Raw genomic sequence first — 54838 nt, 5'->3', positions numbered from 1 at the left:
TCCTGCTGTAATGGATCGCCACGGCGTGGCACGGCTTCCAGCACCTGCTGGCCACTGGCTGGTAGATAAGGTGCGGCCTGCACGGCGGTGGCGCAGCAGCAGGCCAGCACGAAGATCAATTTGTACATGATGAGCTCCCCAAAGCGGCGGGCGTGATAGCGCCCGCCGTGTACTTACTTCAGGATCACCGGCTCGGTATCGTCGGGCGCGGTGGCTACGACTGAGTCGCTTGCCTGCGGCTCAGTCGAGGTTTCACTGCCGTCGCCGATGATGGCCAGTACGGCGCTGAAAAATGCGTCCGTCATGGAGACCGGCGGCGTGGTCGTGGTGGGTGGCGCGGAGGTGTCGACATGGTCGCTGCCGCCGCATGCACTCAAGGCCAGCAAGGCGCTCAGACCCAGCGTCAAGCGTAGATGACTCATGGCGCCCTCCGCAGGGCTTGCGCCGTGGCGCCGCTTTGTGGCGAACCCGGCAGTGGGGTTTTCAGATACGGGAAGGCCGCAGTGAAGAAGCTGTCGTCCAGGTAGGCGCCATCGGTGAAGTGCAGGCCGCCGGCTGGTGCGTCAGCGGGCGCGCAGCCCAGGTTCAGGGTGCATAGGTTACCCATCACCACGCGCAAGGCGATATCGACCACGTCGTCGCCTGGACGGCGGCCGTTCGGGAAGCCGGCATTATCGCCGCCAATCACGCCGAGGCGATTCTGCTTGCCCATGGCGACCGCTGGCGTAGTGGTATTCAGGCGCAGCATTTCGGACGCGGTCACAGTGGCAGGCTGGTTCAAGCCCTTCACGCCGGTGAGGAAGGCAGCGACCAGATCATTGCGCGGGAAGTTGGTGGGCGCTTTGGCACCGGCGCTGCCGTACAGGATTTCAATCAGCGCTGGCAGCGTTGGATTGGTCACGTAGGTGGCAAACTGGGCATCGCCGGAAGGCTTGCTGGCGTTGAAGGTGTCCTTGTCCTTCAGGCCGATCACTACTTCGTTCACCAGTGGCATGCCGAGGCGCGATACCTGGGTCCACGCGCCGCCTTCTTTCGATGGCGTGCTGCTGTTTGGTGTTGGGTTCAGCAAGCGGGCCTGGCGCACGCTGGCGGTGGTCCAACCGCCGATCACCGGATCGGTGCTGCCGGCGGCAGTCAGGCAGGAGGCCGCGACTTCCATTTCGATGGCCGTGACGTTTTTGTCAGCCAGGTCATCCTGCGCGGCCTTCTCGGCATTGGCGGCAAATTCGGTGGCTGGCGCCTTGATGTTCACCAGGTCAAACGTTTCGCCCAGGTTGACGACAAACGGATCTTTGCGCTGGCCGACGAATACCCGCGCTGGCGTGGCGCAGCCCGGAATATTGACGTTGTAGACGTGGGCCGCAGCGTAAGCAGCGTAGTTCGGTATCGACTTGTTGCCGATGTTGTCGAGCGGCTTGTCGAAGGTGGTGCTGCCATCGGCCGCATTGGTGACGGTGGACTTGGCGCCAGTGCGGCGGTCGCCGCGCACCACGCTGATGGTGTAGGTTTCGCGCACGTTGGCGCCGGCGGCATTGGGGGCGGCGATGGCGCCGCCATTGATGACCAGCGGTATTGATACTTGCTTGCCGCCCACGGTCAGCTTGGTGTCTTTATTGGTATTGGTAAAGCGGAACTGGAATGTCAGGTCTTCTTTGGCATCGCCGTTGTTATCGATGTGGATCTCGTACAGCGCATTGGGATCCATCGCAAAATAGTTTGGGCCGCCGTAGGCATCTTGCAGCGGCACATAGTCAGCAATCAGGGTGACGAAGTTGGCGCGGCCCGCTTCGTAACTGCGGAACATATAGAAATCGGCACCGTCGACCTTGGGGTTTTGTGTGATGAACGGCGCTTCGCGGTGGCTGGACGCCAGTGCTGCCGGCAAGCAGGCGCCGGCCAGAGTGCCTATAACAGCAAGGCGTAGTACGTGGTTAATCATGGTTTGCATCTCGCTTCCTCCGAATGAGTTGACCTTCTGCGGGTACTGCAAGGCTGATATACGCGGTGCGTGATGCGTCAGATTCAAATTAAATAATTTTTATTTTTTAGAAGCTGTGCGTCAGCGTCAGGCGCAGCGTGCGCGGCTCGACCGGATGAAAATGCACATCGTTGACGCCATCGGCCGGCTCGTCTTTCAGGCGCGAGCTGTAGTAGTAGTCGATATCGCTGGCGCGGCGGTTGAACAGGTTGAAGCCGTCGAGTGTGAGCTTGGTGTTGCGGTTCAGCTGGTAGCCGATGCGGCCATACGCCAGCGTGGTGGATGCCGAGCGCACGCTGTTGTCTTCCACCAACGGACGCTGGCCGAAATAGCGCAGCTCCAGCCCGCCAAACCAGCGGCCCAGATCGGTGACGGTGACGCCAAACGAAGCCACTTTATTGAGCGCCTCCGGCACGTCGTTACCGATTGGATTGCTGTCGCGGTAGCGCGCGAGAGAGGCCGACAAGTCGAGATCGAACAGCAGCCCGGGCGCCGCGATGTAGTGGTTGCTCCATTCAATGCCGCTGCGGCGGCTGGCGCGGCTGGCTTCGGTCTGGCCGCTGTCGCCGGCGTACACCAGTTCGGAATCGATATCGAGCCGCCACAGTGCCAGCGAACTTTGCAGGCCGGGCAGCCATTGGCTGCGCACACCGAGCTCGGCGCCGCGCGTGGCCACCAGCGGTGGCGCTGGGTCTGGCCCGGTTACGCCGCGCGCATCGTTGCTGTGTAAGCCGGCGCCGTAGTTGATGAAGTATTCGGTGTCGCGCCATGGGCCGAAAATCAGCGACAGCTTGGGTGAGAACTTGTGCGCGTTGGCGCGCTCATCGTTGACTTTGAAGCGGTAGGTGTCGTAACGCAGGCCGGCAATGCTGCGGAAAGACGGCGTCCAGTAACTGGTGTTTTCGCCATACAGCCCGATGCTGGCTTCATCGACGCGGTCTTCGCGCACGGTGCTGAGGCGCTGGCGCGCTTCGGTGGCGTACAGGCCGATAGGGGCGATGTGGTCGTAGCGCGTTTGCAGGCCCAGCTTGTTGCGCATGTCGACGCCGCCGAGCTTGCTGAGCCAGGTTTGGCTGGCGCTGCCGCCGCCCACAGTGCGGCGCTCGCTTTGCTGGAACTGGTCACCGTGGACCGGATCGTTGAGCCAGTAAGTGAAGTTGCTGTACAAGTCTAGGCTGGAATGCAGCAAGTAGGCTGAGGCTTCGGTCACACGATCGCCGTCGCGGCGGCGCCAGTTCCACGCCAGGCTGGTACGCGCGGTATCGCCGCCGTCACTGGGATCGATGCTGCCGTAGCGGTCGATCAGGCCCGACTGCACCGCGCGCAGCGGCACCTGGTCGGTGGCGTTCCAGTGGTTGCGGTAGACCATCGCGGTCAGGCTGTAGCCGTCCTGCGCGTCGCCGTGGCTGTAGCGCAACGTGGCGCTGAGTTTGCGCACCTGTTCCGGCGTTTGCCACGGCCCATCGTTGCGGCTGAGTTCCAGTCCGTACAGCAGCGTGCCATCGGCAGCCGCAAACGAATCGGCAACCACGCCGCGCTGGTAGCCATAGCTGCCGATGGTCAGGCTGGCGAGGCCTTGTTTGAGCCGGTCGCTGAGCCGGAAGTGGGCGGCGCCGGCGGCGGAAAAATCGCCCTCGTCGGCAAAGTAGCTGCCTTTTTTATAGTCGATGCGCTGCACCAGTTCCGGGATCAGGAAGTTGAGATCGGAATAGCCCTGGCCGTGGGCGTTGCTGCGCATATTGACCGGCACGCCGTCCACCCAAGTGGCGAAATCGGTGCCGTGGTCGAGGTTGAAACCGCGCAGGAAGTACTGATTGGCCTTGCCGTCGCCGCTGTGCTGGGTGACGATCATGCCGGGTACGAATTCCAGCAGTTCGCCGGTACGCAGCGCCGGGCGGTTGGCGATCAGGCTGGCGGTCACCGTGCCCTGGCTGGCGGCGTCGCTGGTGCCGATGGCATTGTCGTAGTGGCCCATCACCGTTACGCTGGCCAGCGCGGCGTCGCCTTCGCCTTCGCTGGCCGCGACAGCGCCGTGCGCGGCCAGCAGCAGTAGTGTCAACGGTACGGTACGCATGGATAGACCTTGTCGATTGCATCACATTGACAGCGATATACGCGCGGACAGTAGCAACGGATTCATTTTTCTTTTTGTGCTGGAACGGTAATGTGATAATTTGCCTACGCTTGAGAGGTTTAACATCCATTACTAATAAGGCAAGCAGTGTCCGACACTCACACCCTCGATCCGCAGCAACTCCGCATCTGGCTGCAAGGCGCTGCCCAGCGCGACGCTTCCGCCTTCCGTTCTCTTTATGATGCGACCTCAGCGAAACTGTTTGGCTTCGCGCTGCGTATATTGGTTAAGCGCGAACTGGCCGAAGAGGTGCTGCAAGAAAGTTTCGTCGCGATCTGGCACAACGCCGGCAGCTATCAAAGCCATTTGGCCGCACCGATGACGTGGATGACCACCATCGTGCGCAACAAGGCTTTCGATTTGCTACGCCGTACCGATGATGCTGCCGAAATCGATGGAGACCAGTTTGACGCCGAAGTCATGAACGCACTACACGACCCTGCTGCTACGCCGATCGAGGCGTTGACCATGAGCCGCGACGCCAAGGCCCTGGCCTATTGCATGTCCGCGCTGGAAGGACTGCATCGCCAAGTGCTGGGGCTGGCCTTCTTCCACGACTTGTCGCACAGTGAGGTGGCGCAGCAGATGTCGCTGCCAATCGGCACCGTCAAGACATGGATACGCCGTAGCCTTGAACGCCTGAAAACCTGCCTGGCGAAAGGAGACCGCGCATGAACATCCGCGACAACGCTCCCCTGCGCGACAAACTGGCCGCCGAGTATGTGCTCGGCACGCTGAAGGGCGGCGCGCGCCGCCGCTTCGAAGGCTATCTGCACAACGACGCCGCGCTGCGCATGCTCACCGCCGAATGGCAGGACCGGCTGGTGCCGATGGCGGAATTCTCCAGCGCGCAGTCACCGCGCAAGCAAGTCTGGGGCAATATCGAACGGCGCTTGAACCTGCGGCCTGCGCGCGCATCGTGGCTGGACTCGCTGAACTTCTGGCGCGGGCTGGGTCTCGTCTCGACCGCAATGGCGGCCCTGCTGGTAGTGGTTATCGGCCTGCGCGTGCTGGACCAGCCGCAGCTTGATTACGTCGCCACGCTGACTGACGAAAAATCGCAAACCGCCCTGCTGCTGACCGGCGACACCCAGCACAAAGCGCTGACTGTGCGCCTGGTTGGCAACGCACCGGTGGCCAGCGACAAGACGCTGCAACTGTGGGCCGTGCCGAAGCAAGGCAATCCACGCTCGCTGGGCCTGTTGGCTGATAAAGGCGAGGTCAAGCTGGCGCTGGGCAGCAACGCTGTTGGCGACGATGTCGCGCTGCTGGCCGTATCGCTGGAACCGAAAGGCGGTTCGCCAAATCCGAATGGACCGACCGGCCCTATCCTGTACAAGGGCGCCTGGGTTCGCGTCATGTAACGAAAAGAGAATACGATGGATGCAGAAAAATTTAATGTCGATTATTTCAACAACTTCGGCAAGGGCACGCTGCCGGATCATCTCGGCATCGTCATCACCTCGGTGAAGGAAAACGAGATCGTGGCGGAATTCACCGTCACGAAAAATCATCTGGCGCCGAACGGCTTCCTGCACGCGGGCAGCGTGGTCACACTGGCCGATACTGCCTGCGGCTACGCCTGCTTCTCGCACTTGCCGGATGGCGCGCAGAACTTCACCACCATCGAGTTGAAATCCAATCACCTCGGTACCGCGCGCGAAGGCACGGTGGTGGCGACTGCCACCGCCGTCCATCTCGGCCGCACCACGCAGGTGTGGGATGCCACCGTTATCAATAAAGATACTGGTAAAACAATAGCGTTGTTCCGCTGCACACAAATGGTTTTGTATCCTAAAAATAACTGATAAATTGGCGGTAGCCAGACCACTGATGAGGATGAAATATGATTAAACGCTCCCGAATGGCCGCTATCGGCCTGCTGCTGGCCTCGTCGCTGGCAATGGCGCAAACGCCTTATACCGAGGACTCCACCTACCAGGGCTTGGGCGGCAAGGAAGGTATCAAGAAGATCGTCGATACCTTCGTCACGCTGATCACCACCGATCCGCGCATCAAGGACAGCTTCACCGACTTCGACATTCCGCAACTGAACGTGCGCCTGCAAGAGCAGTTCTGCGAGTTCGCTGGCGGTCCGTGCAAATACACCGGCAAATATCACGACAAGGCGATGGAAGGCGTCGGCCCGGTGCGCGATATGAAGACGGTGCATCAGGACCTGCAGATCACCAACGCCATGTTCAACGCGCTGGCCGAAGACTTGCAGATCGCGATGGAACAGCACAATGTGCCGAGCAGCGTATCGAACAAGCTGGTCGCCAAACTGGCGCCGATGCAGCGCGATATCGTGACCAAATAATCCGGGTGGGAGTACAACAATGAAAAAACTGATTCCAGCATTGCTGGCTGTCTGCGCATGCGGCGGCGTAGGCGCACAGGACATGGGTAAGCTGCTGGCTACCGGCGGCGTGTCGCAAGTGGAAGGTGCGGGCGGCGGCGGCATTACGCCGTGGGCGCTGATCAGCGGCTACGGCTCGCGCGACAGCTGGGGCGCGAATGCGCACTATACCCAGGTCAGCACCCAGGACTATAAGCTGAAGACCTACGGCGTGGCGGTCGGTATCCAGGACCGTCTGGAACTGTCATTCGCCAACCAGGAATTTACCGGCAGCCTGGCGCCGCTCGATAAGCTGAACATCAAGCAGGATATCGTCGGCCTCAAGTACAAGGTGCTGGGCGATGCGGTGTACGACCAGGACTCGTGGCTGCCGCAGGTTGCGGTGGGCGTGATGTACAAGAAGAACAAGGGCGTACGCGGGCTGGAGGGGCTGGGCGTGACCAACGTCAAGCAGCTGGGCGCCAAGGACGATAGCGGCTATGACTACTACGTCTCGGCCACCAAGATCTATCTCGAATACAGCTTGCTGCTGAACGCCACGCTGCGCGCCACCCGCGCCAACCAGATGGGCATCCTCGGCTTCGGCGGTGACAAGAGTGACGACACGCGCCTGAAGCCGGAGTTCTCGGCCGCGTATCTCATCACCCGCAAGCTGGCGCTGGGCGCCGAGTATCGCTTCAAGCCGCACAACCTCGGCGTGGACGACGAGAAGGCGTACTACGACGCCTTCCTCGCCTGGTTCCCGACGCGGAATGTCTCAGTGACGGCGGCGTACGCCAACCTCGGCGACATCACCATCTTCAATCCGAAGAAGCAGAAGGGTTTGTACCTGTCGCTGCAGGCGGGCTTCTAGTAGGATTTGTAGGGCAGGAATTTGCCGCTCAGGACCACCTGCACGCGGTCGCCCTTGGGATCGGCTTCTCGCTGGATATCCATTGAGAAGTCGATCGCACTCATGATGCCGTCGCCGAATTCCTCGTGGATCAGTTCCTTGATGGTGGTGCCGTACACGCTGACGATTTCGTACCAGCGGTAGATCAGCGGATCGGTCGGCACGGCGCTGGCCAGCGAGCCTTTGTAGGGCACGATCTGCAGCCATGCGGCTTCTTCATCGGTGAGGTCGAACAGTTGTTGCGCCTTGTCGGCTTGTTCGCGGTTGAAGGTCATCTGGCCGAGCAGCGCGGCGGTCGTCCATTCCTTGCTCTGGGCGAAGTGCGTGGCGAGATCGGCCCAGCGCAGCTGCTTCGCTACCTTGGCGGAGATGATTTTTTGCGTGACTTGGTGGCGGTCCATGGCGGCTTTCCTGGTAGTTGAGGAGAGCTTTTAGCCATGCAAACCGCGTGCCAAGGATAGGAAAATCAGCCTTTGAGCGACTCCGCCAGCAGCTGGTGCAGCGCCGGGAAGTCCGGTTCGCCCAGATAGCGCTTGAGGATTTTGCCGTCCTTGCCGATCACGAAGGTAGTCGGCGTCATCGACACATTGCCGTAGGCCTTGGCGGCCGAGCCGTCCGCATCCAGCACGACCTTGAACGGCAGCTGGCGCGTTTCCGCGTAGTTGATGACGTAGTTGGCCGGATCGTAGTTCATCGCCACGGCCACGAACTCCAGGCCCTGGCCTTTGAACTTGTTGTAGGTGTCGACCATCTTGGGCATCTCGGCCACGCAGGTGGTGCACGAGGTGGCCCAGAAATTCACCATTACCACCTTGCCTTTGAGCGTATCAGGCGTGATTTTCTCGCCCTTGATGCTGAGGAAGGTCAGCTCAGGCGCAACCTCGCGCTTGGCCAGTGCGGTGTAGCCGCCAAAGCCGATGGCGGCAATCGCCACGGCAGCGATTACCGGTTTGATCCAGGCGCGCGAGGAGTCGCTCATTGGGTGCTCTGCGTATTGGTGTTGGCTGGTTTAGGCTGGTAAGTCTTCCACTCGTCCTCGGTGATGTACTCAAACACCTTCACCACCTTGGTCACGCCGCTGACGCCGCGTGCAATGTCGGAACCGATCTGGCCTTCACGCTGGGTCACACGGCCCTGCAAGTAGACCACACCGCGCTCGGTCACCACTTGATACGAGTTGGCCGAGATATCTTTCGCATCGACCAGGCTAGCCTTCACTTTAGTCGTGATGATGGTGTCGCTGGAACGCGAGGTGTAGCTCGACGGGCCGGCGATTTCCAGCTCGTTGATCACATCGATCACGCCTTCGATGCCGCGGATTTCGCGGTCGATCTGCGCTTTCATGGCTTCATCACGCACTTCGCCGGTCAGCAGGGCGCGGCGATTGAAGGCATTGATGTTGACGTGCGCAGCGCTGCCGCCCACGTTGTTGACCTTGACTGCGCCCTTGACTTCGATCGCGCGGTCTTCCGTCTGCGCGCCGAAGGTGCGGCGGTCGGAAGCCGCCAGCGTACCGGAAATCGCACCGCCCGCAACCAGCGCGACGCAGCCCGACAAGGATGCCAGCATGGCGCCGCACAGCACGCTCATGGCCAGCGGACGTTGTACCTTTTTCCAGATAGCGCTGGAATTACTCATTCACATCTCCTCCGAACAGGGCGACGTCGATGCCGTCGCAAATGCAATGGATGGTTACCAAATGGACTTCTTGAATACGTGCGGTACGGTCGTGCGGCACGCAAATATGGACATCAGCGTCGGTCAGCATCTTGCCGATGGCGCCGCCGCCTTTGCCGGTCAGGGCCACGACGCGCATCTCGCGCTCCAGCGCCGCTTCAATCGCCGCCATCACGTTGCCCGAGTTACCCGAGGTCGAGAACGCCAGCAGGATGTCGCCGGCCTGGCCGAACGCTTGCACCTGCTTGGAGAAGATCTCGCGGTAGCTGTAATCGTTGGCCACGGCCGTCAGGATCGAGGTGTCGGTGGTCAGGGCGATGGCTGGCAGCGGGAAGCGCTCACGCTCGAAACGGCCCACTAGCTCAGCCGCAAAGTGCTGGGCGTCGGCGGCCGAACCGCCATTGCCGCACACCAGGATCTTGTTGCCGTTGGACAGCGCCGAGAACATCATCTCAATCGCCTGCGCAATGTGCGGGGCGAGGACGGTGGCGGATTGGATTTTGAGTTCGGCACTTTCGTGGAAGTGCGAGAGGATGCGTTGATTATTCATAGTGTGCTGATTATAGTGCAGTCGTCCTGTTGACCGGACAAGCGCTGTTAAAAATGCTTACATCTCCAGCACGTTTTGTATCCAGGATAACTTTTCTTCGTCGATGGCGACCAGGTCGAAGCGGCACGGCGGTGGTATTTTGTGGCGTAAAAGATAATATTGCGCCGCCCGCAGCAGGCGCTGCTGCTTGGCCGGCGTGACGCTGTAGACCGCGCCGCCGAATTTGGCGCTGCCGCGCCGGCGCACTTCCACGAACACCAGCGTCGGGCCTTCAAGCATGATCAGGTCGATTTCACCGGCCTTGCACAGGAAATTGCGCTCCAGCAGCGTCAGGCCCTGGGCGTGGAGGTGGGCCAGCGCCCGGTCCTCGCCCTGTTTGCCCAGCCGCTGCTGTGGAGTGCGCGGCATGGCTGCCTCATGGGTTCAGCGGCGCGGGTGCGCCGTTCTGGTAGACGGCCGATTGCTCGATGCGCTCGAACTGGGCAGGGCCCTGGCCGAAGTCGATGGTCAGCTTGCCGGTGACGCCATCCAGGTGGAAGCGGCCGACCGGATGGCGGCCGATCTCGCGCGCCACGCGGTAGGCGTCGATGCCGAGCGCGTACAAACGGGCCATGTCGGCGCTGCCGACCCCGGTTTGCAGCGGACGCGGATAAACCATCACCGCCGGATGGTCGCGCTGCACCTGCCACGGCAAGTCCAGCAGGCGCACGCCGTCCAGGTCCTGCGTCGGGAAATTGTTGACGCGGCCAGGGTTCAGGGCTGAGGTGCCGTAGATTGGCAGGCTGCTGAATTGCTCGGTTGGCGTCGGCGCGGCCGGCGGCAGTGCGTCGGCAGTGCTGAAGGTTGGATTGGTTGGCTCGCTGGTCATCACGCTGGCCAGCGCCAGGCGCAGTTGGCGAGTCTGGTCGGCGCCCATGGCCGAGAACAGCAGCGCTGGCAGGTTCTGGCGCAGGCTGGCGCGCAGCTGCACCAGTTCCGGATCGCTCAGGTAGCCGTCCGGGGCGCTGAGTTCAACCGTGCGCACCGGGCGGCCCAGCTTTTGCCACTGGGCGGCAAAGGCGTTGGCGACACGGCGCTGCCACGGCGAACTGGTGGTCAGTACCAGCGCCGCGCCTTCTGGCTGCTCGGCGGCGGCCCACTGGGCGGCTTGGCGGGCTTCTTCCTCGATCGACAGGCCAATCGACACCATATGCGGCGGCAGCGGTCCGGCGCCCGGCTGGCCGTAGCCTTCCGGATAATTCAGGGCGATGGTGGGCTTGCTGACCAGCGGGCTGGCAGCCACCGTGGCTACCGCCGCGCGTGACAGCGGGCCGACCACCAGGTCCTGGTTCAGCAGTGCGCGGGCATAGGCGGCGAGTATATCTTGCGGCACGTCGCCGGTTTCCAGCACGGTGACGGTGATGTTGTCGCGGTCGCGTTCCCATGCGGCCATGAAGCCGGCGCGCACCGCATCCGAGGCCGTGCCCAGCGTTTCCGAGCGCAGCGGCAGCAGCAGGCCGATGCGGATCGGGGTGTTGGATGGCAAAGCGTTGTCATCGACCGTGCGGACGATGGCCGGCGGTTCGGCGCGCGGCGCCATCTGGCTGCGGTCCTCGGGCGTGGCGCCGGGCATGGTGACGGCAAACACCTCGGCCGGAGGCGGCGTCGGCTCTGGCGGCGGCTTGGGCAGGGGCATAGGCAGCGGTCTCGGTGCGACCGGCGGCGGCGGAAGGCTTGTTTTTGCGGGCTGGGGCGAGCACAATCCTCCCGGCGCGTCGCAAAACGGCGTGCTGCATGCACTCAGCACTGCGGCAGCCATGCACAGCAGCGTCAACCTCACACTTTTCATCCTACCCCCAATGAGCGACCTCGTATCCAGTTCCATCGCCAGCCTGCCCGTCTTGGGCGAAACGGCGCACCAGACCTATCCTAGCGCAACCTTGTACGTCGTGGCGACTCCCATAGGCAATGTGACGGATATTAGCCTGCGCGCGCTGCACGTTTTGAGCTTGGTCAATGCTGTGGCATGCGAAGACACGCGAAATACCGCCACGTTGATGAATCGCTTCGGCCTGCACAAACCGTTAATTGCGGCGCATCAACATAATGAGCGGGAGGCGGCCGAGACCTTGATCGCCCGTTTGCAAGCCGGCGAGCGCATTGCGCTGGTGTCGGATGCCGGTACGCCGGCCGTGTCCGATCCAGGCGCGCGCATTGTCGATGCAGTGCGCGCCGCCGGACTGCGCGTGCTGCCGCTGCCGGGCGCATCGGCGGCGGTAACAGCCTTGTCGGCCAGCGGGCTGGTGAATGATCAATTTTATTTTGTTGGCTTCCTGCCGGCCAAGGCCAAGCAGCGCGAGAATTTCCTCGGCACCCTGCGCGCGGTGACGGCAACCATGGTGTTTTACGAAGCGCCGCACCGCATCCTCGATTGCGCCAGCGCTCTGGCCTCGGTATTTGAGCCGACCCGCCAGGTGGTGTTCGCACGCGAGCTGACCAAAATGTTCGAAGAAATCCACCGCTGCCCGCTGTCCGAGGCGGAAGCATGGATCAAGGCCGACGCCCATCGCGAAAAAGGTGAATTCGTGGTGCTGCTGGAAGGCGCGCCCCCGGCCGATCAGGAAAACGACGTCGAAACCGACCGCCTGCTAACTATCTTGCTGGCCGAACTGCCTGTTAAACAGGCAGCCGGGCTGGCCGCGCAAATCACCGGCCGCAAGAAAAACGCCCTGTACGACCGCGCGCTGGAGCTAAAAGCTTAAAACTTGCAGTGCTTGTCCAACGCCCAGACCAGCGGGGCGAGCAAGCCGGCCCCTGCGCCGGCTTGCAAGCAATCATACTTCTTGGCGCTGGCTATGCCTTTTTGTAGCTGAGTCTGATTGTCCTCAGGGTAAAGCGGATGGGATTCCAGCTGTGCCGTCAGTGTGCCGGGCTTGGCCTTCTCTTTCGCCGCGCTGCGCGCGGTTTTCAGCGCATCATCCATATTGAATTTTTTTTGCTGATCCGCGTACAGCGGATCTTGATCACGCGGCAGCACCGTGATGGCCTGCGGCTCGGAAGATGGCTGAGGCAATGTCTGCTTTGCCACGGCAGCGGGCGTGCGCTCTCGCTGCTCGCGCTTGCGCTGCGGTTCTGGCCTGGCGGACGAGGGCTCGACCCTGGCCGCGATTTTCGGCGGCATTGGCGGCTGCAGCCATACTGTCATCGTCCGCGCCGGCTGCTGCTGCGCAGGTGGGCTAGACAAGCGATAGCCGAACAGCAGTACAGCGTGCAGCACCAGCGAGATGGCAACACCTGCGATGAAGCCCGGACGCCGCAACCGGGCAGGCCCGTCGAATGAAATTGCGTCACCCATGATTTTTAGATATTAGCATCGAAGTTGTTCGGGCACTTGACGACCTGCTTGGCAGACTGTATTATCTTGCTTCTTCGGAGTGTAGCGCAGCCCGGTAGCGCACCTGGTTTGGGACCAGGGGGTCCAAGGTTCGAATCCTTGTACTCCGACCAAAATCTAAAAACCCTGTTTGATGGCAACGTCAAACAGGGTTTTTTCCTTTTCGCGCCCGATTTCGGCGTGTTCGTCGCATGCACCGCTGCGGCGCCCTGCCGTGGTTAAAATGGCACGCATGAAAACCACTCCTTTTTTCCTTCGTCCTGCCGCAGTCGAGCACGATCCCAAGCTGGTGCGCCGCTACCGCCGGCAATCGCTGCTGCGCATGTGGGCGGCGACCTGCCTTTTGGGCGTCTTTATTTTTCTGCTGCTGGCGGCGCTGTTCAATTCCGCACCACTACGCACGCGCCTCAGCCCGGAGTGGAACTGGTGGGGCATTTTCTATTCGCTGGCATGGCCGGTGGCGTTTCCCTTGATTATGGCGAACAACTATGTGCAGCTACGCCTGAAAGAACTGTCCGAGGCCGGTACGCCGCTGACGGAAGAAATGCTGTCGGCGCATCCCAGCCGCGTGCTGGTTTCCCCACTCGACCAGCTGACCACTTACAACATCTGCACTGAAACCCTGTCCGGGCTCGCGGTGGGCATGGCGCTGGGATATGGTGGGCCGGCCGCATTCCAGTATTCGCCGTTCGAGGGCAAGATCCTGATCGCCCCACGGCGGCCGATGTGGCTGACGCAGTGCACCGAGGCGCGCGTCATCGCCGAGCCGGGACAGCCGGTCGAGGTGCGCATCCGCCGCCGCTTCGGCTGGCACTTCTTCACCGTCCAGCGCGGTGGTGCGCTGCATGCGGTGGAGACGGTGGCGGCGCACCTGCAAGCGCAGTTCGAGCAGCGCAGCCGGGTGCTGCGCGCCATCAAACGTGAGCAGGAGCTGGAGAAGGTAGCGCTGCATGCCAAGCTGTCGGCCTTGCAGGCGCAGGTTGAGCCGCACTTTTTATTCAACACGCTGGCCAACCTCAAATATTTGATCCGCACCGATACGGCTACCGCGCAGGAGATGCTCGATCACCTGGTCGGCTATCTGCAAAACTCGCTGCCGGATATGCGTTCTGTGTCATCGACGGTGGAGCGTGAGCTGGCGCTGGTGCGCGATTACCTGTCCATCATGCAGATCCGCATGGGCCAACGGCTGCGCTTCCGTATCGAGGCTGGCGATGATGCGCTGGTTCGGCCCCTCCCGCCCGCGATGCTGATCTCGCTGGTGGAAAACGCCATCAAGCACGGGATGGAGCGCGCCAGCCGGCCCGGCGAAATCGTCATCGCCGCCGCGGTGGATGGCAACGCCCTGCGGGTGCAGGTGTGCGATGATGGCGTCGGCCTGACCGAGCAAATGGGCCAAGGGTTCGGGCTGTCGAATATCCACGAGCGCTTGCAGTTGTTGTATGGCGAGCGCGCAAAGCTGTCGGTGGCGGCCGGAGAACAGGGCGGCGTAGTCGCCACGCTAATCATCAAGGAGCAAGGATGACGATCGCTTTGATCGTAGAAGACGAGCCGCTGCTGGCAGCGGAATTGCGCGACCAGCTGCATGCCTTGTGGCCCGAGCTTGAGATTGCCGACCATGCGGAGAATGGCGTGGAAGCCGTGTCGATGCTGGAAGCGCTGCGCCCGGATGTGATTTTCCTCGACATCCAGATTCCTGGCCTGAGCGGCATGGAAGTGGCGCAACATGTGGGCGAGGGCACGCAGATCGTTTTCGTCACGGCCTACGCCGAGCATGCGGTGCAGGCGTTCGAAGCGGGCGCGGTGGACTACATCGTCAAGCCGGTAACGGCGGCACGCCTGCTGCAAACCGTGAAGCGCCTGAAGACGCGTAGCGTAGCGCCGGTGCCGCCGGGCGTGTGGCAGCAGATCGCGCCGGCGCCGGTGCAGCATCTGAAATGGATCAAGGCTTCAGCGGGCAACACGGTGCGGCTGGTGATGGTGCGCGACGTGCTGTACTTCCGGGCGGAGGACAAATATACGCGCGTGGTCGCACACGATGGCGATGCGCTGATCCGTCTGCCGCTGAAAAGCCTGATCGGACAGCTGGACCCAACCCAGTTCGCGCAGATCCACCGCGGCACCATCGTCAATCTGGAAGCGGTGGACCGCATCGACCGCGATGGCACAGCGATGGAAATCCGCTTGAAAGGCCGCACTGAAAAACTCGCCGTCAGCGACGGCTACATGCGGCAGTTCAAGCAGATGTAAACCCGGGGTCAGTTCTGCCAATCGCACACGAGCTCATGTACCAATGGCAGAACTGACCCCGGATTTCCCGGATTTCAACCCGCGCGCTTGGCGGCGATGGCGTTGCCCGCGCGGCTGGCGCCTTTGCGGTTGAGGAATTGCGAGATGAACTGGCCCGCATCGACCACGATATCGAGGTCGATGCCGGTGGCTATGCCCAAGCCCTGCATCATGTACAGCACATCTTCGGTGGCGACATTGCCGGTCGCGCCCTTGGCATACGGGCAGCCGCCCAGTCCCGATACCGACGAGTGGTAAATCGCAATGCCCACTTCCAGACTGGCGTAGATATTGGCCAGCGCCTGGCCGTAGGTGTCGTGGAAGTGGCCGGACAAACCATCCACGCGGAATTCGCGGATGGCGCGCTCCATCACGGCCTGCGTCTTGCGCGGCGTGGCGACGCCGATGGTGTCGGCGATGTCGATTTCATCGCAACCCAGGTCGCGCATGCGGCCCACCACGTCGGCCACCGCATCCAGCGAAACGTCGCCCTGATACGGGCAGCCGAAGGCGCAGCTGATGCTGCCGCGCAGGCGGATGCCCTGCTCTTTCGCCGCCTTCGCCACGCCCTCAAAGCGCGCAATCGATTCGGCGATCGAACAGTTGATGTTCTTTTGCGAGAAGGCTTCCGAGGCGGAGCCGAAGATCACTACTTCGTCGGCCTTCGCTGCGAGGGCCAATTCAAAGCCCTGCATGTTCGGTGTCAGCGCGGAGTAAATTACGCCCGGCTTGCGGCTGATGGACGCCATCACGTCGGCGCTGGTTGCCATCTGCGGCACCCATTTCGGCGATACGAATGCAGCCGCTTCAATGTTCTGGAAGCCGGCCGTAGTCAGGCGGTTCACCAGCTCGATCTTGATGTCAGCCGGGACGTTTTCCTTCTCGTTCTGCAGGCCATCGCGTGGGCCGACTTCTACGATTTTGACTTGTTTCGGTAAGCTGCTCATTTCAATATCCCAGTGTGCGGTCAACGATGCCGGCGACTTGTTCGCCCGCTTCGGTCTTGCGGATGTTAGCGGCAATCTGCTGCACGCTCTCGCGGCGCAAGGTCAACGCGGAGATGTGCGGCGTGATGGTGATGCGCGGCTCCTGCCAGAACGGATGCTGCGCCGGCAGTGGCTCGTTGCGGAACACGTCCAGCGTGGCGGCCGCGATGTGGCCGGATTTAATCAGCGTGCTCAAATCCGGTTCGGCGATGTGAGCGCCGCGTGCGACGTTGATGATGTAGGCACCGGCCGGCAGCTTGCTCATATTGGTGCGGTCCATGATGTTGCTGGTGTCCGGCGTCAGCGGCAGCATGCAGACCAGTACGCGCGAGCCGCGCAGGAAGGTATCGAGACCATCGGCGCCGCTGAAGCACTGCACACCCGGCATGTTCTTCTCGGTGCGACTCCAGCCGCGCAGCGGGAAGCCGAATGGCGCCAGCGCTTCCAGCACGCGGGTGCCCAGCACGCCCATGCCCAACACGCCGACGGCGAAATCTTCCTTGTTATGCTGCGGCAGCGGCGCCCACTGGCCGGCGCGTGCTTGCGCTTCGTATTCGTCAAAACGGCGGAAGTAGCGCAGTACGGAGTGCGTGACGTATTCCGCCATCTGCACCGCCATGCCCGCGTCTTCCAGACGGATGATGGGGATATTCGGCGGCAGCGCGTCGCTGAACTTCAGCAGTGCATCCACGCCAGCGCCGGTGACGAAGATGGCTTTGACGGTGCTCAGCTCCGGCAGCATGGCTTCCGGCGGCGCCCACACTACGGCGTAGTCGCAGGCCTGGTTTTTTTCACCGGCGTGCCAGATTTCGATTTCGGCTTCTGGCAGGTACTTAGCGAAGTCTTTAATCCACGGTTCGGTCTTGCCGTCGGCGCGGTGTAGCAATATGCGCATGGTGTTCTCCGTTATGCCGTCTTGAAGGCCAGCAGTGGTGCGCCATCTACTACCTGGTCGCCTACGCCGTAGAGAATGTCGTCGACTACGCCGTCGTGCGGGGCGGCGATGGTGTGTTCCATTTTCATGGCTTCCATGATGACCAGTGGTTCGCCTTTTTTGACTTCCTGGCCTTTGGTAGCGAGGACGGCGACGACTTTGCCCGGCATTGGCGCAGTGAGGCGGCCGCCTTCGGATTCGGTTTCGCCGGCGTGGGCCATTGGGTCGTTCCAGGCTAGCTGGTAGTGGGCGCCGTTGGCGAAGACGTGGAAGGTGTCGCCGTCGCGCAGGACGGTGCCGTGGGTGGCTTGGTCGCCTAGTTTGATGCTGTAGTCGTTGCCGTTGCGCGTCGCCAGCGACAGGGCTTGTGGCGCGGCGCTGCTGGCGCTGAACAGCCAGTCTTCAGCGCGATACGTTACGAAGGTGTCGTAGGCCGTGTGCTCGTCGGCGAAGGCGAGCTTGCGGGCGTAGGATTGGTTCATGCGCCAGCCGGTGGTGTGGCTCCACGGATCGGCGGCGTTGGCGCCGCTCGGTGCTGCGATACGCGATTCGTCGGCCAGCAGGGCGACTGCTGCCAGTGCCAAGGCGCTTGCAGGTGCAAGCTGCGCGGCCGGGAACAACGTGTCGTGATTGCGTTCGATCAGACCCGTGTCCAGATCGGCGGTGGAGAAGGCTTGGCCTTCAACCAGGCGTTTCAGGAAGGCGATGTTGGTGGCCAGGCCGACGATCTGGTACTGCGCCAGCGCCTGCGCCATGCGGGCCAAAGCCTGCTTGCGATCCGCGCCCCAGACGATCAGCTTCGCGATCATCGGATCGTAGAACGGCGAGATGGCATCGCCCTCGCGTACACCGGAGTCGATGCGCACGGCGCCCGGCACAGTTGCGTCGCCGCCCAACTCGAAGGCGACGGCGTTCGGCGTGCCAAGATGGCGCAGAGTGCCGATCGACGGCAGGAAGCCCTTATCCGGATTCTCCGCGTAGATGCGCGCCTCGATGGCATGGCCGTTGATGGCCAGTTCGTGCTGCTGCTTCGGCAGCGGCTCGCCAGCGGCAACGCGCAACTGCCACTCCACCAGATCAGTCCCGGTAATCATCTCGGTCACTGGATGTTCTACTTGCAGACGGGTGTTCATTTCCATGAAATAGAACGTGCCATCCTGATTGGCGATGAACTCCACCGTACCCGCGCCGACGTAACCGACAGCGCGTGCAGCAGCCACCGCCGCCTCGCCCATCGCCGCGCGGCGTTCGGCCGGCATATCCGGCGCTGGTGCTTCTTCCAGTACCTTCTGGTGGCGGCGCTGGACCGAGCAATCACGCTCGAACAAATAGATGCAATTGCCGAGCGTATCGGCAAACACTTGTATTTCAATGTGACGCGGACGCTGGAGGTATTTCTCCGCTAGCACCTTGTCGTCACCAAAAGAACTGATCGCCTCGCGCTTGCAGGACGCCAGCGCATCCTTGAACTGCGCCGAGTTTTCAATCACGCGCATGCCCTTGCCACCACCACCGGCCGAAGCCTTCAGCAGCACCGGATAGCCGATTTTGTCAGCCTGCGTGTGCAGGAAATCCGCATCCTGCTGCTCACCGTGATAGCCTGGCACCAGCGGTACATTGGCCTTCTCCATCAGCTGTTTGGCAGCCGACTTGGAACCCATCGCGCGCATGGCCGATGCAGGTGGGCCAATGAACACAAGGCCCGCTGCTGCGCAGGCGTCCGCAAACTCCGCGTTCTCCGACAAGAAGCCGTAGCCCGGATGAATTGCCTGCGCACCGGTGGCCTTGGCCACGGCGATGATCTTGTCGCCGCACAAATAGCTCTCCTTGGCGGCGGCAGGGCCGATCAACACCGCTTCGTCGCATACGGCGACGTGCTTGGCGTTGGCGTCCGCTTCGGAATACACGGCCACGGTTTTGATGCCCATGCGGCGCGCGGTAGCGGCGACACGGCAGGCGATTTCACCACGGTTGGCGATCAGAATTTTTGTAAACATCGTCTCTCTCTTTGCAGCTTAATTTTGTAAATTCGCTGGAAGTTTTTTTATGGTGATACGTTAGTGCGATTGGATCAGCAGCCGCACTTTTCCTTCGGTGCGGAGTCCAGTACGGCGCCGCGAGTTTGCAGGCCCAGTTTCGCCAGCAGTGCGCGGTCGTCGTTGGCTTCCGGGTTATCGGTAGTCAGCAGCTTGTCGCCGTAGAAGATCGAGTTAGCGCCGGCCAGGAAGCACATTGCCTGTACCGCTTCGCCCATCTGGCGACGGCCTGCCGACAAACGCACACGCGCCTTCGGCATGGTGATACGTGCAATCGCAATCGTGCGAACAAACTCAAACGGGTCCAGTGGATCCAGGCCATGCAGCGGCGTACCTTCCACCTGCACCAGGTGGTTGATCGGCACCGATTCAGGGTACGGATTCAGGTTGGCCAGCTGCGCGATCAGACCGGCGCGCTGCTCGCGCGACTCGCCCATGCCGACGATGCCGCCGCAGCAAACCTTCAGGCCCACTTCGCGCACGTGGCCCAGCGTGTCCAGGCGGTCCTGGTATTCGCGGGTCGAGATCACGTTGTCGTAGAACTCAGGCGCGGTGTCCAGATTGTGGTTGTAGTAGTCGAGGCCTGCGTCCTTCAGGCGCTGCGCCTGATGTTCTTCCAGCATGCCCAGCGTGGCGCAGGTTTCCAGACCGAGCGCTTTTACCGAGCGCACCATCTCTTCAACCTTGTCCATGTCGCGGTCTTTCGGGCTGCGCCATGCAGCGCCCATGCAGAAGCGGGTCGCGCCGTTGTCTTTGGCCTGTTGGGCCGCATCCAGCACGGTGTCGATATCGAGGATCTTCTTGGCTTCTACGCCGGTGTCGTAGCGCGCCGCTTGCGGGCAGTAGCCGCAATCTTCCTCGCAGCCGCCGGTTTTGATCGACAGCAGCGTGGCCAGTTCCACATCGCCGTCCGGGAAGTTGGCGCGATGGGTTTCCTGTGCCTTGAACATCAGGTCATTGAACGGCAGGTCGAACAAGGCCAGTACTTCTTCGCGCGGCCAGGTGGCGGCAGGCGGCAGCGTGATCGCAGCCGTCGGACGGTGCAGGGAAACGACCTTTGGTTCTTGCAGGGTGTTCTCGGACATCTTGATTCCTTCTTCGTTCAAATTACGTTTGGCAGCGGCCAGTTGGGCAGCTGCGTAAAATCGATATATTCAGCGGCCGCTTCGGCGGACGGATCGTCCAGACGCGGCACGCGGCCGAGGAACGGCGCGGGTATGCGCTGATCCAGGGCGATGACGTTTTCATCGGCAAAGGCCATGTCGGCCTGCGTTTCATTCGCCACCCAGCCCACCAGCCTGAGGCCGCGCGACAGGATGGCTTCCACTGTCAGCAGCGCATGGCTGATGCAGCCCAGGCGCAGGCCAACCACCAGCACCACCGGCAGCGCCAGTTGTTCGGCCAGGTCGGCGGTATCGAATTCGTCGTTCAGCGGCACGATGAAGCCGCCCACGCCTTCCACCACCACCGCATCCGATGCGGCGTTGATTTCCACGTAGGCCGCCAGAATCGGCACCGGCGAAATGGTGATGCCTTCCAGCTCGGCGGCGATGTGCGGCGCGGCCGGTTCCTTCAGCAGGAACGGCGTGGTGATCGACTGCGGCAGGTGCACATTGCCGGCGGCGGCCAGGCGGTCGCAGTCGTCGTTGTGCCATTTGCCGTCCGCACCTAGTTCAGTGCCGGCGGCCACGGGTTTCATGCCGCAAGCACGTACACCGCTTTGTACCAGCGCGTGCAGCATGGCGGAGGAGACCAGCGTCTTGCCGATTTCAGTATCGGTGCCGGTAACGAAGCAGTTGAAGCGCGGCGGGATGCCGCTGCCTGCGCCGACCGGCTGCGTTTGTGGAGCGACTGCTAACACGGGATCGTCCAGACTCATTTCATATCCCTTTCCAAGGCATTGAGCGCGCCTATCAATTTTGCGACATCCATGCTGTTGTGTGCTGCCGACAGCGTGACGCGCAAGCGCGCAGTTCCCGCCGCCACCGTGGGCGGACGGATGGCGCCGACCCACAAGCCCTGCTCGTACAAGGCTGCGCCGGCGCGCATGGTTTCGGCATTATCGCCGATCAGGATAGGCTGGATCGCAGTCTTCGAGGGCAGGCGCTGCCAGCGCTGGAGGCGCAGGCCATCGTCCAATTGTGCCACCAATGACTGTAATTGTGCGCGCCGCGTGACGCCTTCGTCGCCCTCCAGCAGATCGAGGCTGGTCAGCAGGGCGTGCGCCAGCGCTGGCGGCGTGGCGGTGGTGAAAATGTACGGACGTGCTTTCTGGATCAGCGTTTCGATCACGGTTTCGTGTGCAGCGACGAAGGCGCCGCCCACGCCGGCTGCCTTGCCGAGAGTACCCATGTAGACCAGGTACGGCGAGCGCAGGTTGAAGTGTTCCAGCGCGCCGTGGCCGTTGTCGCCCAGCGTGCCGAAGCCGTGGGCGTCGTCTACCACCAGCCAGGCGTTGTATTGTTCGCACAGGGCCAGCAACTGCGGCAGCGGCGCCAGGTTGCCATCCATGCTGAAGACGCTGTCCGTCACTACGACTTTGGTAGCGGCTTTGCTGGCTTTCAGCAGGACTTCCAGCGCTTGCAAATTGGCGTGTGGGTAGACGTGAGCTTTCACACGCGACAGGCGCACGCCGTCGATCAGCGAGGCGTGGTTCAGCTCTTCCGAGAAGATTTCCGCTTCCTTGTCGCCGGCGGTAAGGCCGGTGATGACGGCGAGATTCGCCATATAGCCGGTACAGAAGCTGATCGCGCGCGGCGATTCCAAATGCGCGCCGACGAATTGTGCGAGGCGCTCTTCCAGCATCGCATGCGCGCGCACATGGCCGCTGATCAGGTGAGAGGCGCCGCTGCCAACGCCGTAGATCGCCGCGCCCTCTTGCAGTGCGAGCTTGATCTTGCGGTGGTTGGCGAGGCCGAGGTAGTCGTTGCTGCAGAAGGCCAGCAGTTCGCGGCCATCGACGCTGACGCGCGCGCCGCACGGCGAATTGACGGTGCGGCGTTTGCGGATCAGCTGTTTGTCGTCCAGTGCTTGTAGCTGCTGGTTCAGGCGATTGAGCAGTTCCATCGTCAGCCCGCCATCACTTTGTTGAACACGGCCAGCGTGTTGGCCGCCAGGCCGTCGATTTCCTCGTCGCTGAGGATGTACGGCGGCATCATGTAGACGGTGGAGCCGATAGGACGCATCAGCAGTTCGTGCTCGGTCGCGGTGGCGAAGAAGCGGCGCGAGAAGTCCTTCGGCGCGTCGATGGCGTCGAAGGCCCAGATCATGCCACGCTGGCGGAAGTTGCGCACTTGTTCGTGCTGGGCCAGCGGTTGCAGGGCTTTGGTCAGGCGTTCGGCCTTCACGCGGTTGGTGTTCAGCACATCATCTTCTTCGAAGATTTGCAGCGTCGCCAAAGCGGCACGGCAGGCTAGCGGATTGCCGGTGTACGAGTGCGAGTGCAGGAAGCCGCGCGTGACGTCGCTGCTGTAGAAGGCTTGGTAGATTTCGTCGCGCGTCATCACCAGCGACAGTGGCAGATAGCCGCCGCTGATGCCTTTCGACAGGCACAGGAAGTCGGGCCATACGCCGGCTTGTTCGCAGGCGAAGAAGGTGCCGGTGCGGCCGCAGCCGACGGCGATTTCGTCGAGGATCAGGTGCACCTGGTGCTGGTCGCACAGGGCGCGCACTAGTTGCAGGTAGAGCGGATCGTGCATCGCCATGCCGGTGGCGCATTGCACCAGCGGTTCGATGATGATGGCGGCGATTTTGTCGCCACGTTCGATGAACAGGCGTTCGACGTCCGCAGCGGCGCGGCGGGCTTGCGCCTGCGCGCGCTCGTCGGCGCTGCCATCTTCCGGCGCGAGGCGCCAGTCCGGCGACATCACGGTTTGCGAGGCGCGCAGCAGCGGTCCGTAGGCGTCCTTGAACAGCGCGACGTCAGTCACGGCCAGCGCGCCGATGGTCTCGCCGTGGTAGCTGCCTTTGAGGCAGACAAATTCCTGTTTATCCGCGTGGCCGTTGTTGCGCCACGAGTGGAAGCTCATTTTGAGCGCAATTTCAACGGCGGACGCGCCGTCGCTGGCGTAGAAGCTGTGGCCCAGTACATGGCCGGTCAGCGCCGACAGCTTCTCGGACAATTCAATCACTGGCTCGTGCGTGAAGCCGGCGAGCATGGCGTGTTCCAGCGTATCCAGCTGGTCTTTCAGCGCGGCGTTGATGCGCGGGTTGGCATGGCCGAACAGGTTCACCCACCACGAGCTGATAGCGTCGAGGTAGCGGCGGCCTTCATGGTCGTACAGCCATGCGCCCTTGCCCCGGCTGACCGGGATCAGGGGGACGGTTTCGTGATGCTGCATCTGGGTGCACGGATGCCATACGCTACGCAAGCTGCGTGCTACCCAGTCGCTTTGTTTATTCAATTCCAAAACTGCTCCTAACTTTGCCTAACTTAGCCAGGCGGGCTTTCTCTTCTCAAGGAAGGAAGCCACACCTTCGCGCCCCTGGTCGGAGGCGCGGATATGCGCGATGCGTTCGGCCGTATCGGCCAGCAACGCATCGTTGACTTCTTGCCCGACCACTTCGCGCACCAGCACTTTGGCCTGTTGTACGGCGTTCGGGCTGTTGTTGACCAGCGCTTTGACGATTTCCGCGACCTTCGCATCAAGCGTGTCGGCGGAAACCACTTCGTGCACAAAGCCGATGCGCAGCGCTTCCTGCGCGCCGAAACGTTCGGCGGTGAGGAAGTAGCGGCGCGAGGCGTTTTCGCCCATCGCCTTGATCACGTATGGCGAAATGGTGGCCGGGATCAAACCCAGTTTCACTTCGCTCAGGCAGAAATTCGCCTCTTCCACCGCGACGATGATGTCGCACGCGGCCACGAGGCCCATGCCGCCGGCGTAGCAATCGCCCTGCACCTTGGCCACGACTGGCTTAGGACACAGGTAAATCGTACGCAGCATCTCCGCCAGTTGCAGAGCGTCGGCCTGGTTTTCGGCGTGCGTGTAGCCCGCCATTTTTTTCATCCAATTCAAATCGGCGCCGGCGCAAAAGGCCGGGCCGTTCGCCGCCAGCACAATCGCGCGCAGCGCGGCATCATCGCCTAATTCGCTGAAGGCTTGCTTAATTTCGGCGATGGTCGTTTCGTTGAAGGCATTGCGCACGTCCGGGCGATTCAGCGTGATCTGCGCGGTATTGCCTTCGCGGGTAATGGTCAAAGTCGTAAAGGCCATGCTCAATCCTTGTATTTGATTTCAGTCGGCATGCCGACGGATTTCAGAAAGCGCTCTGTCTCCGGCCACCAGATGGCAACGCCGTCCGGGCTGGAGCTCATTCCATGTGCATCTTTTTTGAACGGGCCGTATGCTACCAGTTGCGCTTTGCCGCCGGCGCCGGTGTAGGCGGCGTACATATCGGCCGCCAGCTTGGGGCCGAAGTGGCTGTCGTTGGCGCCATAGAACCAGATTTCCGGTATCGTGCTGCTTGCACCGTAGGCCTTGAAGGCATCGACCAAAGCGCCTTGCCAGTCGCAATGCGAACGGCTATTCACGCCGCCCGCGAAGTTGATGATGCCGCGCACACCGGCGATCTTGTGGCTACCGGCAGCTATCGCAGTCAGGCCGCCGTGCGACTGGCCGGCGATGATGACGTGGTCCTGATCCGCCCATGGCTGCTTCATCACATAGTCCATCGCAAAGAACAGCGAGTTGGCTTGCTGGTCGCCGTTGTTCTTGGCGTCACAGTGGGAATTGACGTAAGTACCGCCAGAACCGGCAAAGCCCATGCGCATCGGGATCACCACCGCGTAACCGCGTTTGGTGAATTCCCGGCTGATCACCGGGAAGGTCGCGCGCGGTTGCTGGTGCGCGTCACCACCGTCCTTGCCGTGGTTCATGAACAGCACCGGGAACGGGCCTGCGCCCGGCGGCTTGTATATCGTGGTTTGCAGCGTGATTTGCGCACCACCGATATTGGCCGGAACATCGACGACTTGTTCGCTCATTTTGCGATCCCTGCTTACATCCGGAAGACACCGAACTTGGTGTCTTCAATTTCCGCATTCAGCGCGGCGGACAGGCCCAGGCCCAGCACCATGCGGGTGTCGGCAGGATCGATCACGCCGTCGTCCCACAGGCGCGCGGTGGCGTAGTACGGGTGGCCTTGGTGTTCGTACTGCTCCTTGATCGGCTGCTTGAACGCGGCTTCTTCGTCGGCCGACCATGCACCGCCCTTGGCTTCGATGCCGTCACGTTTTACGGTGGCTAGCACGCTCGCGGCCTGGTCGCCACCCATCACCGAGATGCGGGCGTTAGGCCACATCCACATGAAGCGCGGTGAGAAGGCGCGGCCGCACATGCCGTAGTTACCGGCGCCGAAGCTGCCGCCGATGATGACGGTGAATTTTGGTACGGCGGCGGTGGCGACCGCCGTCACCATCTTGGCGCCGTTGCGGGCGATGCCTTCGTTTTCGTATTTGCGGCCGACCATGAAGCCAGTGATATTTTGCAGGAACACCAGCGGGATCTTGCGCTGTGCGCACAGTTCGATGAAGTGCGCGCCTTTCAGTGCGGACTCGGAGAACAGGATGCCGTTGTTGGCGATGATGCCGACCTTCATGCCGAAGATGTGGGCGAAGCCGCATACCAGCGTGGTGCCATAGCGTGCCTTGAATTCATCGAACTCGCTGCCGTCGACGATGCGGGCGATCACTTCGCGCACGTCGAAAGGCTTGCGGGTATCGACTGGAATCACACCGTACAATTCCTTGGCAGCGTACGACGGCTCCACGGCCTCGCGCAACGCGCCCTGCTGCGGCTTGATGCGGTTCAAATTGGAGACGATGGTACGGGCCAGCGACAGCGCGTGCAAATCGTTCTGCGCCAGATGGTCGGCCACGCCGGACAGGCGCGTGTGCACATCGCCGCCGCCCAGGTCTTCCGCCGTCACCACCTCGCCAGTGGCCGCCTTCACCAGCGGTGGACCGCCGAGGAAGATGGTGCCTTGCTCTTTCACGATGATGGATTCATCGCTCATCGCCGGCACGTAGGCGCCGCCGGCGGTGCAAGAACCCATCACCACTGCGATCTGCGGAATGCCCTTGGCCGACAGGTTGGCCTGGTTGTAGAAGATGCGGCCGAAGTGATCGCGGTCCGGGAACACGTCGTCCTGGTTCGGCAGGTTAGCACCGCCGGAGTCCACCAGATAGATGCACGGCAGGTTGTTCTGATCGGCGATTTCCTGCGCGCGCAGGTGCTTCTTGACCGTCATCGGGTAGTAGGTGCCGCCTTTGACGGTGGCGTCGTTACAGACGATCACGCATTCCTGCCCGGCCACGCGGCCGATGCCGGTGATGATGCCGGCGGCTGGCGCGGCATCGTCGTACATATCGTAAGCCGCCATCTGCGACAGTTCGAGGAAAGGCGTGCCGGGATCGAGCAGCATTTGCACGCGGTCGCGCGGCAGCAGTTTGCCACGGGCGACGTGCTTGGCCGATGCCGCCTCGCCGCCGCCGAGGGCGATCTTGGCGATCTTGGCGTGCAAATCGTCAACGACGGCTTGCATGGCGGCCACGTTGGCCTTGAAATCCTCGCTGCGAGGGTTAAGTTTGCTTTCGATCTGCGGCATTGCTTTTCCTTTTCTTGCGGGGTCAGGTCCTCCATTTCTACACGGTCTCTACAGTAGGCACGCCTACTGTAGAGACCGTGTAGAAATGGAGGACCTGACCCCGGAGTCTCATATTTATTCTGGAAAACTACCGTCAACGTAAAACCAGCGCAGGTCTCCTCCTTCTGCCGGTTCGCGTACAAAGTTGCTGATCTCGTGCAGGCGCTGGGCCCGGCCATTGATCTTGAACCGGGCCACAAATTCCACCGTATCTTTGGTTAGATCGGCATCCTCTGCTTTACGTTGACGTAAACGTAAAGCAGATTTTACCTCAAGTCCCAGCCATTGCACTTTTTCCTCGTCGCTCATGATCGGCTCGGCCGGACGAGTGCTGGCGTGCCAGGTGGCCAGCAGGTAGGGCTCGTTGCGCTGGCCGTAGGCGGTATAGCGCGAGCGCATCAGTGCTTCGGCGCTCGGTGCGATGGCGGAACCATCGATGTACGGGCCGCAGCAAGTAGCAAGCGAGGGGCCGCCGCAATGGCAGCCGGCGGGCGCGGTGGACTTCTTGGACATGGTCGAAACAGCCGGGGCTGGTGGTGCAAACCCCGCATTATCCGCCAAATATGCGCATTCTGCCGTGCCGCGAGTTATGCTATATGTATAAATATTGTTGGTTCACACCTCATGATGCGTACACCGTTTTCCGCATCGCTATTACACTAGAGGCGTGAGGAGAAATGAATGAGCGATACCAGTTTTGAATTCAAGGCGGATGCCAACGACAGTTCGCCGTTGTACATGCAAATTGCCCGCAAATTGAGCGACGATGTGCTGAATGGCCGTTACCAGGTCGATCAGGCGCTGCCGTCCGAACGCACTTTGTCGGAGCTGTTAAACGTTTCGCGGGTCACCGCGCGCAAGGCAATCGACCAGCTGGTGGACCAGGGATTGGTGGTCCGGCGTCGCGGATCGGGCAATTATATTGCGCCGCGCATCGAGCAGCCGCTGTCCAACCTCACCAGTTTTTCGGAACAATTGCAGCAGCGCGGCCACATTCCCGGTTCGCGCTGGCTCAAGCGCGCGGTGGTGACGCCGACGCCGGAGGAGCAGCTGAGCCTCGGCCTGTCGCCCTATTCCAAAGTCGCGCGGCTGGAACGCCTGCGCCTGGCGGATGATGTGGTGATGGCGTATGAGGTCTCAGTGCTGCCGCAGACCGTGCTGAACGACCCGAATGCGGTTGGCAACTCGCTGTACCAGTACCTGGAAAGCATCAACAAAGCGCCGGCGCGTGCCTTGCAGCACATTCGCGCCATGAATGCGTCGGCTGAGCTGGCCAAGCAGCTGGGCGTGCCGGAGGGGCAGGCGGTGCTGTATATCACGCGTATCGCCTACCTGGAATCGGGCGAGGCGATGGAACTGACGCACTCCTACTGCCACAGTGACCACTACGATTTCGTGGCGGAGATGCGCCGCGCAACTTGAACCATGCTGAAAACCGAGACGCCGAGTACGCAGCATACCGATCTGGACCTGTACCCGGTGCAGGATCTGGTCGATGCTTTGATCGACGACCAGGCGCTGGCAGCGCAAGCCGTGAAGGCGGCTTCGGCCAGCATCAGCGCGGCGGTGGAGGCGATGGCGCCGCGCATCGCCGCAGGCGGGCGCTTGATTTACGTCGGCGCTGGCACCTCGGGGCGCTTGGGCATATTGGACAGTGTGGAGCTGTATCCGACCTTCTCGTGGCCGCATGAACGGGCGGTGGCCATGCTGGCCGGCGGCCTCGGCGCCATGTTCGAGGCAGTCGAGGGCGCGGAAGATGATCGTAGCAAGGGCGCTGCCGACCTGCGGCTGCTCTATCCCACTTACAACGATGTGATTTTGCTGGTGGCTGCGTCCGGCACCACGCCGTATGTGGTGGGCGCGCTGCAATCGGCGCGCGCGGTAGGCTCGCTGAGTATTGGCATCGCCAACAATGCAGGCACGCCCTTGCTGGCGGGGGCTGACATCGGCATCCTGCTGGATACCGGACCGGAACTGATCTCCGGCAGCACGCGCCTGAAGGCAGGCACAGCGCAGAAAATCGCGCTCAACACCCTGTCCACCGCGCTGATGGTGCGGCTGAACAAAACCTACTGCAACCTGATGGTCGACCTGCACGCCACCAACGTCAAACTGATCGAACGCACCATCCACCTGACCATGCACGCCACCGGCGTTGACGCTGACACCGCGCGCGCCGCGTTGGAGCAATGCCAGCATCAAGTCAAAGTCGCCATCGTCATGCTGCTAAAAAAACAAACCGCCGAGCAAGCGCAAGCCCTGCTCGACCACAACAACGGCAACGTCCGCGCGGCGTTGAAATAGATGAAGCAACAAAGTAGTGCATGGGCCTGGGTGCCGAGTGTGTCGTTTGGGCAGGGCGTGCCGTATGTGGCGGTGATGATGCTGTCGACCGTGATGTACAAAAACCTCGGCATTTCCAACGCCGATTTGGCGTTTTATACCGCGTGGCTGTATCTGCCGTGGGTGGTGAAGCCCTTGTGGTCGCCCATTGTAGAGATGTTCGGTACCAAGCGGCGCTGGACGGTGTTGATGCAGCTGGTTGGCGGCGCCGGTCTTGCGGCGGTCGCGCTGACTTTGCATGCACCGGATTTCTTCCGCTGGACCCTGGTTATTTTCTGGCTGATGGCGTTCAGCTCGGCCACACACGATATCGCGTCTGACGGTTTCTACATGCTTGGCTTGCCGACTCAGCATGAACAGGCGGCGTTTGTCGGCGTGCGCAGCGCGTTTTACAAGCTGGCGATGATCGGCGGCCAGGGCGGCTTGGTCTACCTCGCCGGGGAACTAATCAAGGCGTCCGGCGATCCGGCGCATGCGTGGTCGGTGGTGTTTGCGCTGATGGCAGGACTGTACCTCGCGCTGTGTACGTATCACCAGTTTGTGTTGCCGCGCCCGGACGAGGACCGCAGCCATGCCAGCGGCGGCGCGCTGTGGCGGGATTTTGTCCACACTTTCCGCGGCTTCTTCCAGAAGCCGGGCATTATCCCAACGTTGGGATTTTTGCTGCTGTATCGCCTCGGCGAGGCGCAGCTGTTGAAGATGGCTGCACCCTTCCTGCTCGATCCGCGCAACAAGGGCGGCCTTGGCCTCACTACGTCGGATTTCGGACTGGTCTACGGCACCATCGGCGTGGCCGCACTGGTGATCGGCGGGCTGGCCGGCGGTGTGACGGTGTCGCGTTTTGGCCTCAAGCGCGCGCTGTTGCCGATGGTGTTCATCATGCACGTGCCCGACCTCGTTTTTGTGTATCTGGCCACGGCGCTGCCGGACAATTTGATCGTGATCTCGGCCTGCCTCGCCATCGAACAATTCGGCTATGGCTTCGGTTTCGCCGCCTTCCTGCTGTACATGGTGCTGGTGGCGGACGGCGAACATAAAACCGCCCACTATGCCATCTGCACCGGCTTCATGGCCCTTGGCATGATGTTGCCGGGCATGGTCAGCGGCTGGATCCAGCAGCAGCTTGGCTACCAGCAGTTCTTCATCTGGGCGTGCATTTCCACCCTGCCGGCGTTTGTCATGGCCGCGCTGGTGCGCATTCCAGCCGAATTTGGCCGGAAATAGCTATTACAATACGGTCTCAACTGATTCGGAGAGTGGTTTTGGTTTTTAATGCGAAGAAGCGGCTGACCTTGTCGGCCGGCGTGGCGATGAGTGTGGCAGCGCTGCTTGAGGGATGTTCCAGTACGCCGATCGCGACTATGCCGGAAGCCGGGACCATGCCGGGCGGCCCTGCCGCGCCTGCAGGCTCGCCGTCGCAGCCGGTTGTTGTCAACGCCAACATGCCGCCGCCGGCGCCGCGCGAGTTCCGCGCCGCCTGGGTATCCACCGTCGCCAATATCGACTGGCCGAGCCGCAGTAACCTGACCACGGCCAAGCAGCAAACCGAAGCCCTCGCCATTCTTGACCGCGCCAAGGCGCTGAACCTGAACGCCATCGTGCTGCAAGTGCGTCCGAGTGCCGATGCGATTTATCCGTCCGAGCTGGAACCATGGTCGGAATTCCTCACCGGCCAGCAAGGCCGCGCACCGGCGCAGGCTTGGGACCCGCTGCAGTTCTGGATCGAGCAGGCGCACGCGCGCGGGTTGGAACTGCATGCATGGTTCAATCCCTACCGCGCGCGCCATGCGACGGCCAAGTCGCCGTTGGCAGCCATCCACATCGGGCGCAAGCAGCCGGACGTCGTCAAATCGTATGGTCGCTACTTGTGGATGGATCCGGGCGAAGCCGCCGCCTCGCAGCACACGCTGGACGTGGTGCTGGATGTGGTACGCCGCTACGATATCGACGGTGTGCATATCGACGACTACTTCTACCCGTATCCGATCGACACGCCAAATGCAGCCGGGCCGGAAGGCGTGGCGCTGGACGCCAGCAGCAGCGGCGGCAGCGGCAGTGGGGCGAGGCAGGAGCTGGAGTTCCCGGACCAGCCGTCGTGGCAGCGCTACCTGCTCGGTGGCGGCACGCTGGATCGCGCCAACTGGCGTCGCCAGAATGTGAATTCGCTGATCGAGGCCATGTACCTCGGCATCCGCAAGGAAAAGAGCTGGGTGCGATTTGGTATCAGCCCATTCGGCATCGGCCGTCCGGACAAGCGCCCGGCCGGCATCGTCGGTTTCAGCCAGTACGACAAGCTGTATGCGGACGCGGAACTGTGGCTGGCCAACGGCTGGCTCGATTACCTCGCGCCGCAGCTTTACTGGCCGGTGTCGCAAGCGCCGCAGGCGTTTGATGTGCTGCTCGACTACTGGCTGGCGCAGAACACGCGCGCGCGCCACGTCTGGCCTGGCTTGTACACCAGTCGCATCGACAACAGCGCCAAGGCGTTCGCGCCGGAGGAAATCGTCAAGCAGATCGGCGTCACGCGCAGCCGCAGCGGCGTGCGCGGCCACCTGCACTTCTCGATCGCGGCGCTGATGGAAAACCGCAAGGGCATTGCCGATCAATTGAAATCGCAGACCTATCAAACTGCGGCACTGCCGCCGGCCACGCCGTGGCTGGGCGCAGATGCACCGGCCGCACCGCAAGCGGCTGCGCGGCGCGAGAGCAACGGCGTGGCCTTGAAGCTGTCCGCCAGCGCGGGCAAGCCGGTGGCGCAGTATGCGATCTGGTCGCGTTATGGCACGGAGTGGCGCTTTGCGGTGGCGCCGGCTTCGCGTCCGGTACTGCTGCTGGCCGATGATGCGGCGGGCGGCGCGGCGCAAGCGGTGGTGGTCAGCGCGGTCGACCGCCTCGGGAATGAAAGTGAACGTATCAACGTCTACAACGTACGGAGCTGATGATGAGTGAACTCGGTCTGGGCATCGATGCAGGAGGCACGCAAACCCGTTGGGCGCTGGCTGATGCAGGCGGCGCTATCGTGGCCGAGGGCAGTGTGGCTGGCATGTCGGCCACGCAGATGGGCAATGCGGCGGGCCGCGATGCGGTGCGCGGCATCTTCTCCATGCTGGCGACGCAGGTGCTGGCGGCTGCTCAGCCGGTGCGCGTGTGCGCAGGCCTGACCGGATTCGATGGCGTCAGCACGCAGGCCGCGCAGATGCTGGCGGATGTGCTGAAGATTGCACCATCGGCCATCGGCATGCGCAATGACGTGGAGATCGCGTACCTGGACAGTTTTGCGCCGGGTGAAGGTTATCTGGTGTACGCGGGCACCGGCTCCATCGCCGCATGGATTGATGCGGACGGCCAGTTCCATCGCGCCGGTGGACGCGGTGTCACGCTCGATGATGGCGGCGGCGGTTTCTGGATCGCACGTGAAGCCATGCGCCACATCTGGCGGCTGGAAGACGAGCAGCCCGGCGTGTGGCAGCAGTCTGCAATGGCGCGTGCGGTGTTTGCGCAGGTCGGCGGCAGCGATTGGTCTTTGTCCCGCCAGTTCATCTACGGGCAGGATCGCGGCGCCATCGGGCAGCTGGCGCTGGCCGTCGCTGCGAGTGCGGATGCCGATCCGGTGGCGCGCAACATCCTCGAACGGGCTGGCAGCGAGTTGGCGCGGATTGCGCTGGCGCTGGTAGGCCGCTATGGTGAGCGTCCGATTGTGCTGGGCGGACGGGCCGCGCATCTGCATCCGCTGATCGCGCAGAGCATGCGGGCGACGCTGCCTCCGGAGTTGTCGCTGACGCAGCGGCACACGCTGGCGCACCACGCGGCGGCGCGGATTGCTCTACACTCCCATCATTGATTCGTTATTCGAGATTTGGCCATGAAGATCGTTCCCCTCCTCGCTGTCGCTGCTTTGCTGGCAGGTTGCGCCACGGTGCCGTCGCCGGATGCGCCGCGCCTTGACCACTCGTTGTCGGCGCGCGGGCAGAGTGACCGTATCAAGTACGTGATCCTGCATTACACGGTGAGTGATACGCCACGCTCGGTCAAGACGCTGACCACCACCGACGTCAGCGCGCACTATCTGCTGACGGATACGGAACAGCCGTTTTTCTACACGCTGGTGGATGAATCGCGCCAGTCGAATCATGCAGGCATCAGTAGCTGGAAGATTTACAACCAGCTTAACTCGGCGTCGATCGGGATTGAGATTGTGAATCCTGGCTTTAAGGAGACGGCGGAGGGGCGTGTGTATGCGCCGTTCTCGCAGGCGCAGATTGACCAGCTGATTGTGCTGTTGAAGGATATCGTCAAGCGCCACAACATCGCGCCGGGGAATATCCTCGGGCACAACGACATCGCGCCGCAGCGCAAGCAGGATCCGGGGCCGCTGTTCCCATGGAAGCAGCTGGCAGATGCGGGCCTGATCACGTGGCCGGAATCGAGCCGGGTGCTGGCGCGCGTGCCAGGCTACCTGCAGCAGCTGCCGGAAGTGGCGTGGTTCCAGCGCAAGCTGGCGGAGGTGGGCTACGCGGTGCCGCAAAACGGCGAACTGGATCAGGCTACGCGCAATGTGATTTCGGTGTTCCAGACCAAGTACCGCCCATCGCTGTACGACGGCACGCCGGACGCGGAAACAGCGGCATTGCTGGATGTGCTGACCAGTCCATTGCCAGTGGCGCCAGCTCCCTCTCCCGAAGGACGATGAACGCGCTGACCGTCCCCTGTGAAGCGATCCCCGGCCGTCCTGACTTCCGCCGGCTGGACACCATTGCAGGCATCGCGGTCGACCTGCGCTATGCCACGGCCGACAACTTCGTCGGCCGCGATCTTTACTCTCCGCTGGATTGCCACTGGCTGCACAAGGACGCCGCCGCCGCGCTGGAAGGCGCAGCGGCATGGCTAGCCGCGCGCAAACCTGAATACAAGCTGTTGGTGCTGGATGCCCTGCGCCCGCAGCGCGTGCAGGAACAGCTGTGGGCCGCGCTGCAAGGCACGGATCTGCTGACCTACATCGCCGATCCCACACGCGGTTCGATCCACTCCTTCGGCATGGCGCTCGATCTCACGCTGATGGATGTGCATGGCCAAGAACTCGACATGGGCACCGGCTTCGACGACTTGACCGAACGCTCGCATCCCGCGTTGGAAGAAGGCTTGCTGGCGATTGGCGCACTCACATCGCAGCAAATAGAAAACCGCCACTGGCTACGCAACGCCATGCTGCACAACGGTTGGCACGGCATCAACACCGAATGGTGGCATTTCGATTGCGGCGATCGTATACACGTTCGCCAGCACTACACGCGCGTGCTTTAGTTTTCGAGTTGCGTCAGGATCGCGTGGGCGGCTTTCACGCGCGCCGGAATCGGATAGTTTTTATTCGCCAGGATCACCACGCCGATTTTCTTCTCCGGCACAAACAGTACATACGCGCCGAAGCCGCGCGTTGAACCGGTCTTGTCGTATAAGCCGGATTCCGCTTGCGGTGTGATGCGCTTGGTCGCATTCCCTTCCAAGAGCATCTTGCTGGAGTTCCCATCCAGCAGATTTTCCAGCGAGGTTGGATACGCAAACTGCTCCCAACCGAGACCCTGCGTCATCAAACCCGTGCGGAAGTAGCCGATATGCGTGCTGGCGATGGCTGGTCGCAGCGTCCCATCCAGCTTGGCCGGTTCGAGATTGGCTTGCAGGTAGCGGATCATGTCCGCAGTAGTGGTGCGCACGCCGTAAGTCTGTTCCGAGAACAGGTCGGGACGCATGCGCACCGGCTTGTCCTTGTCGTAGCCCCACGCGTAGTTCGGCATCGCACTTTCCGGCACGTTGATGTAGGTGCTGGTGAGGCCGAGCGGCGACAACACGCGCTGCTGCATGGCATCGGCGAAATCCTCTTTCAAAGCCAGCTCCGTGATGTGGCCAAACAGGCCGAGGCTCGGATTCGAATATTCGCGCAGCTTGCCCGGCTTGGCCTTCGGCTTCCAGTTGCGGAAGTAGGCCAGCATGCCGGCTTCGTCGTTTTTCACCGCATCCGGGAATTGCAGCGGGAAGCCGCCAGCCGTGTAGGTGCCGAGATTCAGCACCGTGGCTTTGTCGACGGCGTGGCCTTTCAATTGCGGCATGTAGCGGCTTGGATGATCGTCCAGCGACAGCTTGTTTTCCACAATCGCTACCGCCGCCAGCGTGGCGGTGAAGGTCTTGCTGACCGATCCTAGTTCGAACAGCGTGTTTTCGCTGACCGGTGTGTTGCTCTCTTTCGACGCGAGACCGTAGTTAAAGAAACTGGTCTTGCCGTTCACCGTGACGGCGACGGCAACGCCGGGTACATCATATTCCGCCATTAACGGCTGGATGGCTTGATCAACAGCGCCGCGCAAATCGGCGGCGAAAACCGGGAGGCAGCAGCTAACTGCAAAAGCAAGTGCGAGACGTTTCAAATGTAATCCTTATCGGTCAACGGTGGCCATGCGTTCCGCGCTGTAGCGAAGGCCGGCCACTTGTTTCAATGCGTTTTCCAGCGCGGCCGTATCGGCGGCGCTGAGGGTGATGCCGGCGGCTGCGGCGTTCTGTTCGAGATTGCTGCGACGGCGCGTGCCGGGAATCGGCACGATGTCGTCACCCTGCTGCATCACCCACGCCAGCGCGATCTGGCCTGGGGCGACGCCGCGTGCTGCGGCCAAATCGCGCACGGCTTGCGCGGCCTGCATATTGGCGTCGAAGTTCGCGCCCTGCATGCGCGGGTCGAGGTGACGGAAGTCGGTAGGCGGATATTCTTCCGCGCGTTTCGCAGTGCCAGCCAGGAAGCCGCGTCCCAGAGGGCTGAACGGCACCAGGCCGATGCCCAGTTCACGCAGCACGGGAATGATGTCGTCTTCCAGATTGCGCTCCCACAGCGAGTACTCGCTCTGCAAGGCGCTGATCGGATGCACGGCATGCGCGCGGCGGATGTTGGCGATGCCGGCTTCGGACAAGCCGAGATAGCGCACCTTCCCTTCGCGTACCAGGTCGGCCATCACGCCAACTACGTCTTCGATCGGCACTTGCGGATCGACGCGGTGCTGGTAGAGCAGGTCGATGTAATCGGTATCGAGCCGGCGCAGCGAGCCTTCCACCTTGGCGCGAATTTGTGCCGGGTCGCTGGTGACGCCGACGTTGGCGCCGTTGCGGATGTCGAAGCCGAATTTGGTGGCGATGACCGCCTCGCTGCGGCGGCCTTTGAATGCGCGGCCCAGCAGCTCTTCGTTGGTGTATGGGCCGTACACTTCGGCCGTATCGAAGAAATTCACGCCCAGTTCAAGCGCGCGATGCAGCGTGGCGATCGATTCTGCTTCGTCAGCCTCGCCATACGCGAAGCTCATGCCCATGCAGCCCAAGCCTTGGGCGGAGACGGTTAATCCTTGCTGTCCTAATGCGCGCTGTTTCATGTTGGCTCCTGTTAGTTGCGGGCCACCCAGTCGACCAATGCATCCAGTACGGCGCGGCCGGCGCCATTGGCGACGTGGGCGTCGTTCAGGATGGCGACAACAATGCAGGGCTGGTTGCTGGCGTCCGGGACGTAGCCGGCGATGGCAATCACGCCTGACAGGCTACCAGTTTTCAGGCGAGCGCGCTGCGCGGCTGGGCTGTCCTTGAGGCGGCGGCGCATGGTACCGTCGGTGGCGGCGATGGGCAAGGTGGAGAGGAATTCGGGCATCCACAGGCTTTTCAGGCCCGCTTGCAGCACGCCGGCCAGTTGCGCCGGCGTGGCGCGTTCGGTGCGCGAGAGGCCGGAGCCGTTGTCCAGTATCAGGCCGTTGCCGTCGATGTTGTGCTGCTGGAGCCAGGCGCGAATCGCGGTTTCGGCGCGCATGGCGGTGCTGGTTTGTGCCGCATCGGCGGCCAGTGGGCGGCTACCCAGCGTGGCGTCGGCTTCAAGGCTACCGAGGCTCAGGAAGACAGTGCGGGCCAGCGTGTTGTCGGATTGTTTGTTGGTGTCGCGCAGGACTTCGGGCAGCGTGCGCGAGACGTGTTCGGCCAGCAGGCGAGGCGCCACCGTAGTCGCCGTGGTATCGCGCACTTCGCCGGTTAGCGAACCGCCTTGCTTGCGCCATTCGGCCAGCAGCAGGCGGGCCAGGTAGTCCTGGCTATCCAGCACGTTGATGCTGGTCGATTTGATGCAGTCTTTTGGGAAGCTGCCATGCAAAACTACTTCGATGCGTTCGCCCTTGCGCGCGTAGTCCGGTGAGCGCCAGCCGTTTTCCCATGCGCTGCAGGCGGCGTCGCTGAGTTTCATCTCGGAGCGGATGGTGACCTTGTCCAGCTCCGGCATCATCACCAGCGACAGTTTGTCGGCGGTCGAGCGCATCTCCACTTTCAGCAGGTTGGTGTTGACCAGTGCCGCATTCGGAATGACGTTGTAGTACGCCCATGGATATTCGTCGAACGGCGGCTGTCCTGCATCCGGCCGCGATGGCTGGAACAGCAGGCGGTCAACCACAATATCGCCCTTGATCTTGCGGATGCCCTGGTTGCGCAGCGCTTGTACCATGTGCACCAGCGCGTCCTCGTTGAAGTCCGCATCGGCGCCGCCGCGCAGGATCAAGTCACCTTGCAAGACGCCGTTGACTACATCGGCATTGGTGCGGAATTCGGTGCGGCCACGGAACACCGGGCCAAGCTGCTCCAGCGCCGTCATGGCCGTGAACAGCTTCATGGTGGACGCAGGCTGCATGCTCTGCGTGGCGTTGTGCGACACCAGCGTGGAATCGCCGCGCAAGACGACGATGCCGGCAGCTTCCAGCGGAATACCGGACGACTGCATCAGCCGCACCACCGGCTCCGGCAAATCGGCGGCATGAACTACGCCCGCCGCCAACAGCGCGGCAGCGAGCAAACTTTTAATGGAAGAAGACATAGGCAACCGCAATCGCAGCAATCACGCCGGCAAAATCGGCGATGAGGCCACAGGAGATCGCGTAACGCGTCTTGCGGATGCCCACCGAGCCGAAATACAGCGCGACGATGTAGAAGGTGGTATCGGCCGAGCCCTGGAACACGCAGGCCAGGCGGCCGACAAAGGAATCAACGCCATAGGTTTGCATGGTGTCGATCATCATGGCTTTGGCAGCGCTGCCGCTCAGTGGCTTCATCAGCGCGGTCGGCAGGGCTGGCACGAAATCGGTGTTGATCCCGAGATGGCTGAACAACCAGCTGAAGCCCTGCACCACAAAGCCCAGCAAGCCCGCGTTGCGAATCACGCCGATCGCCACCAGCATGCCGACTAAATACGGCAGTACGGTAATCGACGTTTTGACGCCGCCTTTCGCACCTTCGATAAACGCCTCGAACACATTCACCTTCTTGCGCAGCGCGCCGATGATGAAGCCCGCTATCACGGCAATCAGCACGAAATTGCTGAAGACTTTGGACACGACTTCGATTTCGGCTTTGGTCAGGTAGTGCGTGAAGTACCAGATCACGCCGACGATGAAGGCGGTGATCCCGCCCAGCCACCCCACCACCACACGGTTGAACAGGTTGATGCGCTGGCGGATCGCCACCGCGATGATGCCGGTCATGGTCGCCACATAGGTCGCCACCATGCAGGGAATGAAGATGTCGGACGGATCAGCCGCGCCGAGAACGGAGCGCTGCGCCATGATGGCCAGCGGGATCAAAGTCAAGCCGGAAGTGTGCAGCACCAGGAACATGATCTGCGCGTCGGTCGGCTCGTCCTTGCTGGGATTGAGCGTTTGCAGACTTTCCATCGCTTTCAGGCCAAACGGCGTGGCGGCGTTGTCGAGGCCCAGCAGGTTGGCCGAGAAGTTCATCACCATGTGGCCGGTGGCCGGATGGTTGGCCGGCACGCCGGGGAAGATGCGCGAGAAGAAGGGTGAAATCAGTTTGGCCAGCAGGTCGATGGCGCCGGCTTTTTCGCCGACGTTCATAATGCCAAGCCACAGCGTCATCACGCCGGCCAGCGGCAGGGCGATGTCCATTACGCTGGCGCGCGCGGAATCGAAAGTACCGTCGATGATGCGCTTGAAAATCTCAGTGTCGCCCAGGAAGAGGAACTGCGCCAGTGAGGCCAGAAAGCCCACCAGGAAGAAGCCGGACCAGATGTAATTGAGCGACATTTTTATCGAGTGCAGTAGGTGATCTGCAAAGTATAACGGGTAAGCCAGCCCAAAAAGTTATAAGCTGCCGCTTTACCGTGCGAGGCGCCATGAGATTGATGCGAAAAATTTGTGCAGCAATGATCGTCGCCCTCGCGCACGCGGGGGCCCATGCCGAGCCTAAAGTGCTGCATGCCTTCCTCAGCACCGGCGAAACCGCCCTCGATCCCGCCGTGGCTTCCGACGTGGCGACTCTCAGCCTGCTGGAAAACCTGTTCGATCCCCTGCTGCGCTACGATTACACCGCCCGTCCGGTCAAGCTAATCCCCAACACGCTGGCCGCCATGCCCGAAGTAACGAATGGCGGCAAAACCTACACCTTCCGCCTGCGGCAGGACGTCTATTTCACGTCGGATGCCGCTTTCAAGGCCGCTAAACGGCAAGTCACCGCCAGCGACTATGTCTACAGTTTCAAGCGCCTGTACGACCCCACGCTGAAATCGCCGTGGCTCTACCTGTTCGACGGCGTGGCCGACATCCAAGCCGTGGACGCTCAAACCCTGCGCATTCGCCTGAAAGCGCCCGATCCCAACTTCCTGTTCTACCTCGCTATGCCGGCCACCGGCGTGATGGCGCGCGAAGTGGTGGAGACATACGGCGCACAAGTCGGCAATCATCCTGTCGGCACTGGCCCGTTCAAAATCGGCACATGGAAGCATAGCGACCAAATCGTCCTGCTGGCCAACCGCGACTTCCGCCCGACGGAATTTGAGGGTAAGCGCCTGCCGCTGCTGGACCGCATCGACATCAAAATCGTTGAGGAATACCAGTCGCGCGTGCTGGGCTTCCTGAATGGCGAATTCGATTTCCTCGAACAGCTGCCGGAGTCGATGAAGGAAATGGTGCTCACCGATGATGCGAAACTGAAGCCCGAACTGGCCCGCAAAGGCATCATCCTCGCGCCCTTCCCGGTGCTGCAGACCTACTACATGTGGATGAACATGGACGATCCGGTCATCGGCGGCTACAGCAAAGAGAAGGTCGCCCTGCGCCGCGCCATCGCTTTAGGCTACAACCGCGACGAAGATATCAGTACCATGAAGAAGGGCCTCGCACTGCCCGCCATCACGCCGCTGCCGCCGAATGTGCTGGGTAACGATCCGCAGTACCGCAGCCCGGTGGCCTATGATCCCGCGCTGGCTAATGCGCTGCTGGACCGCTACGGCTACCGCAAATCCAGCGCTGGTTTTCGCACTCAGCCCGACGGCAAGCCGCTCACGCTGGTGATGCACAGCGAATCCTCCACCGTCGGCCGTTTGCGCGATGAGCTGTGGCGCAAGAACCTGAATGCCATCGGCCTGAAGGTCGTCTTTAAGAGCGACAAGAAAACGGAAATCATCAAAGCCTCGCGCCTTGGCTCAGTGATGATGTTCGAAACGAACTGGGTGGCCGACTTCCCCGACGGCGACAATTTCTATCAGCTGCTGTATGGTCCCAACGCCGGCCGCGCCAATTACGCGCGTTTCAATCTTCCGGCATACAATCAGCGTTACGAGCAAGCCCGCTTGATGGGGGAGTCGCCGCAGCGCATGGCCCTGTATGATGAACTGGCGAACATCATCCACGCTTATACGCCGTGGGTGCTGCTGACGCATCCCATCTCCGCCGACTTGCAGCAGCCGTGGTTGAAAAATTACCGTCGCCATCCGGTGGAATTCACCAACTGGCGTTATCTGGACGTAGACGCACATACCGCACACTGAGCTGTGCCTAAGATGACAGAATGAACCTGTTCAACCGCAGGGCGCTGGCCTATGTGGCGCGCCATCCCATGGATTTTACGGTGCAATGCCTGAAAGGCTTCCGCGCCAATCAAGGCCTGCTGCTGGCGGGCGCGGTAGCGTATTACTCGCTGCTGTCTATCCTGCCGCTGTTGATGCTGGTGGTGGTGGCGCTGTCGCACGTAATCGACCAGCAGGAATTGCTGACCACTGTGGGGCGCTATCTGAACTGGCTGGTGCCGGGGCAGTCCAAACCGATCGTGGCCGAGGTGGGGCAGTTTCTTGAGCATCGCGACCTGGTCGGCGGCGTACTGCTGGTCAGTATGCTGTTTTTCAGTTCACTGGCGTTCACGGTGCTGGAAAACTCCATGTGCGTGATTTTCAAGCACCGCGTGGAGATACGGCGGCGGCATTTCCTAGTCTCGGCCATCATGCCCTATTGTTATATCCTGTCGCTGGGCGCGGGCATGCTGCTGGTGACGCTGGTGGCGGGCAGCTTGCAGGTGCTGGGCGAAGAGAGTGTGCAGCTGTTTGGTTATAGCTGGTCGCTGCATGGCGTGTCTGGCGCACTGCTGTATTTACTGGGATTGGCGGGCGAGGTGCTGGTGCTGTCATCGATTTACCTGGTGATGCCGGTGGGGCGCTTGTCCTTGTCGCACGCGCTGATCGGCGGCGTGACGGCGGCGCTGCTGTGGGAAGTGGCGCGGCGCATTCTCGTCTGGTACTTCTCCACCCTGTCGCAGGTGAACGTGGTGTATGGCTCGATGACCACTGCCATCATCGTCATGTTCAGCCTGGAGATCGGTGCGACCTTGCTGCTATTCGGCGCGCAGGTGATTTCCGAATTCGAGCGCGTGGGGCGTGGCCGTACACAAATAAAATAATTTGTGCGACGCACAAAAAGTGTGATACACTACGTTCAGTGGTTGAGGTTTGCAAGCAAACAGTCCCACGTTCGGCCAATGCGCCGCGCTCCAGAGTTGTGTAAGTTCAAGGGCGCAGGTGACGCAGACGCTGGAGTTGTAATTCCGAATACGTTGGTCGATTTACACGTCAAGGGCACCATGCAGATAGCATGGGCGTTTGAGACGCCGCCTCACTTGGCAGATAGCCTTGGAGACCGGTACGATTGAAGAATAGGTAATACATTGGAACAAAGCCCGCAGAGATGCGGGCTTTTTTTTATGGCCAATTCATTTCGATATTATTTGAAATGTCGAATGGTTTGCGGTAGCATGCTTCGCATGAATACTAAACAAACCTTGGCTGCGTTGTCGGCCCTCGCGCAGGAGAGCCGGCTGGCGATGTTCCGGCTGCTGGTGCAGACCGGGCCGGATGGACTGGCCGCCAGCAAAATCGGCGAGCGGCTCGATATTGCGCCGTCTTCTCTGTCCTTCCACCTCAAGGAGCTGACGCATGCGGGCTTGATCGCGTCGCGCCAGGACGGACGGTTCGTCATTTATTCAGCCGATATCGCCAAGATGAATGGCCTGATCGGATTTTTAACTGAAAACTGCTGCGGTGGCGTCTCGTGCAAACCATGAACATTCTTTTCCTGTGTACCGGTAATTCCTGCCGCTCGGTGTTGAGCGAAGCGACCTTTAATCATCTGGCACCGCCGGCGTGGCGGGCGATTAGCGCTGGCAGCCAGCCGGCCGGCAAGCTGCATCCGCGTGCGGTGGCGCTGTTGCAGCGTAAGGGGATTTCGACAGAGGGTTATTTCAGCAAGTCGTGGAATGATTTGCCGGTGACGCCGGATATCGTCATCACGGTCTGTGGCAGTGCGGCCGGCGAGACCTGCCCGGCCTATCTCGCGCCGGTGTTGCGCGCGCATTGGAGCGTGGATGATCCCGGCCACGTGGTCGGCACGGAAGAAGAAATCGAAGCGGCATTTGAAGAAACCTACCGCATTATCCGCGCCCGCATCGAGGCGTTTTTGGCGCTGCCTGCCATCACCAAAGAAGCATTGGAGCGCATCGGATGCTGAACGCACTACTGATTTTTATCGCCACGCTGGTGCTGGTGATTTGGCAGCCGCGCGGCTTGGGTATCGGCTGGAGCGCTTCGTTGGGCGCGGCAGCGGCACTGCTGGCGGGTGTGATTCAGGTGAGCGATATTCCGGTGGTGTGGCACATCATCTGGAATGCGACGGCGACGCTGGTGTGCATCATCATTACCAGCCTGTTGCTGGACAAGGCGGGCTTCTTTGAATGGGCCGCATTGCACGTGGCGCGTTGGGGCGGCGGCAGCGGCAAGCGTTTGTTTGTGTTGCTGGTGCTGCTGGGAGCCGTGGTGTCAGGGCTGTTCGCCAACGATAGTGCGGCGCTGATCCTGACGCCGATTGTGATCGCGATGCTGAATCCCTTGGGATTCTCGGCCCGCGCGACGCTGGCGTTTGTGATGGCGGCGGGCTTTGTCTCCGATACCGCGAGCTTGCCGCTGATCGTGTCCAACCTGGTGAACATCGTCACCGCAGATTATTTCGGCGTCAGCTTCGCGCGCTATGCATCGGTGATGGTGCCGGTGAACTTTGTCGCTGTAGCGGCCACGCTGGCTGTGCTGATGTGGTTCTTCCGCCGCGATATTCCTGACGATTACGACGTTGCGCAGATCAAGGATCCGGCGCTGGCGATCCATGACCGTCCGACTTTCATTGCGGGATGGTGGGTGCTGGCGTTGCTGCTGGTTGGTTTCTTTGTGATCGAACCTTTGGGCGTGCCGATTTGCGCGGTGGCGGCGTTTGGATCGCTGGTGCTGTTGGTGGTCGCAGCGCGCGGCCATCGCATCTCGACGCGCGAAGTGCTGCTGCACGCGCCGTGGCAGATCGTGATCTTCTCGCTGGGGATGTACCTGGTGGTGTATGGCCTGCGTAACGCCGGCCTGACTGCCTACCTTACCGCAGCGCTGAACTGGTGCGCGCAATATGGCGTATGGGGCGCAGCCATGGGCACAGGCTTCCTGACTGCCATCCTGTCCTCGATCATGAACAACCTGCCGACGGTGCTGGTCGGTGCGCTGTCGGTTGATGCCACCACGACGCACGGTGCAGTGCGCGAAGCGATGATTTATGCGAACGTGATTGGCAGCGACCTCGGTCCGAAGATCACGCCCATCGGCAGCCTGGCCACGCTGCTTTGGCTGCACGTGCTGGCCAACAAAGGCACGCGCATCTCGTGGGGCTACTACTTCCGCGTGGGGATAGTCTTGACCTTGCCGGTATTGTTTGTCACGCTGGCGGCTTTAGCCCTTCGCCTGGAGATCGCTTGAAACCCAAAAAATGGATTGCTCTTGTACTTGGATTTATCGCCGCGCCGCTAGGTTTTCTGTATGTTGATGCACCTCGGTGGAGCGCGATCAGTCTCGTAGTAGGTTTGGTGGCTGGTCTCGCGAGTTTTCTCTTGCCTGACGCTTCGCTTGAATTGGCATTTGGCTTGCTCTCGGTTGCCCTTGGCGTATTCTGGGCGCTGAGAGCATATCGCTTCGCTGCTGCGAGCGCGGAAGGCGAAGTCCGGCGCTGGTACTCGCGCTGGTACGGCTTGACGGCGATAGCAGCAGTTGCGGTGGTTATCGTGTCTCTGCTGAGGATTTTTTTGTACGAGCCATTTCGTGCGCCGTCTACTTCCATGCAGCCTTCGGTCATGCGAGGTTCTAACCTGCTGGTACAAAAATGGGGCTATGGGCATTTCAGCACGATGGGCGTGCGCCTGGGGAGTGCGGAGATGTCCGCACCAATCCAGCGCGGCGACATCATGGTTTTCGATTATCCACGTGATCCTAGTACGACTTATCTCAAGCGTGTTGTTGGGCTACCGGGCGATCAAATCGTTTATCACGACAAGCATTTGTTCGTGAATGGTGTTGATGTTCGCGGCAAAGCATTGGGAGAATATCTGGATGCGGAACGACTGGTCTATCTCAAGCGCTACCGGGAAAAGCTGGGCCAGACCGAACACGATATTTTGATTAACGACAGCGCTACGCCGTGGCATGGCAGCAGCGCCTACGATTTGCCAGGCCAGTGCACGACTGAGCACGAGACGATCCGCTGCACAGTGCCCGCTGCCAGTTATTTTGTCATGGGCGATAACCGCGATAATAGTCTGGACAGCCGCTATTGGGGCTTTGTGTCCGCCAAAGCGATGATCGGCAAGGTTGTGTACATTGTCGCGCCGCGTAGTTAAGGAGTGAGAAGTGGATCAGCATATCAAACCAGTGGAACTGGAAAAATCGTATCGCTTGTTGAATCATGGGCCGACGGTGTTAGTGTCGGCGGCGCATGACGGCGTTGAGAATGTGATGTCTGCGGCGTGGTCGTGCGCGCTGGATTTTTCGCCGCCCAAGGTGACAGTGGTGCTGGACAAGGCGACTGCCACGCGGCCGCTGGTGGAGCAGAGCGGCTACTTCGCGCTGCAGGTGCCGAATGTGTCGCAGGTCCAGCTGACGTATGACGTCGGCCATACCAGCGCAATCGATACGCCGGACAAGCTGGCCAAGGCCGGCGTGCAGCTGTTCCGCGTGGATGGCTATGATGTGCCGCTGGTCTCTGGTTCGTCAGCGTGGCTGGTCTGCAAAGTGATTCCCGAGCCGCGCAATGAACAGGTGTATGACCTGTTCATCGGCGAAGTGGTGGCCGCGTATGCGGACGAACGTGTGTTCAGCAATGGCCACTGGCATTTCGAGAGTGCCGACCCAGGTTTGCGCAGCCTGCACTACATCGCTGGCGGCACTTTCTACGCCATCGGCGACGCCGTCGTCGCCGATACCAGCAACGCCAACTAACCACCCCGTCATTCCCGCGAAAGCGCGAATCCATAAGACGTTTGCGGAACGTCAGCATCAAGCCTTAGCGATAGCGAGATTATTTTTTTTCATACCTTGAAGGATGAGAAAAATGGAAAAATCAAGCTATGTCTATATTCTGGCGAGTGGCAGGTACGGTACTTTGTACACCGGAGTTACCTCAAACTTAGTCCGACGCGTATGGGAACATCGTGAGGGTTTGGTTGATGGATTTACCAAGGAATACGGTGTAAAACAGTTGGTTTGGTTCGAGCAGGATGTTGATATCTATGCAGCTATCACTCGTGAGAAGCAGATTAAGAAGTGGCGGCGGGATTGGAAGATTGAGTTGATTCAGAAAACAAATCCTTTGTGGAGGGATTTGTTTCCTGATATCTGTGCTTGATGCGGGTTATGGATTCCCGCTTTCGCGGGAACGACGAGGGGGTTAGAGGGCGCGGGCGATCAGGATTTTCTGGATGTCGCTGGTGCCTTCGTAGATCTGGCAGACGCGCGCGTCGCGGTAGATGCGTTCTACCGGGAAGTCGCTCACGTAGCCGTAACCGCCGTGGATCTGGATGGCGTCTGAGCAGACCTTCTCCGCCATTTCGGAGGCGAACAGCTTGGCCATTACGGCTTCTTTCAGGCAGGGCAGGCCGGCGTCCTTCATCGATGCGGCGTGCAGGATCAGCTGGCGCGCGGCTTCAATCTGCATCGCCATTTCAGCCAGTTTGAATTGCACCGATTGGTGTTCGAAGATTGGCTTGCCGAAGCTCTCGCGTTCACGCGCGTAGTTCAATGCTGCTTCGTATGCGGAGCGCGCCATGCCGACCGATTGCGAGGCGATGCCGATGCGGCCGCCCTCCAGGCCGGACAAGGCGATCTTGTAGCCCTGCCCTTCTTCGCCTATCAAATTCTCAGCCGGGATGCGGCAGTTTTCAAACAGGATTTGCGCGGTATCCGATGAGTGCTGGCCCATCTTCTGTTCAATGCCGGCCACGATGTAGCCGGGCGTCGACGTCGGCACCCAGAATGCGCTAATACCTTTTTTGCCCGCGGCTTTGTCGGTCACCGCCATCACGATCGCCACGTCGGCGTGCTTGCCGCTGGTGATGAACTGCTTCACGCCATTCAGCACATAGTGATCGCCATCGCGGGTGGCGGTGGTGCGCAGTGCGGCGGCATCGCTGCCGGTGTGCGGTTCGGTGAGACAGAAGGCGCCCAGCATGTCGCCCTGCGCCAGTGGCCGCAGCCATTGTTCTTTTTGCTGCGCGTTCGCATACATCATGCCGATGCTGCATACCGGGCAGTTGTTGACAGAGATGATGGTGGACGTGCCGCCATCACCTGCCGCGATTTCTTCCAATACCAAAGCCAGGGACACGTAATCCATGCCCGCCCCGCCCAGTTCCTCTGGCACGGCGACGCCGAAAGCGCCCAGTGCTGCAAGCTCCTTCAGTTCTTCTTGCGGGAAGTGGTGTTCCTTGTCCCAGCGGGCTGCGTTGGGGGCCAGACGCTCTTGCGCAAAGCTGCGCAAGGCGTCGCGGATCATTTCATGTTCCTGACTCAGTATCATATTCGTCTCGTTTAATTATTTTTTATTGGCCCCCTGCGGGGGCCAATGTATCGATCACCAGCCGATGGTTGTGCCATCGTAGTTGCGATAAGTCGCCTGGTCGGACGCGGGTAGCGTCGCCAGCGTGTTGCGGATGCCTGCTGCGCTCTCTTCTACTGAGAGATCTGCGCTGTCGCCACCCATGTCGGTGCGCACCCAGCCTGGATGGAAGGCCACGCACGTTACCCCTTGTTTGCCATGCACCAGCGCCGTGTCGATCAGCACTGAATTCAGCGCCGCCTTACTGGCGCGGTACAGCGAACCAGCGGGCGAACTGCGTTCGCTCAACGATCCCATACGCGACGACAGCACGGCTAATTTGCCGTCACCGCGCGACGCGGCCACCATCGGCGCCAGGACCGGCAGCAGACGCATGGCCGCCAGCACATTGGTGTGCATGACGGCGTTGAAGTCGGTCTCCATCGGGAAGCCGTCGTGGCGCGGGCCGTACACGCCCGCGTTGAGGATGGCGACGTCCAGCTCTTCACCATCCAGCTTCCAGCCGATGCCGGCCACCGCCTCGACGTTGTTCACATCCAGCTTGTGCGGCTCGGCGCCGAGCGCCAACAGTGCGTCGCAGTCTTCCTGCTTGCGCGCGGTGGCGATCACGCGCCAGCCGTCGGCCCGGTACTGTTTGACCAGTTCCAGGCCGATGCCGCGCGAGGCGCCGATGATTAATGCCGTCGCCATTACACCAGCTCCACTGCCATGGCAGTCGCTTCGCCGCCGCCGATGCACAGCGCCGCCACGCCTTTTTTGCCGCCGGTGCGTTTCAGTGCGCCCAGCAGGGTGACGATGATGCGCGCGCCGGATGCGCCGATCGGGTGGCCCAGTGCGCAGGCGCCGCCGTGGATGTTGACTTTGTCATGCGGGATGTCGAGGTCGCGCATGGCGGCCATCGGCACGGCGGCGAAAGCTTCGTTGATCTCGAACAGGTCGACGTCCTTGGTGGTCCAGCCGATTTTCTTGTACAGCTTTTCGACGGCGCCGATAGGCGCAGTGGTGAACAGGTTAGGTTCTTGTGCGAAGGTGGCGTGGCCGTGAATGCGGGCGATCGGTGTCAGGCCCAGTTCTTTCGCTTTCGATTCACGCATCATTACCAGTGCTGCTGCGCCGTCGTTGATCGACGACGACGAGGCAGCGGTGATGGTGCCGTCTTTTTTGAACGCTGCACGCAGCGTAGGGATCTTTTCCACTTTCGCTTTCAGCGGGCCTTCATCTTTATCGATGACGGTGTCGCCGGCGCGCGAGGTTACGGTGACTGGCGCGATTTCCCACTTGAAGTAGCCTTCGCTGGTAGCGACTTGCGCGCGCTTCACTGATTCGATGGCGAAGTTGTCCTGCGCTTCGCGAGTGAACTCGTACTTGGCCGAGCACTCTTCGGCAAAGGTGCCCATCGAGCGGCCTTCGCCGGTTTTTTCGTTGCGCGAGTAGGCGTCTTCCAGGCCGTCGTACATCATGTGGTCGAACATCATGCCATGGCCGATGCGGTAGCCGCCGCGGGCTTTTGGAATCAGGTAAGGCGCGTTGGTCATGGATTCCATGCCGCCTGCGATTACCACGTCGGCGCTGCCGGCGATCAGTTGGTCGTGCGCGAAGATCGCGGCTTGCATCGCCGAACCGCACATTTTCGACAGCGTGACGGCGCCAGTGGAGGTTGGCAGGCCTGCTTTCAACAGCGCTTGACGCGCAGGCGCCTGGCCTTGGCCCGCCATCAGGCAGTTACCGAAGTAGACGTGTTCTACCAGCTTGCCGTCGATGCCGGAGCGTTCAACGGCGGCCTGGATGGCCACTGCGCCCAGGTCGTGCGCGGACTTGGTGGAGAAGTCGCCCTGGAAGGCGCCCATAGGGGTGCGGGCTGCGCCCACGATGACGATAGGATCATTCATTTTCAAAGGTCTCCATGAAGGGTGGCGGCTTAGGTAACAAACCTTCCGCCGGAATAGTGGATAGCTCCTTGTGGAAGAAGCGGATTTGTTGCGGATACGGATAAACATCCTCCACCAGCCCCTGCTCGATGCGCTGCTTGCGCGCTTGCCAGTACTCGGGTGTGAGCAGGTCGGCGTGGTGCTTGAGGAAGTACTTGCGGATCTTCTGGTTCCCCAGCAGGAAGCTGCCAAACTGCTCGGGGAAGACATCGTGCTTGCCGATCGGGTACCACGGCTCCGACGCCATTTCTTCTTCCTCGTTGCGAGGCTCGGGTATCGCGCGGAACTGGCAGTCGGTGATGTATTCGATTTCGTCGTAGTCGTAGAACACCACGCGCTGATGGCGTGTGACGCCAAAGTTCTTGTACAGCATATCGCCGGGGAAGATGTTGGCGGCGACCAGCTCCTTGATGGCGTTGCCGTATTCGAGCAGGCCGTGTTCCAGCTGCGCGTCATCGTGTTCTTTTTCAGTCAGCCACATATTCAGCGGCACCATGCGGCGCTCGATGTACAAGTGTTTGATGATGATCTGGTCGCCCTCTTCTTCCACCAGCGACGGCGCGAACTGCTTGAGCTCCGCCAGCAGTTCATCCTTGAAGCGGTTGCGCGGGAAGGCGACGTTGGAGTATTCCAGCGTGTCGGCCATGCGGCCCACGCGGTCGTGGTGCTTCACCAGCAGGTACTTCTGCTTGACCAGCGCGCGTGTGGTTTCCTTCGGCGGCGGGTAGAAGTCCTTGATCACCTTGAACACGTAAGGGAAGGACGGCAGCGCGAATACCAGCATCACCAGGCCTTTGATGCCGGGCGCGATGTCGAACAAGTCCGACGAGTGTTTGAGATGCTGAAGATAGTCGCGATAGAACAGCGCCTTGCCCTGCTTCTGCAGGCCGAGGATGGTGTAGATCTCGCTGCGCGGTTTGCGCGGCATCAGCGTGCGCAGGAACTGCACGTAGGCCGACGGCACTTCCATGTCGACCATGAAGTAAGCGCGCGTGAACGAGAACAGCACCGCAATCTGTTCCGGGTCGCACAGCACCGTGTCGAGTATCAGCTCGCCGTGGCGGTTGTGCAGGATTGGCACCACGAACGGATACACGCGGTTGCCGTTGATGCTCTGGCCGACGATGTACGCGCCCTTGTTGCGGAAGAACAGGCTGGATAGCACGTGGATCTGGTGATTCGGCTCGATGCGGGCGTCGCCATATAGCGTGTTGAGGCGGGCCTCCACTTGTTCCACATCGCGCGTGAGGTTGGCGAACTTGGCGTCGAGCTGGAAGTTGGTGACGATGCGCTTGAGCGTGTAGTGCATGCCGTCCGTCGCCGGGTAGTAGACGCGGTAGGTCGGGCGCGGTTCGGCGGTTTCGATGTACTCGGTGGAGATCACCGGGCGCACGAAGATGAATTCGTTGTGGAAGTAGCGCCGGTGCAGGATCTTGCAGCACACGGAGTTGAAGAAGGTTTCGGCCAGCTCCGGCTGCTTATGATCGGACAGCATGCCGATGTAGTGCAGCTTGAGTTCGCGCCACACTTCATCGGTCAGGTCGGCGGGATCGTAGTCGTCTTCCAGCAGCTGCACGCATTCTTCCACGCGCTTGTCGTAGAAATCGATGCGCTCGCGCGCGGCCGTTTGCGCCGCCGTCCAGCTGCCGCGTTCAAAATGCTGCTGCGCCTGCTGGCTGGTCGCGCGGAACAGCCGGTAGTGCTTGTCGAAGCCATCGCGGATGGTGTGCGCGATGTCGAACGCAATCTGCGAACGCAGCAGCTTCGGGAAGGCGGCCTGGGTCATGACGGCATGGGCCGAGGCTTTATTTGGTCTCGGCGAACAGCTCGCGGCCGATCAGCATGCGGCGGATTTCGCTGGTGCCGGCACCGATTTCGTACAGCTTGGCGTCGCGCCACAGGCGGCCGACCGGGTATTCGTTGATGTAGCCGTTGCCGCCCAGGGTCTGGATTGCTTCGCCCGCCATCCAGGTCGCTTTCTCGGCGCTGTACAGGATGGCGCCGGCGGCGTCCTTGCGCAGGTTGCGCACTTGCTCCGGCGAGGTGGCGCGGTCGCAGGCCTGGCCAACGGCGTAGACGTAAGCCTTGCACGCCATCATGGTCGAGTACATATCGGCGATTTTGCCCTGCATCAGCTGGAACTCGCCGATAGCCTGGCCGAACTGCTTGCGGTCGTGGATGTACGGCACCACCACGTCCATGCACGCCTGCATGATGCCGAGCGGACCGCCGGACAGTACGGTGCGCTCAAAGTCCAGGCCCGACATCAGCACGTTCACGCCTTTGCCCAAACCGCCCAGCACGTTCTCGGCCGGCACTTCGCAATCTTCAAACACCAGCTCGCCGGTGTGCGAGCCGCGCATGCCCAGCTTGTCCAGCTTTTGCGCGATCGAGAAGCCTTTGAAACCTTTTTCGATCAGGAAGGCGGTCATGCCTTTCGGGCCGGCTTCCAGGTCGTTCTTGGCGTACACCACCAGCACATCGGCGTCCGGGCCGTTGGTGATCCACATCTTGGTGCCGTTCAGCACCCAGCGGTCGCCCTTGAAATCGGCGCGTAGCTTCATGCTGACCACGTCGGAACCGGCATTCGGCTCGGACATGGCCAATGCGCCGATGTACTCGCCCGAGATCAGCTTCGGCAGGTATTTTTTCTTCTGTTCTTCCGTACCGTTGCGCTTGATCTGGTTGACGCACAGATTCGAGTGGGCGCCATACGACAGGCCGACTGACGCCGACGCGCGCGAGATTTCCTCCATCGCCACGATGTGGGCCAGGTAGCCCATGTTGGCGCCGCCGTATTCTTCCGGCACGGTGACGCCCAGCACGCCCAGCTCACCCATCTTGCGCCACAGGTCCATCGGGAATTGGTCGCTGCGGTCGATTTCCGCCGCGCGTGGGGCGATTTCGGCGGCGGCGAACTGCTGCACGGCTTCGCGCAGGGCGGCGATGTCCTCGCCGTGGTCAAAGGTCAGGCCTGGGAGATGGAGCATGTCTTCCTCTATTCTTTATTGGTTTGAAGCGGCCATGATACGCCGATGTGACGTTAACGTAAACGTCAAGCAGCGGCGTGTGCGGCCATCAGGCGCTGGCACTCGTCTTCGTGGGCCTGGATCTCGGCCAGCGACATTTCAATGTCTTCGCGCTGTTGTTCCAGCGTTTCGCGGTGCTGGGCCAGCACCGCCAGGAAGCGGTGCATCTGGGCGGTCGAATCCTTCGGCGTTTCATACATGTCGACCAGGCTTTTGATCTCGGCCAACGACAGGCCGAGGCGCTTGCCGCGCAGGGTCAGCTTGAGGCGGGTGCGGTCGCGCCCGGTGTACACGCGGTTGCGGCCGCCGGCGCCTTCGCGGGATGGACTCAGCAAGCCCTGGTCTTCGTAAAAACGGATTGCGCGTGCCGTGATGTCGAATTCGCGCGCCAGTTCGGTGATGGTGTAGGTGGACATTTTTCTGATGGATTTCCGTTTACGTCAACGTCAAACCATTGTAGCGCACCGAACATAGAGTTGGTGCCTGCGGCGATGCAAAATGGTATCGTGCGACGTGAAACTCGGTGTACGCCGCATGATAGCTATCCCCTATGGGGCACCGAATAAAATTTGCCACCGATTTTGACTGACGTTTGCTGCAGCACAGGATAAAATGTTAACTATAAAATATTCCAACGTCACAATCGCGGCTAGCTTCGCAGAGACTGACTTTCATGACGCAACGTGAAATAGTTCAATTATGAATTCCTCTAATGAACGCGAAAGCTTTAGCCAGCGCCTGCAACAGGCTCTCAAGAACGCCCACTACTCGCCCGACAGCCCCACCCGGTTGGCGCGCGAATTCAATATCCGTTTCGACGGCCGGCCGATTACCGTCCATGCGGCCCGGAAATGGCTGGTAGGGGAGGCTATTCCGACCCAGGAGAAGCTGCGCATGATCGCCCAGTGGCTGGGCGTACCGGCCGAGTGGCTGCGTTTTGGCGGTCCGGAAGAAGGCGCGCCGAACGGCGAGAACGCCAATGGCCTGTCGCGTTTTGAATCAGCCGACGTCAAACTGATCGCGGATTTACAGCGTCTGGACGAGCATCACCGCCAGATCGCACGGGAATTTATCCGCATGCTGGTGCGGGTGAACTACCAAAAGTAGATATTTTTACGTAGTACTACGCAAAGATGTTAACCGTTCAGGCACAGGGACTTACCGTGCATTCGTGAAACTGGGTTCACATTTTGCCAAGTTTTGTTCGGACCAGGGCGCGCCACAAGCAGCGCCCTTTTTATTTTAACTATCTTTGCGAATTGTCATAGTTTCGCAGCGGATTTCAGGCACAATAGGACAGAACCTACTTCTTGGGGAGTCACGCTTTGAGCCGTTTGATGAAAAGCAATTACAGCAATGCCTCGCAGCTGAAAGATTTGATGACCGCCCCACCCATGAGCGCCGCCCAGCACGCCGAAGTGATGCGCAAGCGTATCGCCCAGCGTCGCATGGTAGAAGAAGCCCGTGAATTGAAGCGCGCCAGCAGTTCTTACTACGACAAGCGCTAAGCTGTTAGGCTGAGTCCGCAGCAGCCTTCAGGCCCGCCCAGCGCGGCGCCAGAGCATGTTCGATCCCAAATAAATCAATGACGCGGGCCACCGTGTGGTCGACCATTTCCGCAATCGTTTGGGGGTTGTGATAGAAGCTCGGCAGCGGCGGGAAGATGATGCCGCCCATTTCCGTGACCGCTGTCATATTGCGCAGGTGCGCGAGATTGAACGGCGTTTCCCGCACCATCAGCACCAGCCGGCGGCGCTCCTTGAGCACCACGTCGGCCGCGCGCGCGATCAGGTTGTCCGACAGGCCGTGTGCGACCGAGGCCAGCGTTTTCATCGAGCAAGGGGCGATAATCATGCCGTCGCTCTGGAATGAGCCGCTGGCAATCGAGGCGCCAACATCGCGCACCTTGTGCACCACGTGGGCATAGGATTCAACTTCGCGCCGCTGCAGGCCAGTTTCCTGGTGCAGGGTGAGGACCGCAGCGTCGGAGATCACTAAATGTGTCTCGACGAGCGGGATATTTTGCAACACTTGCAGCAGACGCACGCCATACACCGCGCCGGTGGCGCCGGTGATGGCAATGATAATCCGCTGTGGCCGATCAGGCATCCAGCAGGGCTTTCAGTTCGCCCGACTCGAACATCTCGTTCATGATGTCCGAACCACCGATGAATTCACCTTTGACGTACAGCTGGGGAATGGTTGGCCAGTTCGAGTAGTCCTTGATGCCTTGACGGACTTCCGGATCTTCCAGCACGTTCACGGTGGCAATGTTTTCAACGCCGCACGCTTTCAGGATCTGGATAGCACGGCCGGAGAAGCCGCATTGTGGGAACTGGGCGGTGCCCTTCATGAACAGCACCACTGGGGTGTTGGTCACGGTTTCTTTGATCCAGGTTTGTACGTCGCTCATAGCTGCCTCTAGGGTAATAAGATGT

The 54838-nt window shown here is 61.2% G+C and carries 59 protein-coding genes and 1 tRNA gene (1 of these 60 cut by a window edge); 26 read left to right on the top strand and 34 right to left on the bottom strand.

Going from position 1 to position 54838, the window contains the following annotated elements:
• The 4 genes from GTP46_RS09310 to GTP46_RS09295 all read right to left on the bottom strand — a co-directional run.
• Positions 1–128, bottom strand: the start of a protein-coding gene (locus GTP46_RS09310; protein ID WP_161006356.1) for a tetratricopeptide repeat protein. 1042 nt of this gene lie to the left of the window's left edge; 128 of the gene's 1170 nt are visible here — the first part of the coding sequence; it begins with the start codon at positions 126–128; its stop codon lies off the left edge, out of view.
• Positions 129–173: 45 nt separating this feature from the next.
• Positions 174–422 carry a hypothetical protein gene (locus tag GTP46_RS09305; protein ID WP_161006355.1) on the bottom strand — a complete coding sequence of 83 codons (249 nt, stop codon included), beginning with the start codon at positions 420–422 and terminating at the stop codon, positions 174–176.
• Entirely contained in the window at positions 419–1939 is a 1521-nt protein-coding gene (locus GTP46_RS09300; protein ID WP_371869621.1) for a DUF4331 domain-containing protein, read from the bottom strand. The genes GTP46_RS09305 and GTP46_RS09300 overlap by 4 nt, the downstream gene beginning before the upstream one ends.
• Positions 1940–2045: 106 nt before the next feature.
• Positions 2046–4052, bottom strand: coding sequence for a TonB-dependent receptor (locus GTP46_RS09295; RefSeq protein ID WP_161006354.1), 2007 nt, complete (start codon positions 4050–4052; stop codon positions 2046–2048).
• 147 nt (positions 4053–4199) lie between these two features.
• On the opposite strand from GTP46_RS09295, the gene GTP46_RS09290 reads away from it, so the two are divergent.
• Genes GTP46_RS09290 through GTP46_RS09270 form a run of 5 tightly spaced genes read left to right on the top strand, consistent with a single transcriptional unit; the run spans position 4200 to position 7324 of the window.
• A complete protein-coding gene (locus GTP46_RS09290) occupies positions 4200–4787 on the top strand; it encodes a sigma-70 family RNA polymerase sigma factor (protein WP_161006353.1) in 588 nt (195 codons plus the stop codon).
• Positions 4784–5476, top strand: a complete 693-nt coding sequence (locus tag GTP46_RS09285) for an anti-sigma factor (protein WP_161006352.1) — start codon at positions 4784–4786, stop codon at positions 5474–5476. The genes GTP46_RS09290 and GTP46_RS09285 overlap by 4 nt, the downstream gene beginning before the upstream one ends.
• 15 nt (positions 5477–5491) lie before the next feature.
• The gene (locus GTP46_RS09280; protein ID WP_161006351.1) at positions 5492–5920 is read left to right on the top strand and encodes a PaaI family thioesterase; all 429 of its coding nucleotides are present in this window, start codon (positions 5492–5494) and stop codon (positions 5918–5920) included.
• Positions 5921–5958: 38 nt separating this feature from the next.
• Positions 5959–6432, top strand: a complete 474-nt coding sequence (locus GTP46_RS09275; protein ID WP_161006350.1) for a group I truncated hemoglobin — start codon at positions 5959–5961, stop codon at positions 6430–6432.
• A gap of 19 nt (positions 6433–6451) precedes the next feature.
• On the top strand, positions 6452–7324 hold the full coding sequence (locus tag GTP46_RS09270) for a DUF3034 family protein (protein ID WP_161006349.1): 873 nt from the start codon (positions 6452–6454) through the stop codon (positions 7322–7324).
• Here the strand turns inward: GTP46_RS09270 and cynS are convergent.
• The 6 genes from cynS to GTP46_RS09240 form a co-directional block, all read right to left on the bottom strand.
• On the bottom strand, positions 7321–7764 hold the full coding sequence (gene cynS / locus GTP46_RS09265) for a cyanase (RefSeq protein ID WP_161006348.1): 444 nt from the start codon (positions 7762–7764) through the stop codon (positions 7321–7323). The genes GTP46_RS09270 and cynS overlap by 4 nt on opposite strands.
• 65 nt (positions 7765–7829) lie before the next feature.
• A complete protein-coding gene (locus GTP46_RS09260; protein WP_161006347.1) occupies positions 7830–8342 on the bottom strand; it encodes a peroxiredoxin family protein in 513 nt (170 codons plus the stop codon).
• Positions 8339–9001, bottom strand: a complete 663-nt coding sequence (locus GTP46_RS09255; protein ID WP_161006346.1) for a BON domain-containing protein — start codon at positions 8999–9001, stop codon at positions 8339–8341. Before GTP46_RS09255 ends, GTP46_RS09260 begins: the two co-directional genes overlap by 4 nt.
• Positions 8994–9590 carry a phosphoheptose isomerase gene (locus tag GTP46_RS09250; RefSeq protein ID WP_161006345.1) on the bottom strand — a complete coding sequence of 199 codons (597 nt, stop codon included), beginning with the start codon at positions 9588–9590 and terminating at the stop codon, positions 8994–8996. The genes GTP46_RS09255 and GTP46_RS09250 overlap by 8 nt, the downstream gene beginning before the upstream one ends.
• 57 nt (positions 9591–9647) lie before the next feature.
• The gene (locus GTP46_RS09245; RefSeq protein WP_161006344.1) at positions 9648–9998 is read right to left on the bottom strand and encodes a YraN family protein; all 351 of its coding nucleotides are present in this window, start codon (positions 9996–9998) and stop codon (positions 9648–9650) included.
• Positions 9999–10005: 7 nt separating this feature from the next.
• Positions 10006–11265, bottom strand: a complete 1260-nt coding sequence (locus GTP46_RS09240; RefSeq protein WP_229258869.1) for a penicillin-binding protein activator — start codon at positions 11263–11265, stop codon at positions 10006–10008.
• Between the two features lie 163 nt (positions 11266–11428).
• On the opposite strand from GTP46_RS09240, the gene rsmI reads away from it, so the two are divergent.
• Positions 11429–12331, top strand: coding sequence for a 16S rRNA (cytidine(1402)-2'-O)-methyltransferase (rsmI, locus tag GTP46_RS09235; protein ID WP_161006342.1), 903 nt, complete (start codon positions 11429–11431; stop codon positions 12329–12331).
• On the opposite strand, the gene GTP46_RS09230 is transcribed toward rsmI, so the two are convergent.
• Positions 12328–12924, bottom strand: coding sequence for a hypothetical protein (locus GTP46_RS09230; RefSeq protein WP_161006341.1), 597 nt, complete (start codon positions 12922–12924; stop codon positions 12328–12330). The genes rsmI and GTP46_RS09230 overlap by 4 nt on opposite strands.
• A gap of 75 nt (positions 12925–12999) precedes the next feature.
• Between GTP46_RS09230 and GTP46_RS09225 the strand changes: the two genes are divergently transcribed.
• The 3 genes from GTP46_RS09225 to GTP46_RS09215 all read left to right on the top strand — a co-directional run bounded on the left by GTP46_RS09225 (position 13000) and on the right by GTP46_RS09215 (position 15213).
• Positions 13000–13076: transfer RNA gene (locus GTP46_RS09225), tRNA-Pro, on the top strand.
• A gap of 119 nt (positions 13077–13195) precedes the next feature.
• Positions 13196–14488, top strand: a complete 1293-nt coding sequence (locus GTP46_RS09220; protein ID WP_161006340.1) for a sensor histidine kinase — start codon at positions 13196–13198, stop codon at positions 14486–14488.
• Positions 14485–15213, top strand: coding sequence for a LytR/AlgR family response regulator transcription factor (locus tag GTP46_RS09215; protein WP_161006339.1), 729 nt, complete (start codon positions 14485–14487; stop codon positions 15211–15213). Before GTP46_RS09220 ends, GTP46_RS09215 begins: the two co-directional genes overlap by 4 nt.
• 74 nt (positions 15214–15287) lie before the next feature.
• Here the strand turns inward: GTP46_RS09215 and GTP46_RS09210 are convergent, their stop codons facing one another.
• The 11 genes from GTP46_RS09210 to GTP46_RS09160 all read right to left on the bottom strand — a co-directional run bounded on the left by GTP46_RS09210 (position 15288) and on the right by GTP46_RS09160 (position 27365).
• On the bottom strand, positions 15288–16199 hold the full coding sequence (locus GTP46_RS09210; RefSeq protein ID WP_161006338.1) for a hydroxymethylglutaryl-CoA lyase: 912 nt from the start codon (positions 16197–16199) through the stop codon (positions 15288–15290).
• A gap of 1 nt (position 16200) precedes the next feature.
• Positions 16201–17133 carry a 2-hydroxyacid dehydrogenase gene (locus tag GTP46_RS09205; RefSeq protein WP_161006337.1) on the bottom strand — a complete coding sequence of 311 codons (933 nt, stop codon included), beginning with the start codon at positions 17131–17133 and terminating at the stop codon, positions 16201–16203.
• 11 nt (positions 17134–17144) lie between these two features.
• Positions 17145–19169: an acetyl-CoA carboxylase biotin carboxylase subunit gene (locus tag GTP46_RS09200; RefSeq protein WP_161006336.1), complete on the bottom strand. Its 2025-nt coding sequence runs from the start codon at positions 19167–19169 to the stop codon at positions 17145–17147.
• 74 nt (positions 19170–19243) lie between these two features.
• Complete coding sequence (bioB, locus tag GTP46_RS09195) at positions 19244–20293, bottom strand: biotin synthase BioB (protein WP_161006335.1); 1050 nt, start codon at positions 20291–20293, stop codon at positions 19244–19246.
• A gap of 17 nt (positions 20294–20310) precedes the next feature.
• Positions 20311–21087: a dethiobiotin synthase gene (bioD, locus tag GTP46_RS09190; protein WP_161006334.1), complete on the bottom strand. Its 777-nt coding sequence runs from the start codon at positions 21085–21087 to the stop codon at positions 20311–20313.
• Positions 21084–22274 (bottom strand): 8-amino-7-oxononanoate synthase, encoded by a 1191-nt coding sequence (gene bioF, locus GTP46_RS09185; protein WP_161006333.1) that lies wholly within the window; start codon positions 22272–22274, stop codon positions 21084–21086. The genes bioD and bioF overlap by 4 nt, the downstream gene beginning before the upstream one ends.
• A 2-nt stretch (positions 22275–22276) precedes the next feature.
• Positions 22277–23617, bottom strand: a complete 1341-nt coding sequence (bioA, locus tag GTP46_RS09180; protein WP_161006332.1) for an adenosylmethionine--8-amino-7-oxononanoate transaminase — start codon at positions 23615–23617, stop codon at positions 22277–22279.
• An 18-nt stretch (positions 23618–23635) separates the two neighbouring features.
• The gene (locus GTP46_RS09175; RefSeq protein WP_161006331.1) at positions 23636–24421 is read right to left on the bottom strand and encodes an enoyl-CoA hydratase/isomerase family protein; all 786 of its coding nucleotides are present in this window, start codon (positions 24419–24421) and stop codon (positions 23636–23638) included.
• 2 nt (positions 24422–24423) lie between these two features.
• On the bottom strand, positions 24424–25191 hold the full coding sequence (locus tag GTP46_RS09170) for a dienelactone hydrolase family protein (protein ID WP_161006330.1): 768 nt from the start codon (positions 25189–25191) through the stop codon (positions 24424–24426).
• 14 nt (positions 25192–25205) lie between these two features.
• Positions 25206–26813 carry a carboxyl transferase domain-containing protein gene (locus tag GTP46_RS09165; RefSeq protein ID WP_161006329.1) on the bottom strand — a complete coding sequence of 536 codons (1608 nt, stop codon included), beginning with the start codon at positions 26811–26813 and terminating at the stop codon, positions 25206–25208.
• A gap of 114 nt (positions 26814–26927) precedes the next feature.
• Entirely contained in the window at positions 26928–27365 is a 438-nt protein-coding gene (locus tag GTP46_RS09160) for a YchJ family protein (RefSeq protein WP_161006328.1), read from the bottom strand.
• A 168-nt stretch (positions 27366–27533) separates the two neighbouring features.
• On the opposite strand from GTP46_RS09160, the gene GTP46_RS09155 reads away from it, so the two are divergent.
• From GTP46_RS09155 to GTP46_RS09125, 7 genes are read left to right on the top strand one after another with little or no spacing between them, the layout of a single operon-like run.
• Positions 27534–28274, top strand: a complete 741-nt coding sequence (locus GTP46_RS09155) for a GntR family transcriptional regulator (protein ID WP_161006327.1) — start codon at positions 27534–27536, stop codon at positions 28272–28274.
• Positions 28275–28277: 3 nt separating this feature from the next.
• Positions 28278–29156, top strand: a complete 879-nt coding sequence (gene murQ, locus GTP46_RS09150; RefSeq protein ID WP_161006326.1) for an N-acetylmuramic acid 6-phosphate etherase — start codon at positions 28278–28280, stop codon at positions 29154–29156.
• Positions 29157–30419 carry an MFS transporter gene (locus tag GTP46_RS09145; protein ID WP_161006325.1) on the top strand — a complete coding sequence of 421 codons (1263 nt, stop codon included), beginning with the start codon at positions 29157–29159 and terminating at the stop codon, positions 30417–30419.
• A gap of 32 nt (positions 30420–30451) precedes the next feature.
• Positions 30452–32134 carry a glycoside hydrolase family 10-like protein gene (locus GTP46_RS09140; protein ID WP_161006324.1) on the top strand — a complete coding sequence of 561 codons (1683 nt, stop codon included), beginning with the start codon at positions 30452–30454 and terminating at the stop codon, positions 32132–32134.
• 2 nt (positions 32135–32136) lie between these two features.
• On the top strand, positions 32137–33036 hold the full coding sequence (locus GTP46_RS09135; protein ID WP_161006584.1) for an N-acetylglucosamine kinase: 900 nt from the start codon (positions 32137–32139) through the stop codon (positions 33034–33036).
• A 21-nt stretch (positions 33037–33057) separates the two neighbouring features.
• The gene (locus GTP46_RS09130; protein ID WP_161006323.1) at positions 33058–33885 is read left to right on the top strand and encodes an N-acetylmuramoyl-L-alanine amidase; all 828 of its coding nucleotides are present in this window, start codon (positions 33058–33060) and stop codon (positions 33883–33885) included.
• Positions 33882–34496, top strand: a complete 615-nt coding sequence (locus GTP46_RS09125) for a M15 family metallopeptidase (RefSeq protein ID WP_161006322.1) — start codon at positions 33882–33884, stop codon at positions 34494–34496. Before GTP46_RS09130 ends, GTP46_RS09125 begins: the two co-directional genes overlap by 4 nt.
• Here GTP46_RS09125 and ampC read toward each other — a convergent pair.
• The 4 genes from ampC to GTP46_RS09105 are packed head-to-tail and all read right to left on the bottom strand — an operon-like array spanning position 34493 to position 39289.
• On the bottom strand, positions 34493–35611 hold the full coding sequence (ampC, locus tag GTP46_RS09120) for a class C beta-lactamase (protein ID WP_161006321.1): 1119 nt from the start codon (positions 35609–35611) through the stop codon (positions 34493–34495). The genes GTP46_RS09125 and ampC overlap by 4 nt on opposite strands.
• A 9-nt stretch (positions 35612–35620) precedes the next feature.
• A complete protein-coding gene (locus GTP46_RS09115; RefSeq protein WP_161006320.1) occupies positions 35621–36598 on the bottom strand; it encodes an aldo/keto reductase in 978 nt (325 codons plus the stop codon).
• Between the two features lie 11 nt (positions 36599–36609).
• The gene (dacB, locus tag GTP46_RS09110; protein WP_161006319.1) at positions 36610–38067 is read right to left on the bottom strand and encodes a D-alanyl-D-alanine carboxypeptidase/D-alanyl-D-alanine endopeptidase; all 1458 of its coding nucleotides are present in this window, start codon (positions 38065–38067) and stop codon (positions 36610–36612) included.
• Positions 38051–39289: a spore maturation protein gene (locus GTP46_RS09105; protein WP_161006318.1), complete on the bottom strand. Its 1239-nt coding sequence runs from the start codon at positions 39287–39289 to the stop codon at positions 38051–38053. Before GTP46_RS09105 ends, dacB begins: the two co-directional genes overlap by 17 nt.
• 119 nt (positions 39290–39408) lie before the next feature.
• Between GTP46_RS09105 and GTP46_RS09100 the strand changes: the two genes are divergently transcribed.
• From GTP46_RS09100 to GTP46_RS09065, 8 genes are all read left to right on the top strand, one after another.
• Positions 39409–41031 (top strand): ABC transporter substrate-binding protein, encoded by a 1623-nt coding sequence (locus tag GTP46_RS09100; protein ID WP_229258867.1) that lies wholly within the window; start codon positions 39409–39411, stop codon positions 41029–41031.
• 20 nt (positions 41032–41051) lie between these two features.
• Positions 41052–41933, top strand: a complete 882-nt coding sequence (locus tag GTP46_RS09095; protein WP_161006316.1) for a YihY/virulence factor BrkB family protein — start codon at positions 41052–41054, stop codon at positions 41931–41933.
• Positions 41934–42293: 360 nt separating this feature from the next.
• Entirely contained in the window at positions 42294–42593 is a 300-nt protein-coding gene (locus tag GTP46_RS09090; RefSeq protein ID WP_161006315.1) for an ArsR/SmtB family transcription factor, read from the top strand.
• Entirely contained in the window at positions 42590–43036 is a 447-nt protein-coding gene (locus tag GTP46_RS09085; RefSeq protein WP_161006314.1) for an arsenate reductase ArsC, read from the top strand. The genes GTP46_RS09090 and GTP46_RS09085 overlap by 4 nt, the downstream gene beginning before the upstream one ends.
• Positions 43030–44316 carry an arsenic transporter gene (locus tag GTP46_RS09080; RefSeq protein WP_161006313.1) on the top strand — a complete coding sequence of 429 codons (1287 nt, stop codon included), beginning with the start codon at positions 43030–43032 and terminating at the stop codon, positions 44314–44316. Before GTP46_RS09085 ends, GTP46_RS09080 begins: the two co-directional genes overlap by 7 nt.
• Positions 44313–45230, top strand: coding sequence for a signal peptidase I (gene lepB, locus GTP46_RS09075; RefSeq protein ID WP_161006312.1), 918 nt, complete (start codon positions 44313–44315; stop codon positions 45228–45230). The genes GTP46_RS09080 and lepB overlap by 4 nt, the downstream gene beginning before the upstream one ends.
• A 10-nt stretch (positions 45231–45240) precedes the next feature.
• Entirely contained in the window at positions 45241–45828 is a 588-nt protein-coding gene (locus GTP46_RS09070; protein ID WP_161006311.1) for a flavin reductase family protein, read from the top strand.
• 112 nt (positions 45829–45940) lie between these two features.
• Positions 45941–46234 carry a GIY-YIG nuclease family protein gene (locus tag GTP46_RS09065; RefSeq protein ID WP_161006310.1) on the top strand — a complete coding sequence of 98 codons (294 nt, stop codon included), beginning with the start codon at positions 45941–45943 and terminating at the stop codon, positions 46232–46234.
• A 42-nt stretch (positions 46235–46276) separates the two neighbouring features.
• Here the strand turns inward: GTP46_RS09065 and GTP46_RS09060 are convergent, their stop codons facing one another.
• The 6 genes from GTP46_RS09060 to GTP46_RS09035 all read right to left on the bottom strand — a co-directional run bounded on the left by GTP46_RS09060 (position 46277) and on the right by GTP46_RS09035 (position 52816).
• The gene (locus GTP46_RS09060) at positions 46277–47404 is read right to left on the bottom strand and encodes an acyl-CoA dehydrogenase family protein (protein WP_161006309.1); all 1128 of its coding nucleotides are present in this window, start codon (positions 47402–47404) and stop codon (positions 46277–46279) included.
• A gap of 54 nt (positions 47405–47458) precedes the next feature.
• Complete coding sequence (locus GTP46_RS09055) at positions 47459–48133, bottom strand: SDR family oxidoreductase (protein ID WP_161006308.1); 675 nt, start codon at positions 48131–48133, stop codon at positions 47459–47461.
• Positions 48133–49332, bottom strand: coding sequence for an acetyl-CoA C-acyltransferase (locus tag GTP46_RS09050; RefSeq protein ID WP_161006307.1), 1200 nt, complete (start codon positions 49330–49332; stop codon positions 48133–48135). Before GTP46_RS09050 ends, GTP46_RS09055 begins: the two co-directional genes overlap by 1 nt.
• Positions 49325–51157 carry a bifunctional isocitrate dehydrogenase kinase/phosphatase gene (aceK, locus tag GTP46_RS09045; RefSeq protein WP_161006306.1) on the bottom strand — a complete coding sequence of 611 codons (1833 nt, stop codon included), beginning with the start codon at positions 51155–51157 and terminating at the stop codon, positions 49325–49327. The genes GTP46_RS09050 and aceK overlap by 8 nt, the downstream gene beginning before the upstream one ends.
• A 19-nt stretch (positions 51158–51176) precedes the next feature.
• Complete coding sequence (locus GTP46_RS09040) at positions 51177–52361, bottom strand: isovaleryl-CoA dehydrogenase (RefSeq protein ID WP_161006305.1); 1185 nt, start codon at positions 52359–52361, stop codon at positions 51177–51179.
• Positions 52362–52426: 65 nt separating this feature from the next.
• Complete coding sequence (locus GTP46_RS09035; RefSeq protein ID WP_161006304.1) at positions 52427–52816, bottom strand: MerR family transcriptional regulator; 390 nt, start codon at positions 52814–52816, stop codon at positions 52427–52429.
• Positions 52817–53099: 283 nt separating this feature from the next.
• Here GTP46_RS09035 and GTP46_RS09030 point away from each other — a divergent pair, with 283 nt between their 5' ends.
• Positions 53100–53507 carry a hypothetical protein gene (locus GTP46_RS09030; RefSeq protein WP_161006303.1) on the top strand — a complete coding sequence of 136 codons (408 nt, stop codon included), beginning with the start codon at positions 53100–53102 and terminating at the stop codon, positions 53505–53507.
• 230 nt (positions 53508–53737) lie between these two features.
• Positions 53738–53908, top strand: a complete 171-nt coding sequence (locus GTP46_RS29440; protein WP_202414210.1) for a hypothetical protein — start codon at positions 53738–53740, stop codon at positions 53906–53908.
• Between the two features lie 4 nt (positions 53909–53912).
• Here GTP46_RS29440 and GTP46_RS09025 read toward each other — a convergent pair whose 3' ends face one another.
• Positions 53913–54509 carry a UbiX family flavin prenyltransferase gene (locus tag GTP46_RS09025; RefSeq protein WP_161006302.1) on the bottom strand — a complete coding sequence of 199 codons (597 nt, stop codon included), beginning with the start codon at positions 54507–54509 and terminating at the stop codon, positions 53913–53915.
• Entirely contained in the window at positions 54502–54813 is a 312-nt protein-coding gene (gene grxD / locus GTP46_RS09020; protein ID WP_008443113.1) for a Grx4 family monothiol glutaredoxin, read from the bottom strand. Before grxD ends, GTP46_RS09025 begins: the two co-directional genes overlap by 8 nt.
• Between the last annotated feature and the right edge of the window lie 25 nt (positions 54814–54838).

The sequence above is a fragment of the Duganella flavida genome (genome assembly GCF_009857445.1).
Taxonomy (GTDB): domain Bacteria; phylum Pseudomonadota; class Gammaproteobacteria; order Burkholderiales; family Burkholderiaceae_D; genus Rugamonas; species Rugamonas flavida.
Note: the sequence above shows the minus strand (reverse complement) of the source record. Positions and strands in the feature narration are given on the sequence as shown.

What these genes read in the sequence shown, in the direction of transcription:
- GTP46_RS09305 (WP_161006355.1), bottom strand. Translation starts at nt 422, where the DNA reads ATGAGTCATCTACGCTTGACGCTGGGTCTGAGCGCCTTGCTGGCCTTG.
- GTP46_RS09300 (WP_371869621.1), bottom strand. Translation starts at nt 1,939, where the DNA reads ATGATTAACCACGTACTACGCCTTGCTGTTATAGGCACTCTGGCCGGC.
- GTP46_RS09295 (WP_161006354.1), bottom strand. Translation starts at nt 4,052, where the DNA reads ATGCGTACCGTACCGTTGACACTACTGCTGCTGGCCGCGCACGGCGCT.
- GTP46_RS09285 (WP_161006352.1), top strand. Translation starts at nt 4,784, where the DNA reads ATGAACATCCGCGACAACGCTCCCCTGCGCGACAAACTGGCCGCCGAG.
- GTP46_RS09280 (WP_161006351.1), top strand. Translation starts at nt 5,492, where the DNA reads ATGGATGCAGAAAAATTTAATGTCGATTATTTCAACAACTTCGGCAAG.
- GTP46_RS09275 (WP_161006350.1), top strand. Translation starts at nt 5,959, where the DNA reads ATGATTAAACGCTCCCGAATGGCCGCTATCGGCCTGCTGCTGGCCTCG.
- GTP46_RS09270 (WP_161006349.1), top strand. Translation starts at nt 6,452, where the DNA reads ATGAAAAAACTGATTCCAGCATTGCTGGCTGTCTGCGCATGCGGCGGC.
- cynS (WP_161006348.1), bottom strand. Translation starts at nt 7,764, where the DNA reads ATGGACCGCCACCAAGTCACGCAAAAAATCATCTCCGCCAAGGTAGCG.
- GTP46_RS09260 (WP_161006347.1), bottom strand. Translation starts at nt 8,342, where the DNA reads ATGAGCGACTCCTCGCGCGCCTGGATCAAACCGGTAATCGCTGCCGTG.
- GTP46_RS09255 (WP_161006346.1), bottom strand. Translation starts at nt 9,001, where the DNA reads ATGAGTAATTCCAGCGCTATCTGGAAAAAGGTACAACGTCCGCTGGCC.
- GTP46_RS09250 (WP_161006345.1), bottom strand. Translation starts at nt 9,590, where the DNA reads ATGAATAATCAACGCATCCTCTCGCACTTCCACGAAAGTGCCGAACTC.
- GTP46_RS09245 (WP_161006344.1), bottom strand. Translation starts at nt 9,998, where the DNA reads ATGCCGCGCACTCCACAGCAGCGGCTGGGCAAACAGGGCGAGGACCGG.
- GTP46_RS09240 (WP_229258869.1), bottom strand. Translation starts at nt 11,265, where the DNA reads ATGCCCCTGCCCAAGCCGCCGCCAGAGCCGACGCCGCCTCCGGCCGAG.
- rsmI (WP_161006342.1), top strand. Translation starts at nt 11,429, where the DNA reads ATGAGCGACCTCGTATCCAGTTCCATCGCCAGCCTGCCCGTCTTGGGC.
- GTP46_RS09230 (WP_161006341.1), bottom strand. Translation starts at nt 12,924, where the DNA reads ATGGGTGACGCAATTTCATTCGACGGGCCTGCCCGGTTGCGGCGTCCG.
- GTP46_RS09220 (WP_161006340.1), top strand. Translation starts at nt 13,196, where the DNA reads ATGAAAACCACTCCTTTTTTCCTTCGTCCTGCCGCAGTCGAGCACGAT.
- GTP46_RS09215 (WP_161006339.1), top strand. Translation starts at nt 14,485, where the DNA reads ATGACGATCGCTTTGATCGTAGAAGACGAGCCGCTGCTGGCAGCGGAA.
- GTP46_RS09210 (WP_161006338.1), bottom strand. Translation starts at nt 16,199, where the DNA reads ATGAGCAGCTTACCGAAACAAGTCAAAATCGTAGAAGTCGGCCCACGC.
- GTP46_RS09205 (WP_161006337.1), bottom strand. Translation starts at nt 17,133, where the DNA reads ATGCGCATATTGCTACACCGCGCCGACGGCAAGACCGAACCGTGGATT.
- GTP46_RS09200 (WP_161006336.1), bottom strand. Translation starts at nt 19,169, where the DNA reads ATGTTTACAAAAATTCTGATCGCCAACCGTGGTGAAATCGCCTGCCGT.
- bioB (WP_161006335.1), bottom strand. Translation starts at nt 20,293, where the DNA reads ATGTCCGAGAACACCCTGCAAGAACCAAAGGTCGTTTCCCTGCACCGT.
- bioD (WP_161006334.1), bottom strand. Translation starts at nt 21,087, where the DNA reads ATGAGTCTGGACGATCCCGTGTTAGCAGTCGCTCCACAAACGCAGCCG.
- bioF (WP_161006333.1), bottom strand. Translation starts at nt 22,274, where the DNA reads ATGGAACTGCTCAATCGCCTGAACCAGCAGCTACAAGCACTGGACGAC.
- GTP46_RS09175 (WP_161006331.1), bottom strand. Translation starts at nt 24,421, where the DNA reads ATGGCCTTTACGACTTTGACCATTACCCGCGAAGGCAATACCGCGCAG.
- GTP46_RS09170 (WP_161006330.1), bottom strand. Translation starts at nt 25,191, where the DNA reads ATGAGCGAACAAGTCGTCGATGTTCCGGCCAATATCGGTGGTGCGCAA.
- GTP46_RS09165 (WP_161006329.1), bottom strand. Translation starts at nt 26,813, where the DNA reads ATGCCGCAGATCGAAAGCAAACTTAACCCTCGCAGCGAGGATTTCAAG.
- GTP46_RS09160 (WP_161006328.1), bottom strand. Translation starts at nt 27,365, where the DNA reads ATGTCCAAGAAGTCCACCGCGCCCGCCGGCTGCCATTGCGGCGGCCCC.
- GTP46_RS09155 (WP_161006327.1), top strand. Translation starts at nt 27,534, where the DNA reads ATGAGCGATACCAGTTTTGAATTCAAGGCGGATGCCAACGACAGTTCG.
- murQ (WP_161006326.1), top strand. Translation starts at nt 28,278, where the DNA reads ATGCTGAAAACCGAGACGCCGAGTACGCAGCATACCGATCTGGACCTG.
- GTP46_RS09145 (WP_161006325.1), top strand. Translation starts at nt 29,157, where the DNA reads ATGAAGCAACAAAGTAGTGCATGGGCCTGGGTGCCGAGTGTGTCGTTT.
- GTP46_RS09135 (WP_161006584.1), top strand. Translation starts at nt 32,137, where the DNA reads ATGAGTGAACTCGGTCTGGGCATCGATGCAGGAGGCACGCAAACCCGT.
- GTP46_RS09130 (WP_161006323.1), top strand. Translation starts at nt 33,058, where the DNA reads ATGAAGATCGTTCCCCTCCTCGCTGTCGCTGCTTTGCTGGCAGGTTGC.
- GTP46_RS09125 (WP_161006322.1), top strand. Translation starts at nt 33,882, where the DNA reads ATGAACGCGCTGACCGTCCCCTGTGAAGCGATCCCCGGCCGTCCTGAC.
- GTP46_RS09115 (WP_161006320.1), bottom strand. Translation starts at nt 36,598, where the DNA reads ATGAAACAGCGCGCATTAGGACAGCAAGGATTAACCGTCTCCGCCCAA.
- dacB (WP_161006319.1), bottom strand. Translation starts at nt 38,067, where the DNA reads ATGTCTTCTTCCATTAAAAGTTTGCTCGCTGCCGCGCTGTTGGCGGCG.
- GTP46_RS09105 (WP_161006318.1), bottom strand. Translation starts at nt 39,289, where the DNA reads ATGTCGCTCAATTACATCTGGTCCGGCTTCTTCCTGGTGGGCTTTCTG.
- GTP46_RS09100 (WP_229258867.1), top strand. Translation starts at nt 39,409, where the DNA reads ATGATCGTCGCCCTCGCGCACGCGGGGGCCCATGCCGAGCCTAAAGTG.
- GTP46_RS09095 (WP_161006316.1), top strand. Translation starts at nt 41,052, where the DNA reads ATGAACCTGTTCAACCGCAGGGCGCTGGCCTATGTGGCGCGCCATCCC.
- GTP46_RS09090 (WP_161006315.1), top strand. Translation starts at nt 42,294, where the DNA reads ATGAATACTAAACAAACCTTGGCTGCGTTGTCGGCCCTCGCGCAGGAG.
- GTP46_RS09085 (WP_161006314.1), top strand. Translation starts at nt 42,590, where the DNA reads ATGAACATTCTTTTCCTGTGTACCGGTAATTCCTGCCGCTCGGTGTTG.
- GTP46_RS09080 (WP_161006313.1), top strand. Translation starts at nt 43,030, where the DNA reads ATGCTGAACGCACTACTGATTTTTATCGCCACGCTGGTGCTGGTGATT.
- GTP46_RS09065 (WP_161006310.1), top strand. Translation starts at nt 45,941, where the DNA reads ATGGAAAAATCAAGCTATGTCTATATTCTGGCGAGTGGCAGGTACGGT.
- GTP46_RS09060 (WP_161006309.1), bottom strand. Translation starts at nt 47,404, where the DNA reads ATGATACTGAGTCAGGAACATGAAATGATCCGCGACGCCTTGCGCAGC.
- GTP46_RS09055 (WP_161006308.1), bottom strand. Translation starts at nt 48,133, where the DNA reads ATGGCGACGGCATTAATCATCGGCGCCTCGCGCGGCATCGGCCTGGAA.
- GTP46_RS09050 (WP_161006307.1), bottom strand. Translation starts at nt 49,332, where the DNA reads ATGAATGATCCTATCGTCATCGTGGGCGCAGCCCGCACCCCTATGGGC.
- aceK (WP_161006306.1), bottom strand. Translation starts at nt 51,157, where the DNA reads ATGACCCAGGCCGCCTTCCCGAAGCTGCTGCGTTCGCAGATTGCGTTC.
- GTP46_RS09040 (WP_161006305.1), bottom strand. Translation starts at nt 52,361, where the DNA reads ATGCTCCATCTCCCAGGCCTGACCTTTGACCACGGCGAGGACATCGCC.
- GTP46_RS09035 (WP_161006304.1), bottom strand. Translation starts at nt 52,816, where the DNA reads ATGTCCACCTACACCATCACCGAACTGGCGCGCGAATTCGACATCACG.
- GTP46_RS09030 (WP_161006303.1), top strand. Translation starts at nt 53,100, where the DNA reads ATGAATTCCTCTAATGAACGCGAAAGCTTTAGCCAGCGCCTGCAACAG.
- GTP46_RS29440 (WP_202414210.1), top strand. Translation starts at nt 53,738, where the DNA reads ATGAAAAGCAATTACAGCAATGCCTCGCAGCTGAAAGATTTGATGACC.
- GTP46_RS09025 (WP_161006302.1), bottom strand. Translation starts at nt 54,509, where the DNA reads ATGCCTGATCGGCCACAGCGGATTATCATTGCCATCACCGGCGCCACC.
- grxD (WP_008443113.1), bottom strand. Translation starts at nt 54,813, where the DNA reads ATGAGCGACGTACAAACCTGGATCAAAGAAACCGTGACCAACACCCCA.